Origin of the sequence: Legionella lytica, from assembly GCF_023921225.1 — a bacterium.
Lineage (GTDB): Bacteria > Pseudomonadota > Gammaproteobacteria > Legionellales > Legionellaceae > Legionella > Legionella lytica.
Genome location: NZ_CP071527.1, coordinates 2,696,083 through 2,753,753 on the forward strand (window position 1 = coordinate 2,696,083; position 57,671 = coordinate 2,753,753).

Consider the following 57,671-nt stretch of genomic DNA (forward strand, 5'->3'; position numbering starts at 1 on the left):
GTGGTACTATGGAAATGTTATTGATCACCCCTATTTATCCGCTCGAGGTCATCATCGGTAAGTTATTACCTAATATTCTTTTAGGCTATATTCTATTTTTTTCTATATTGTTTGTTTCGATTTTTCTATTTAAAGTTCCTTTTTACGGCAGCATCCTTTTGCTTACTCTGGCCGCATTTCCTTTTATTATTGCGAACCTATCCTTTGGAATTGCCACCTCCTGTATTGCCAAAACCCAATTCCAAGCATCACAAATCGCCGGAAGTTATACGCTCCCTGCAGTTTTATTTTCAGGCTTTTTATTTCCCACTGCTTCCATGCCCACCTGGGCACAATGGCTTAGTAATTTATTTCCTGGGGATGTCATGTTAAAGAATTCCAGTTTTATGGATATTTTACCGAATATCTGGCCAATTATTGTATTTGCGATTGTGCTGATTTTTATTAGTTATAAGTTTTATCGAAAGACGTTGGATTGAAGACTGTCACCGAAGCCTGATTCATGTACCGTTCCCATATTACGCTGCACTAATACGGGCTACGTGGTAATATTCAAGACTTCTTACTATGCTGCAACCATTGATTCACTGCAAATAAGTCATTAGCACTTAACGTACCAGCCTCTTTTTTCAAGCGTAATAAGTTAATAATATAATCATAACGAGCAGACTCATATTGCATTTGTGCATCCAGTAATTGCGTTTGTTGGGCTAATACGTCAGTCAAACTTCCCGCCCCAGAAACATAACGTTGCCTTAAACCATCCAATGAGCTTTGCGCCGATTGAATTGCATCACTCGCGTAGCGAATTTTCTTAATATTTGCTGAAACATTCCGATAGCTTTTACGCGTCTCATAAGTTACCTCTCTGACAGAATGTTCTAACTTCTGCTGAGCAATGCGAAAGTTATATTTCGCTTTGCGTGTAGAAGCAACGACTAATCCCCCTGAATAAATGGGAACATTTACATTAAGAAACGCGCCCGCGTTACGCACCCTGCTTGACCCAGCTGCAACAATCAAACTACCTTCCGCATAGTGAAATGCATTATCATCATACAATAATTTGGCATTAACCGTAGGTAAATGCTCTCCATAATTGGCTTTTATTTTTTCCCGGGATGATTGTAACTTCAATTGATTTGCCTTAACCGTCCAATTTCCGACAAGTGCTTTACGCACCCATTTATCTATACTGGCAGGCTGTGGCGAGAGCAAAGGTATTCTCTTATGTAAATCAGCTAAAGAAGGATATTCAAAAGAGGTAAGCTGAGTTAAATATTCCCTATCTGAGGCTAATTGAGCCTCTGCTGAGATAAGATCAGATTCTGCAGCACTGCAGGAAGACTTCGCCACATAGACATAACTTCTGGTAGTTTTTCCTACCTTAAGTTTTTGCTCCACATCATACAATTGCCGCATTAATGCTTTTTGATGAGCCTTAAGATAGGACACTCTTTTTTCGCTGCGCAATACATTAAAATAAGCGTCAGTAACCCGTAACATTAAATCTTGCAATTCAGAATTCAAGCGTGCTACAGCTTCGCGAGCTGCTATTTTAGAAGTTTTGTATCGAGAAAAAGCACCAAAATTAAAGATTGGCTGCGTTATACTAAGCCGCATTTCGTAACTACGTAAGGTATTACGTGGGGGTTGGATTTCAGGCACTATCGCGCCATAGCTGTATTGTTTATCTCCAGAAGGCTGAAATTCAAGATTAGCATGGAGTAATAGATCCGCTCTGCTAATAGCAATATCTTCTTTATTAGATAAAGTCCTGAGAATAGCCTCTTGATATATATTATCATGGGTCAACGCCTGCTGAAACACGCTCATTAAATCAGCAGCATCACAATGAAGAGACAGCAATAAGCTGGCGGTTAATACTATTTTCTTTTTCACGTCACCTTAGTCCCTGGTTTTTATAAAAAAGTAATGTTTGCGTATCGGCACATTATCCTGAATAATTTAGGACAAAGGTACTCTTGAATGTGACACTTACCTCATCCAAGAGCCCTCCCAACAGTCGGAACAACCTACATTGTTTCTAAATTAATCTTTGTTGTAAGGTAAATACTCTGGCACTGTTTTAGGATAACATCCTTTTATCTGGCGGTAGTAATCCAATATCTGTGGAAAATCAGTACTTATATCACCAGTGGGCCAGAATGCTTCGCGAATGCGAATCTCTTTCGATGCATAGTCAAGAGCAACCATAGCTAAGGGAAGCTTTGCTTTGCAAGCAATATGGTAAAAACCCTCTTTCCATCGAGTTACCGGTCCACGAGTACCTTCAGGAGTAATCGCGAGTCGAAATTCATCTTGGGAATGAAATAAATCCACCACTTTATCAACCGCATTATTCTTTTTAGAGCGATCAACAGGGGCTCCGCCTAATATTCTTAAAATAAGGCCCAAAGGAAAAAAGAAGAGCTGGCTTTTTGCCAAAAAATTAATTTTTGTGCCAAGTGAGAAACGGGCAAATAACCCAACCATAAAATCCCAATTACTGGTATGCGGAGCAACCACAACCAGATATTTTTTATCTTTAGGTAACTCACCAACAACCTTCCAGCCAAATAATTTTAAAATGAAGTGTCCAAATTTTTGCATAACTTAAAATCTATAAGTATTTGTACTCTAATTATATACTTTTTACAGGTCATTTTGATACCTCTTTATCTTTTATTCACAATCAAGTCAAACCTAATACCAAAAATGTACTAAAATTATACATATATAAGCGTTGCTTAGGAGCAGATCATGAAAACACACGATCCAGCACTGTACTTTTCCAACCCTCGTTTGCTGGGCGCAGTATACTTTGGATTATTATCCGTAGTAGGAACTATTTTAATTGATGCATTTCTATCTCTCATTGGAATTGAAGACTACGTGCCGCTCTTTGAAGCAATTATAGTGGGGATGATCGTTGCATCAGCAACAGGCGCCCTGTTTGGTAAACAAATCATTCACTGTCCTAAACCTTACATGGCCAGAACCTTTGTTATCGGTTTTTTAATGGTTATCGTATCGCTACCTTTTTTTGCACTAGGTCTGCTGTTCTTTATGGACAAAGGCAGTACTGCCTTATTTTCAGTCAGTAGCTTTAAAAATTTAACCTATTCCTATCTTGTCATTCTCGGATACAGCTATATACTCTTCGGCTTCTTACTTGCTATTGCAGCAGGAGGCGCCGCTATGTATTTACGTGGGTGGCTGGTATACGATATCTTACATACTGATAAAAGAAAAAGCATGCGTCTACCACGTTTTGTATCCGCCCAAGCACGGACTAAAACCTTGCATAAAGCACATGTGACGCATCATAAAAAAATATAAAACCAGGGGCTGTTTACATTTTGCCAGCTAGAAGAAAAATAGCCCCTAAATATGGGGTGTGGCTCATTGATGCACGTTTTAAACAATAAAGAACAACTGTTTGCTTTATTAGCCGAGGGCGCAACGGTTATAACGCCCAACAACAGGCTTAGTGATGCCATAACCCAGCAGTATTTTCATACGCAAAACAGCAACACGGTGGACAAACCAATCTGTCTGCCCTATGGTGTTGCCTTGGTAAAAGCCTATGCACAGCTTAATTTTACCGCGCCCCTAGAGACATACCCTACTCTATTAAACAGCAATCAATGCCTTTATCTCTGGCGTAAATTAATCAAATCACGTGCAGATATTACCTACAGCGAAGGATTATTGCAGGCCGTAATCAGCGCTTGGGAGCGTTGCGAACTCTGGCAAATCGCATCAGATGATCCGAGTTTTCAGTACACACCACAAACACGCCAATTTCAACAATGGTGGCAATCATTTAATAAAGAATTGAATAAAAAAAATTTAATCGCCGAATGCCAACTTATTCCTTATCTAATTGATGCACACAGCCCTTTATTATCAGGACCTGTGGTTTGGGCTTGCTTTGATGATTTCACTCCACAACAAAGCCAGCTGCAGCAGCACCTAGAACACCAAGGATTTCCCCAGTACCAATATGATTTACCCACCCGAGTATCTAATGTCAAAGTGCTCGCAGCGAACGATGAAAAGGAAGAGTACCAGCAATTAATCAGCTGGTTACACCTAAAAATCCAAGAAGGAAGTCAGCGCATTGGTGTGGTGATTCCAGATTTACAACAAAAGTCATCGGCAATACGCCGACTCTTAGCGCAGCATTTTGATCCTGCCGTATTTAATGTATCCTTAGGCCAAGCGCTAAATGAGTTTCCTCTAGTTGCTCATGCTTTATGCTGGTTAAATCTCGATGCTCAATACGTAAGTGCTCACCAAGCTGCATTGCTGCTGCAATCCCCATACCTTGGTAGCGCAAAGGAAGAATTCCTTGCTCGCGCAGAATATCTACAAAATAGTGTTCTGTTGGAAGATCAAAATATTCCATTCGCCCAGTTTATTAAGGAACTTCAAACCTATACCCCGAAACTCGCCGCCCTAATTGGCCAAATAAGAGCCTACCCTAAAGAAGCCTCTTTGCATGATTGGATACAACTTTTTCAAGAACGCTTAAACATACTGGCGTTTCCTGGTGATTATGGGTTAAATTCAGCAAATTATCAGTGCTTTTCACGCTTTGCTCTTCTTTTTGATGAATTAAGACAGTTAAGCCTACTCTGCCCCCATGTAACAAAGACTGAAGCCTTAGAAATGTTAGGGCAGTTGGTAGAAAACACTATTTTCCAAGCCCAAAAAACTGATTCAATCATCCAAATCTCAGGTTTATTAGAAGCCTCAGGGTGTGAATTTGACCACTTGTGGATGACTGGCTTAACTGATCAATGCCTGCCGCAAAAAGTAAGTTTATCGGCGTTTATTCCCCCACAATTGCAACGTGAACGGCATATGCCCCATAGCCTTCCGGCACGTGAATTACAATTTGCCAAACAAACGCTAAACCGCTTACAACAAAGTGCCAACTCCGTAGTATTCAGTTATGCCGACTTACAAGGTGATACACCTAATTTACCCTGCTCTTTAATTACCGAGCATCCTGCATTTATTCGCTTAGAGCAAGAGGCCCATCCCCAGCAGGAAACACAGTTAATAAATATTGAAGAACATTATCTATTACCCATTAAAGCCGAAGAACAAATTTCTGGGGGTACCGCCCTACTAGCTAATCAGGCTAAATGTCCTTTTAAATCCTTTGCTGAGCATCGATTACGTGCCAAAGAATCATCACAAACCCATGACGGTCTTGATGCAAAAACCAGAGGACAAATAATTCATAAGGTCATGGAATTATTATGGCAAAAATTACAAAGCCAAGAGGCTTTATTTACCTTAGATTCAGCCAGCTTAGAACACCATATTGATACCGCAATTCATAGCGCTTTAGAACCATTAAGCCAACTGCACCCTGAAACATTTCCAGAATTAGTACGAACTGTTGAGTATACCCGTCTTAAACGATTAGCACTAAGTTATCTAGAGTGGGAAAAGCAACGTAGTCCATTTACTATCTCAGCCTTAGAGCAGTCATTCACCATTAATTTGGCCGGCCTAGACTTCAATGTTCGTGTTGACCGACTTGATGAGGTTGCTGATAAAAAATGGGTAATTGATTATAAAAGCAGCCTACCCAGCAGCAGACCATGGTATGAAGACCGCCCGAAAGAACCACAATTATTACTGTATGCATTACTCGATAAAGAAATTAATGCCTTGCTCTTAATGCAAATAAAAGCGGGGAAAATTGTTTGTAGTGGTTTTAGTGAAGAAAAACAATCGGTTAGCGGTATCAGTTCATTAAAAAAAGAAGAAACCTGGGACGATTGCCGCGCTCATTGGCACAATCAATTAACTCATTTAGCACAAGAGTTTCAGGAAGGTCATTGCGCCCCCCAGCCCGCTCAGCTAACAATTTGCCAACAATGCTCTTTTCAAAACTTATGCCGATTTCAGGCTAATCCGGCATAAGTTCAAAAAGCAACCATTTACTTTGGTTTTTTCTCTCTTTGTGTTATAAAATCACTCGAGATCTTCTATCTACTCGCTGTAGTAATTTTACACAAAAAATTCTTATTAATTTTTAAAGAGAGCGATTATGCCCTTATATTATACAGACGCTAAAACCCGCATTAATGGTTACCATGACCAATTAGAAGTAGTAAAAAACACACTTAGCCAGCTCATCAGCGATGAGGAAGTTGCTGGTAAAATACAAAAACACATCAATGTAATACAAAACTACTACAATACTTCTTTGCGTAACGCAAAAAATGAAAAAACACAAAATGCAATTATCACCAGTTATGAAAACTACATTAATTTATTAAATCAAAGCCATCAATTTGCCCACGTAGAACCCGTAGGCCCCGATAAATTAGAAGAGTTTTTTAAAACCTCAAATGAAGCGATAGGTCGTGAATACGATGCGCGAAGAATTAATGCCTTTTTCCATAACTGTTATAAAGTATGTGAACTGACCTTTTGGGCTTCTGCAGCCATTACCCTTTACGCCTCTATTTTTCTTGTTGCCTTGCCTATGTTGATTGTACAACCCACTTTAGGCCTTGCTGTATCAATCGCCGTCGGTGGATTATTTTTGAAAACAACAGGCAACTGCCTCGAGTGTTTCAATGAATTTAAAGGCACTGCACGACACAGTACGGAATATGATTCAGAAAGAGCATTGCTTTCATTTTTCCAACCTGGAGATCTTGAGCCTGTAGAGCTACATAACAACACCCATGTCGTAGAGCAACCTGTTCTTATTTAATGTATCTCTTGTAGCCATTAGAGCATTTTAATGGCTACACTAGCTAATTCTCACTCCAAGTAGCCTCTCGACATTGCGAAATTTAACTAGATGTTTAATAATGATAAAATCGCGTAAACTAAGGAGTGAACATGCCACTCAAATTAACAAGAACAAAAATCATTTACAGTGGCCTAATTGCTTGTCTACTAAGTAGTTGTGCACATCCTCCTTATAATAATTTTAAACCCCGCAATTTTGTTGCCCGTGGTGCAGTAATTGGTGCTACGATGGGTACAGCGATCGGGGCCGCCACTACCGGAACCATTCCAGGGGCACTGGCAGGTACTGCTGTAGGGGGTACGGTAGGAGCCATATTAGGCTCAGGCACTAACCCCAGACACCGTATTATCAGGAACCTAAGCAAATGTGATATTCAATTTGTGCAATACGGCGATACCATGACCTTGATTATCCCCACCGATAAGTATTTCATGTTTGAAAGTCCTCGCCTCAATGAAGTACGTTATGTTGGCCTTAACCATATTATTGACCTATTGAGACTCTACCCTGATAACCCGGTTTATGTTGCAGGATTTACAGATAATGTTGGAACCGAATACCGTAAAAAACGCTTATCTCAAGCCCAAGCAGAAAGTATGATGACCTTCTTATGGGCCAATGGCGTTCAGGCAACTCGCCTAAAACCAGAAGGCTATGGCGATAAGAACTCTGTAGGTGATAATGCATTTATCCATGGTAGTGCATTTAATCGACGCATTGAAATTCAATGGTTTATTGGTAGAACACCGCAAAAATGCTGTGTTATGAGACCAAATAAAGTAAATTTCGCGATGAAATAGAAAAGCCTATCTCCCTCCTGGTCACCGCAGGTAATGCGGGATAGGATAGAGCAAAATCCCCGTATTACGCCGCGCTAATACGGGCTACAATTCAACGATGTTTTAAGGTGTACTCATGCATTCACGATTCTTAGGTGGAGTTCTTTTAATTGTTGGAACCTCTATAGGAGGTGGCATGCTAGCCCTTCCTGTTGCCAATGCAGCTACTGGTTTTTGGCAGTCATCAGCTTTTCTATTCGTGTGTTGGGTTTTTATGACCTTAGGCGCATTTTTTATCCTTGAAGCTAACCTATACCTACCCAAAGGTAAAAATATGGTTTCTATGGCAGCAGCTACCTTAGGTAATTATGGTTTGCTCACAGCCTGGATAAGCTACCTATTTTTATTATATACCCTACTTTCAGCCTATATTTCTGGCGGAGCCGATGTATTAAATAGCTTACTAGCCAAAATTGGTTTGCATCTTAACGATTGGCAAGCCAGTTCCCTGTTTACCTTATTGTTTGGATTAATTGTTTATGGTGGCATTCGTTCTGTGGATTATGCCAATCGTGCCCTGATGTTTGGTAAATTAGCCGTTTACTTTTTATTAATTGCTCTTATCGCTCCTTACATTGACGTACAAAATTTCCACCACGGGAATATCCGTTATATTGGCGGTACAATTATGATTTTAATCACCTCATTTGGCTTTGCGATTATCGTCCCAAATCTTAGAGAGTACTTTGATGATGACATCAAACAGCTGAAAAAGGTCATTCTTATTGGTTCTTTAATCCCTTTATTTTGTTACTTAGCCTGGGATGCCGTAATTATGGGAGCTATTCCTGCTGAAGGGAGTCAAAATCTTGACAGCTTAATGCAAAATCCTCACACAACCAGTGCCTTAGCCTCATTATTATCCAACAGAGTCCAAAGCCCTACCATTAGTGCTTTATTTAATTTCTTTACCTCCATCTGCATGCTCACTGCATTTTTAGGGGTGTCGTTATGTTTATACAGCTTCCTCGCTGATGGCTTGAAATTACGTACCCATGGTCATCATGGTATTGGCTTGTTTTTATTAACCTTTATTCCTCCTTTATTAATCGTAATTTATTATCCTGGAGCCTATCTTCATGCCTTAGGTTATGCCGGTATTTTCTGTATTATCTTGCTACTATTTTTACCTGCATTAATGTGTTATTTTGGAAGAAAAAACCACAGTTCAACCTTTATTGTTCCTGGTGGTAAAATAACTCAGATTGCCGTGCTCCTCATTTCCATTTTACTTTTAGCGCATGAACTCTGGGGATTATTGGGGGGTTAAGTAGACCTGAAAAGGCCTAATATTGACTTTAACTGAAAAATAAAGTAGCATATTGCTCTATATTTGAACATTCTTTGGCGTATATCACATGACCAATTCAAAATTAATCGGTGGGATATTACTCATTGTAGGTACATCAATAGGCGGTGGAATGCTTGCGCTACCAGTATCTACAGCTGAAGTAGGTTTTACTAACTCTATTTTCTTCTTATTTTTCTGCTGGTTAGTCATGACTGCAGGCGCCCTTCTCGTTCTCGAAGTCAATCTACGCCTTCCTGCCGGTAGTAATATGATTTCTATGGCGAAATCAACCTTAGGTATGCCTGGACAAATTATTGCGTGGATTACCTACCTGTTTTTACTATACACCTTACTTTCTGCCTACATTTCTGGAGGCAGTGATGTATTTAATAATTTACTACATAAAGTAGGTATTAATTTACCCACAAGCCTTACCTCCATGCTATTCACTATACTTTTTAGTTTAATTGTGTATAAAGGGATTCGCTCTGTAGATTACGTCAATCGCGGATTAATGTTTGGAAAATTAGGAGTTTATGCCTTACTTGTAGTAATTATCAGTCCTCATGCATCCTCTGAAGGCTTAACGGGAGGTTCCGCGCGTGCATTCACCGGGACATTAATGATCTTAGTCACCTCTTTTGGTTATGCATCAATTATTCCCAGTTTAAGAGATTATTTTGGCGATGATATTCGCTCATTAAGACGAGTAATTCTTTTGGGCTCATTAATCCCCCTCGCCTGCTACATTATTTGGGATGCAGTAATCATGGGCGTGGTTTCTCGTGAAGGAGAAAATGGATTAATCGCACTAATGAGTTCAGAACATGCAACGAGTGGCTTAACAGAGGCCTTGAGCCAATCAGTACAAAGCCAATGGATTAGTGGATTTTTTGGATTTTTCACCTCAATCTGTATGCTTACCGCCTTTTTAGGAGTTTCCTTAGGATTATTTGATTTTCTCGCTGATGGCTTAAAACTAAAAAAATCAGGAAGCCAAGGAAAATACATCCTTGTTTTAACCTTTCTTCCCCCCTTAGCCGTAGTATTATTGAATCCAGGAATTTATTTGCATGCATTAAGTTATGCCGGAGTTTGCTGTGTAATTTTATTATTACTTTTACCCGCAATTATGGCGTGGAAAGGCCGAAAAACTTGTGTAATGGCTGCAGAAGGCCATCTTATCCCGGGTGGGAATTTGAGCTTAGCCTTAATCGGTTTTATTGCAACTGGATTGTTGATGATTGCACTTATGTATTAATAAAAATGAATTCGCAGCACTCATAACTCCCAGATTACACCGCGTTGCATCCAGGCTACATTCGATTGGTTCCTGGATAAAGAAAAGCCCACGATTCTGTGGGCTTTTCTTTATATTTCATTCAATGACTATTAATGAAATTTTCTTTTTTGGAAATCACGTACTAATTTCTTAGCTTCATCCATGGTATAGCCATAGTGCTTTTGCAATTTACCATAGATCTCTTCGTGGTTACCTTCGATTTTTTTGAGATCGTCATCAGTCAGCTTACCCCATACTTGTTTCATTTTGCCACTGACTTCTTTCCAAGTTCCTTCAAAAATATCCTTATTCATTAGAATTTCTCCTAAATTATATTTTTAAACTAGTGAAATAATTTTCGCTAGTGAACATAAATTTAGTAGACAATTAACCCAATTGCAAAAAAAATATTACAAAATAACCAAAATATGAATAAAATCACTTACTTAAAATGCTGATATTTTCATGACCGTTACAGGATGCTCTCTAAATTTATCTGTTCCAATGATTTCCCACCCTAAGGATTGATAATACTCAGGGATAGTGTGATCCAAGGCAAAAAGATACAGCGTAGTAAAACCAAATTTTTTTGCTTCTTGCTTGATAACTTCCACCAATTGGCGCGCAATACCCTGCCCTCGATATGCCTCATCAACCCCAAGCGAACCTAACCACGGTGTCAAATCAGGCCGAATACCATCGTTTTCACGTAAACTGCACATGCCAACCGCTTTGCCTTCGTGCAGGGCCACATAAGTCAACGGCATCGTATCCGAGTTTGCATGATCACGAAAGCGTTCTGCAGCCTGCTCTAAAGACACCTCTGGCAACCATATACGTCCTAATCCCTCATACCAAATTTTCGCTAAATCAGATAAAGTGTGTTGATGATTTTTAAATAGATCAATCGTTATCATATAGGTTCCTCCTGGATAAAAAATATTCGTTTCACTAGTCTAACAAGGTAAACCATTTTCTTGCAAATAGGTTCTCATATTGGCACTAAGCCTCATTCATGATAGAATAATATTTGTACATTAGGGGTGCCATGAGCAATCTGGCTGAGAGGATAAACCAACCCTTTGAACCTGATCTCATTCGTCTGAGCGGAGGAAAATGTGTCTCTTATTATGTGTTCTGGTATTGTTGCTTTTGTTACATCATTTATTGGTCTATTACCCCAAATTATAAAATCCATTAAAACAAAATCCACCCAAGATTTGTCGATGTTGATGCTAGTTAACTATCTGATTTGCTCCATAGCATGGATTATATATGGCAGTGGTACGAACTCCTTTTTCGTCATTAGCTCCAATATCGCGGGTTTATTGATTAGCCTCCTGCTGATTCTGTTAAAGAGACGCTATGATGTTCAACGCCCTTAATTTAGCTAGCTATCGCTCTATTTTATGCCTTAATGGTGAATTACCTGTATCTTCTTTTTTCATAGAAATGCAGCGGCCTATAATTGCCACCGACGGTGCGACAAATAGCCTGCATGAGTTGGGGATTCATCCCGAGGTAATCATCGGTGATTTGGATTCTGTTCTGCCTGAACTATTGGAAAGCCATTCTCACATACACCTCCCTGAGCAAAACAGCAATGATTATCAAAAGGCATTAGTGTACCTCAAGGAAAAAGACTTATTACCTGCGATTGTCGTTGGAGTTAATGGAGGCTACTTAGATCACATATTAAATAATATTAATATTTTTCTAGAAACAAATTGTCTTTTATATTCACCACCAATAACCGGTGTGGTGCTTAAGGAAAACATGCAATTAAATTGCATATTGCCCATACAAACCAAAATTTCATTAATGGGAATCCCACAAGCCACCCTCTCCTCGAAAGGATTACAATGGGAACTCAATGCCACTCATTTAAGTTTCCCAGGAACAAGCTCTTGCTTTAATCGGACTCAGGCAGCAGAAATTCATTTAGAAGTACATCAAGGAAATGTTCTGGTTCTCATTTATGAACAACAAATCAATGATGCAGGAATCTCGAGGTACCTACGGAAGCCCGATACCACACAAATGCCCCCCTTAAAATGACGTACTACGATTTGAAAAAGACTAAAATCAGGTCATTAAGGATTTTTATAAGAAGTATCCGAAACTATATCATTAGACGGAGCACCATCCTCATTAGTTTCAGGGGCTTTAGCAAAGAATCCACTAGCATTAGCCTTTCTTTTTTTAGCTACGAGTACATCTTTTGCTAATTCCTCCCCACTTTCTTTTCTCTTCGGCCGACGGGGAGCATCATCTAAATCAACCTGCTCCGCGCCCATTCGTTTTAGACCTGCGGACATTACTTGCGTTACTAAAGGCTGCTGCGGATTTTCATTTTCACCTAAATTATCTGCGCTAGACAATTGGAGAGCCGAAGAGGCTGCAGAGACTTCATCTAACTCCATAGGCTCCTGATATTGATACCAAGCCCCTTCCGGCAACTCGACATAAGAGGTGCTGGGTTCTACTATAGGGATGAAAGGAGAAATAGACGGCATTGTAGCCGCCTCATCACCGAACTCCTCACGAGGCTGGTCAGGAAAATAAATACCCAAATCTGACATCGAAAAAGAGTAGTTATAATTATTTTTCAAAATATCTTCAAAACGTGAGCGTCTGACTTGAAGAGAGCTCATTATTTTTTTTATTTCATATTGGTTCAAACCTGATTCTTCCGCAAGTTTTTGCAGTAAATCCCCTTCTAAATATATAATTTTCTTCATCATTTCTTCAATTTCCTGAGCATTATTAAGTAGTTCTTTAAGCTCAGGAATTTTATAACCAAGATTATTTAAAGGGGCTAATACTCCGGTAGTACTAAAACTGTCTAATTGAACGTCCTCATCGGAGCTATCTAATTCATCACTAGCCGCGGACAAATCCTTAAATAAATCACGAAAATAATAATCATTAATTCCTTCTGTGTGCCCATCTTTAAATGCTTGATAATTAATACCTCCAATAATCATGCGAAATGGATCATCTAGGACCTCTTCAAAGTGCCCAACATTAAAAGCAGCTACTTGATTAAATTGAAAACTATGCCCAGGATCAATTCTCACTGCAACTAAATCATAGGCTTTAGTATCTGCCCCCTTTGCAGGGACAAGGCCAATATTAGAACAATCCCAATCGATTTCGCCCAAATAATAACCAGCTATAATAATGGCAGAAAAGTTTTTAACCCGACTAAAAGGATAACTCCCCCCCTGATATTCAACACTAAGAAGAGAGTTTTGCGATAACTGGAAATCCGCAAATCCTTCTAGAAAATTACAGGCTCTTCCATCATCTGAAGTCAAATAATAATTAGGCTGATAGTCACCTAATAGTTTTTTAAAAATTTTTCCTGCAAACACCGCTAAAGCAGAGGAGCCAGAATTATGGTGCGTAATATGATATGAAGTACCTTCGCCATCTTGGAATTTGCCCTCTTCATTTATCTCTAGGCTAATTTCCTGGCCATTCTCTTTAATATACATAAAGACCTTTATTTCACCATTATGATAAAATCATAGCACACCTTCCCGTTGTGCAAAAAGAATCCGTTTAAAAACCTCATGGTTGAGTGGTCTCAACTGTGAAGCCCCAATGGATTGACTATATGCTGATTTTTATTGGTATTGGCCTGTTCTACGTGTATACTGGTAAATTCCTACCCGCTACATTAAATTATAATCAAGCGGTTGTTGGGTGAGTTTTCTCCTCTATAATTTTAAACCTATTAAGAAAGTAATATCTAAGAAATGCTCTGGAAAAAAATAGTTCGACATAAATATTTTATATTAGGTCTTGTTTTTTATTTCATTTTTATTGTGACCGAGACATCAAAGCCAAGCTTAACCCTTAGCTTATTTAAAAATAGTTTTCCGCTCTTCACATTGAATGAAAATTTTTTGACCATCATCTCAGAAACATTTATTAATGCTGCTGTAGTTCTTATCTTCTATTGTATTATTGACGTGCGGGCGAAGCTTTTGACTATTAGCTCAATTACGAGTGAATTAGACAATAATTACCATCAATTTAATAGTATCTTAATTAAGCGCATCGGGGATTTTCTAAGAAATCAAAGTACCGCTGAGGCAATAAGAATATCCAGCAAGATCAAGGAAGATACGGAAGGAATCGTTTACTCCAAATACCTTTTCTTCCAAAATGAAGCATCTCCAGAAATGCGGCAATTGATTAAAGAAAAGCTCAAAGAAGAACGCATTTTCATGGCATTTGAGTCTTCCGCATTAATTAATACTATTGATAAGCTCATCGGCCTAGAACATCTCTCCTTTGATAAAAAGAACATCCTTTCTAAAATCAAAAGGGATATTAGCTCTATTGAACCTGTAGGACCTATCAATGAAAGCTCCTGTCCGTTATTTGATCTGATATACAGCGATACGAAAAAAACAATTATGGATGATGCGGTAATGCTGATTATCAAAGAGCTTAATAATGACATTAATAGTTTGTAATCATAGGCGGTCCATGTTTGGGCCCATGGCCTTCAATTAAGTTTACATCAAAGAACAGCGACCACTTGGTGCATCACTATCCTTTTTCTTAGTTTCGTTCACCTCCTGCATAAATTCCTTCCCTCCTTCAGTCATATATAAGTTAGACGAAGATATTGCAGCTGTATAACGAGCAGAACTAACCGATGATTCAACTACTTTTAAACCAAAATTCAAAGCATTCAGTCCTCATACACTTTGATAAATTATTGTCAAGGACTGTTTTGACGCCCTCCCAAATAGAAAAAAAATTTTGTTCCAAAAGCAAAAAAAATACCCGGGAAGAATTGACTCAAGAGGTAATTGAACGAGGCGCTTTGACTTTAGTCGCCATTCAGCATGAAATCAGAGATGAGTCAGAGCCGGCAACAAAGAGGAAAAAACCTCTTTGGGGTGCTTTTTTTACCTCAGAAAATGGGAGCACATCGACCCGCAACGAAGAAGTCAATTTCAAAAGACTAAAGAAATTTGGAGTGATGCTGCCAAGGAGCTGCTTGGCGCCTAAAATCCGGCAAATCTACTTTTTTGAAAATTCAAAAATTTAGTTGACGGCGCCCTATAGGTAATAGGTCAAATCATTAGCGAATAAAAAAATATTGGTTAAAACCAACCATTTTAAGATGCTTCTATCCGGAGATTTGGATTTAAAATATATAGGTAAAATAAAAAAATTGAAAAAATGTGGACCAAAAATTCGACTTTTGCCGCGAGAAGCATTACCTGGCTGGAGGATATTTTCTTTTCTGCTTCAAGTCCTAAGAGACTGCTCCATATGATTAAAAAAAACACTAAAGAGAAGTTTAGATACTTGTTTTTGAGAAACTTTTTAAGCATTTAAAAACAGATGAAACATGAAGGAAAATGAGTGTAGCATAAAATGAATTTACTCTTCATTTAGTTATTAAAGCAAGTTTGTTATAATTTTCCTTTTTAAGAGTTTTTTCTCATGCAAAAATTTGTACGTACTGCGACGGTAGAAGATCTTGATTTTATTTACTCTTCTCTCCAAGAAGATTTAAATGAGCAAGGTGTTCTACATCGTTTTAGTTATTCAAAAGAAGACTTTAGGAAAGCTATATTTTGTGATAATCCTCTGGCTTTTTTTTAATATTAATAATGAATGAGCAGCTTGCTGGATTTGTAAATTATACAATGGATAATAGAAATTTTACTGTCAATTTTCCTTCAAAAAACCTTTATATTAATGACTTATATGTAAAGAAATCGTATCGTCGTATGAAAGGAGCTACTTTATTGATGGAAAAAATAAAGAAAATTGCAATTAAGAATGGTTGTGGCAGAATCGAATGGTTCGTATTGGCAGATAATACAGTGTCTCTCGCATTTTATCAAAAATACATGCAGGCAAAAATTATAAGTGACGGTCTACATTATATGCGTTTAGAGGTAAATCCTTCCACTAATGTGTAGTGCCCCCCAAATAAACCGGTCCACCTAGTTTTAAATTAACGACTAGGAATAGGACTAGTAATATGACTATAACAACAATAGAATGTAACGAAATAATTCACTCCAGTGGTAAGCGCAAACGTTGGACAGCTTACGAAAAACAACAAATAGTTCATGAAACCTACCAAACAGGCGTAACGGTATCCTTTATTGCTCGCAAACACGGTATTCCTCCCAGTCAACTATTTTACTGGCGGAAAATAATGGAGAATGGTGCATTGACCAGCGTTAAAACAGAAGAAGAAGTCATCCCTGAAAGCGAAGCCAAGGCGTTGAAAAAACGCATTAAGCAACTTGAGCAAATTCTTGGACAAAAGACATTGAAAAATGAGATTCTGCGTGAAGCAGTTAAGCTGGGTCGAGAAAAAAAACTGATCTCGCGACACCCCTTGTACGGGATAAGCGATTTCGAATGAGAGCAGTTGCTAGGACACTGCAGGTTTCTCGCTCTTTAGGCCTAGTAAAAAGCTACTTAAATTCTCTTTATACCAGTGTGATAACAACAACCAAGCCGGAAACGGTTACAAGGGTCTGGAGGGAAATTTCGTACCTTCCTGCAAAGTACCCCAACAAAATAAAGATTCCCCAACGGAGGCTTTTGCAATAAATATTATACTCCTGTGCAAGTAATATGACATTGTATAATATAATATTAACCTTGAGCGTTGAGGTTGCGTTTTTTCCACGTTCAGATAGTTGCCATAGAGGCACAACTATTGCGATGATCGGACAGTCATTATCACCAGGTAGACAGGCACATTAATTCACCGTTTTCTTTTCAAAAAAGCTTCTAATTCCACCAGATTTGCCAAATGATCCACATTGGATTCAAAAAACATCGATTCATGTGTTCCAGGAATCGCATGAACTGTGATCTTATGTTCAACAAAAGGCTCCCATCCGTTAAAAGGATCATCCGCTAAAACAAAAGCATCCCAAAGATCCTTTGCTTTAAATAACGTAATGTCGGAACGAATAGTAGGAAGTTCAAATGCTAATAGTAGTTTTTTCCTATACTCTTCTAGTTCTTGGAGGTGTTCACTCGTTTGTTGCCCTATCTCCACATTTTTGCTCAATAGTCCCATCGTATTGGACTTGATTAGCGAATCTGGGTATTTTGCCCATCCATCAAACAGTCCTAAAAACGTAACAGACTTGTTAGACCGCATTAACTGATTCGCCATCTCAACGGCAACGGTCGCACCAAAGGAAGCACCACCTAAACAATATTCCTCCCCTTGATATACTTTATCGATTTCTTCCAAATAGAATTGTGCCATCTCCGAAATTGAGGCAAATCGGCGCGAATGACCATTAATGCTCTGATCCTCTATCCCATAAACGGTGTACTTCCCATTTAATCGTTGGGCTAGTTGTTGATACCAAAAAATCGAGCCGCCTACCGGATGAACCAAAAATAAGGGCGTCTTATGAGGCCCCGATGATAATTTAATGACGCTTGAAGAAGCGTAAGCGTGCGTACTGTTATCTTCTGCAACCAATAAATCCAATTGATGAGCAAGCGAGATAATATCAGGGTACTCAAACAGCACAGAGAGAGGAATTGGTAATTTAAAATGGCTTTTTAAGGCTGAAATAATTTGTAAGGCTAACAGTGAATCGCCTCCGAGTTCAAAAAAATTATCCTCAAGATGAATCACTTGCGACAAAAATGCTTTTTGCCAAATCTCAAGGCAAATTCTTTGGGTATCATTGAGCTCTTGATTTGATAATTCAGGATTATACGCAAGCAGAATGCTGGCTTGCCGCTCCAATGTATCAAAATCTATTTTTTCATTTTCTTTTAAAGGAATAGAAGAAACAACACAAAACTCTTTTGGATGCATGTACGCAGGCAAATACAAAGCCAGAAATTCTTTAATCTGGTGCGTATTGATATTTTTGTCTTCGGAAACAATATACGCTCTCAAATACTTTTCTTTATGCCGTTCTTCTCGAATCACGACCACCGCTTGAAAGATAGCCTCATGCTTCATAAGTATTGACTCAATAGCAGGCAGTTCAATGCGATACCCCTGAATTTTAACTTGATGGTCGTTTCTACCAAAAAACTGTAAATGGCCTTTGGGTAGCCAGCTGGCTAAATCTCCAGTCTTATATAAAGTCTCCTCAAACTCATTAAACTTCATTTTAATAAACTTTTGCTCAGTTAATTCAGGCTTTCCAAGGTATCCTTCGGTGACTTGAGCCCCACCAATATATAATTCGCCCATCATTCCGATAGGGCATAAATTAAAATATTTATCCAATAAATAGCAGGTGCTATTGAATGCAGGCCGGCCAATAGGAACACTGGCCTCCGTTAAATCATTGAGCTCCGTCACACAATACGATGTTGCAGAAACGGTGGTTTCTGTAGGTCCATATTCATTGACTATTGTGCTGGTGGAGCATAAGGCTAACCATTGAGTCACTTCTTCTGTATGAACTACATCCGCGCCAAGCAATACATAACGCAAGTCACTTAACTGTTTTATGTCTTCAGGATAGTGTAACAATAATTCCAAATACCCTGGCGTCAACTCAGTATGCGTTATGGCGTATCGTTTCAGATGCTGCAAATACAATTTAGGATTTATTTTTTGCTGTTCATCACAAATAGCCAATGCACCGCCTACCAAAAGGGGTGCTAACGTGCAAGGCACGGATAAATCAAAGGCTAAGGAAGAAGAGAAATCGATAATCGAATCGGCTGTAAATCCATTACTTTGAGTAAACCAATGGCAATAGTTGATTACATTTTTTTGAGACACCATCACCCCTTTAGGTGTTCCTGTTGTTCCCGAGGTAAACATAATATAAGCCAGTGGATTATTCACCGATGGATTTTCGAGGTCTTGATTAAGCGTCAAAGAATTCTCATTGCGTGCCAACAATTCCTCTGCATTGTATAAATGCACGCTCTGTCCAAATTGATTCATTAAGGCAGGCATCTGGCTTTCTATAGTCATTAAATGAGTTAACTTCGACTCGTTAATGATCATCTCTATTTTAAGCAGAGGGTATCGAAGGTCGAGTGGAACATAAACACAACCCGCTTTAAGAATTCCCAAAATTAAAGCCAGCATGTTATGACTTCGCGGAATATAAATCCCAATTAAGGTTTGCTGAGGAAGATTAAGCGTACTAATAAAGGACGCTATTTTTTCACTTTGCTCCCACAAATGATGATAAGAAAACTCATAGTTATTTTCATAAATCGCAATGCGATCAGGATGGGTAATGACCTGGTGTTCAAATAGTTGAGTAATGGATGTTGAAGGTAATTCTTCCGTCTGCCCTACCCCCCAATCATTAAGGTGTTTACGCTCCATAGTCGTTAAAAAGCACATATTATGGATGGGTTGATTGGAGTTCTCATACATCCATTGAAGAATATTTTCCAAATGCTGCGGCATATTCGTTAAAATAGAAGACAAACCACCGCCCTGATGTTTTTTATTCAATCGATGATAAATTACTAATTCATTTTGCTCGTTAATTTCAAAATGAATGAGTGAGTTTGAAGGCACATCCTGTTCTTTTTTAGAAAGACCCAAGGTAATCACAAAGTCAATTTGTTTGGTTTCCAAGTCAGGATGACGCATGAAGATGTCAGTAAGGTAAGTTCCATGCGTTTTAATCTCATTAATCTGTTCAGTGAGTTTCTGCATCAACTGTTGGGGTGTGATTTCACTGCCAGATTCAAAGGTCAGAGGTAGTAAACTAGAAAAAATTCCACCACATAAGCCGAGCTCATTAAGTTCATCATCATTATAGAAAACAGTAAACGGCTCATAATTGTTCAAACGATACAAATAAATAAGGACACAAACCAATAACTGATAACGCACATTCTCCACAGCATAAGAATCGCTACACACCGAGCCCAATGGTTTGTATGTACTATTAGAATCAGTTGCCATTTTTGAAAATAAAGTATGCTCCTCTGCTCTTAGGAGTTGTTTGAGCCAAAACGGTTCTTCTTTTAAGCACTTCTTATATAAAGGATGGTAGTACTGTATTAGCGACCCATCAAAACAAGGAAGCATGGAGTTCACTCGCAAGTTAGCGCAACGCACTAGCTCATCCACTGATAATTGAACACCGTATAGGGTGTAAAAACCATTTAACAAAACAGAGCCACATTGAGTGGAAACCAATAATCCTTCAGGCATAATAGCCAGTAATTGGCCTCCGGTGCGTGCAATTCCTTCATCTTCAACTGGCTTCACCTCACGTACAACCACCGCATTACGCCCTAAGTATAATTTTAATAGCCCCATATTGTTATTGTAATGCCCAAAGGTCAGGGCGCGATTTGTCCGCTCGATATCACGTGCACGAGCAGTATTCCAATTAATGAAACCCAAATCAGGTACAACATGTGTTACGCCATAGTAACTACGCTGTTTCATATCTTGGGTTTGTCGCTGCACGGTGGACGTTTCAATCGCCTTAATCACCTGTTCAAACCCATTAATTGCTTCTTCAAAACATCTTAAATTAAGTGTAAGCGCAGTATCCTCATTAAATATAGGAACACGGCTTTGATGGATGATGCTTCCTGCATCAATTTCAACATTGAGCTCATGCCACGTGATTCCATGAGTTGATTCGTCATTAATTAAAGACCAGGTTGTGGCGTTAACACCCGCATAGGAAGGTAATAGAGAGTCATGATAATTAATCGCGCCCAACCGTGCGATGTCTAATTGTTTTTGCGTCAATATGGTGCTGTTAACAATACTAAACAAGTAATCAACACGATTATCGTCTGTAAGAATAAGCTCATCAAATGAGGTACACCACGCAATGTTGTTGTCTTCACACCAATACTGAATCGATTTAACAGGGGAAATTACCCATTTTATGTGGTGGCCTTTATCTAAAAGGAACTGACCGCACTGAATCAACAAACTATCCTCACCCATAAGAAGACAGCTTATACTCATATCCTACCCCTCTTTATTCTTAGTCTATAATTAATCTCAAAACGACCTCTATTATGCCCATGAATGCACAATAAACAAGCACTATGTGTGAAGGATATTGTTAGTAATGAATACAAACTATAAATCACAAGCCTTTTTCAATCTTATGGAGCAGGTATTAGCCACCAAGTTAAGTGAACTTTTTTTCATTCTTGATGAGCAATTGAATATCCTTTTTATTAATGATAGTGCAAAACAAATATTTCACTGCGCCAATAATGAGGTGCATCAAGTCAATTTTTCGACCTTTTGTACCCAACAACACATAGACCCCAAACTCTTAGCTTTTGTTCATCAGGGTCAAAACGCCAAGAGTAAAAAACTTATTTACCAAGGCATCGAATTAAACTGGTCTTTTGAAACGATCGAATTTGAAGATACCAAGTACTATTTAGTGCAAACCCTCAATTTTACTCAAAGCAAAGACAAGGAAACCATCCATAATTTAGAGTCTCTCATTGAAAACATGCCGTGTAATGTCTACTGGATGAATAAAGAGTGTCTTATGGTGGGTTGTAATCAAAACGTACTCAATATGCTTCAAATGAACAAAGAAGAATTTATCGGTAAATCCTACGAAGATCTATCTCAACTCTGTCAGTGGCCAGAAGGGTTAGCAGAAAAACTTAAAAATGACGATTTAACCGTGATTAATAAGGGAGTGCCTATATTAGACAGTGAAGATCCACCGATTCCCAATCCAGAGGGCTCTTCTTTTTATTTCTTAACCAACAGGGTCCCTTTATACAATCAACAAGGTGAAATTACAGGGGTAGCGGGTATTTCTACAGAGATCACCGCTTTGAAGCAGGCACGTGAACTTGCTGAGGCAGCCAACATAGCCAAAACTGAATTCATTGCCAACATAAGCCACGACATCAGAACGCCTTTGACGGGGGTTATTGGTCTCTCTGAACTCTTAGAGCAGAGTCTCAATAACCAGGAGGATAGAGATAAAGCCCACATGCTCCATGACAGCGGTAAAGAGCTATTGCATATGCTCAATGATATTTTAGATGATGTGCGTGCTGGAAATCTACGAGAAACCGACGTTAAAACAGAATCGTTTGACCTGCACCAGTGTATTGACGATTTAATTCGTTTGGAAACCCCGGCTACCTCGTTAAAGCACTTGGCTTTAAAAGCTCATATTGCACCAGAAGTACCTCGCTATATACGCAGCGACCGCAATAAAATTCATCGAATTTTATTAAATCTTCTGGGCAACGCCATTAAATTTACTCAGTCTGGATGCATTACCTTATCGATTGAATGCCTGCACTGGGGTGAATCGACAGTACATTTAAAATTAGGGGTATCTGATACCGGAATTGGAATCCCGGAAGAGGTGCAATCTCAAGTATTCCAACGCTTTTTTAAAGTGAGCTCCTCGTATAAAGAAATTTATACAGGCCATGGCATGGGCTTACACATCGCCCAATCTTATGTCACCTTATTAGGAGGACATATCACTTTGACCAGTAAGGTAGGGGAAGGAACCACTTTTCATTTTGACGTGCATTGTCCTTTAGGTGAAGCCCCAGCCCTGAACAAAGTACAAGCATCACCCGTTCCTCCTTCGAAAGCGGTCTCAAAAAAAGCCCATCTTTTATTGGTTGAAGATAATGTCATTGCCTTAAAAACTCTGGAAATGATGCTCTCCCAAGAAGGTTACTCCTTTATTTCTGCCACATCTGGAGAGGACGCGTGGACTTTGCTACAAACAAATCCGGTGGATTTAATCATTACGGATATTGGTTTACCGGGTATCTCTGGGACACAATTAAGCACGCGAATTCGCAATAAGGAGCGTACCTTAAATCAATCCATCACTCCTATCATAGGCCTAACAGGCCATGCGAAAGAAACTGCATGGGAAGAATGTCAGCGTGCAGGAATGAACGATGTATTAAGTAAACCAGCATCAATCAACAGGTTAGAACAATGCATCCATCGAGTACTAACTTCAGCTTCGTTAGTACATAAAAATGACCCTGGTTTGGATAAACCACTTTTTTTGGGAGCAGGTTTACCCAAAACCAAAGAAGAGCTCTTTCAATTAGATGCTTTTGCTCTATTCGATGAACAACGTGCTCTGACGCATATTCAGGATCTAGACTTACTTACAACACTCTTGAATACCTACCTCTCCGATGAAATACAAAAAGACATTCATCAAATGAAGCTAGAGTACCAACATTTAAATTGGCATAAAGTAGAAGAGCTCGCACACAAAATCAAAGGTGGAGTAAATTATCTGGGCATCCTTAAAATGAGTTATGCGTGTCAGTATCTTGAGCGCTATTATAAAGAAGGACACCGCTCATTACTGGAGCCGCTCTATCTGCAGCTCATTAAGGTGAATGAAGAAACGATAGAAGCCTTAAATCGATGGCTTAATCGCTAAAATGCGTATTTACCAAAATTCTCATCAACAGAGGGTATTATGGCTAAATCAATTTGGAAAGGCGAAATTTCATTTGGACTTGTATCTATCCCTGTGTCCTTAGTATCTGTAGAGGAAAATAATGACCTAAAGTTTCATCTCCTTGATTCAACAACAAACTCCCGCGTTAGGTATCAACGTGTTAATGAAGACACCGGGAAAGAAGTTCCCTGGGAAAATATAGTTAAAGGCTGGGAATATGAAAAAGGCAGTTACATCATTGTGAATGAAGGGGCGTTTCAAAAAGAAAGTCCTGATGTGTTTCAATCAAGTAATATCGAGGAATTTGTTGATTTGAAAGAAATAGATAACCTTTATTATTCAAAACCCTACTACCTGCACCCTGGAAGTAAAAATAAAAAAGCTTATGTTCTTATAAGAGAAGCCTTAAAAATACAAATAAAGTAGGAGTAGCCAAGGTAATTATTCGGACAAAAGAATCGTTAAGTCTTGTTATTCCACACGATCACGCATTACTTTTATATTTAATCCATTTTGCAGACGAAATCCGCGAAGAGGAAGAAGTAAATGTTCCCCGAGAAGAACTAAAAACCTATAAAGTTACTGACAAAGAAATTAAAATGGCAGAGGCCTTAATTAAAGACATGTCCACCGCCTGGAATCCTGAAAAATACCATAATGAGTACCGCGAAACGATGCAAAAATGGTTAGATAAGGAAACAGCGAAACTTAAAAAATCAGGCAAAAAAGTTTCCAAAGCAGCTACTCAAAGTCGCGATTCAGTAGTTGACTTCATTGCTTTACTTAAAGAAAGTATGGTCGTATCTATTGGATAAACTTCTTTGTTTTTTCATCAAACATGAAAGATAGCGTTTCAGAAAAATTTATGCATGAGTTGGTTGAAGGATACACCTCGAAGGCAATTGAGTTATTTAAAGAATATTGCATTACCGAAGGCGAACAATGTGTAATGGAAGAGACTGTAGATAAATTTGTGTAACTGTCTATCATAGCAGCCTTAAAGGCTAAGGATAGACAGTAATGAATAGAGAAGAGTTAGAAGCGTTTGCGCGAGAGGCAGCTAAGAGCCTAAAGACTGAAAAAGATCTAAATGATTTCAGCCGGATGCTATCCAAAATAACCGTTGAAGCAGCATTGAATGCTGAACTCGAAGAGCATTTGGGATATGGCAGGTATGAAAAGCAAGGTTCAACTAATAGTCGCAATGGATATACCCCTAAAACGCTTAAAACAGAAGATGGGGAGTTTGAGCTGTTAACCCCACGAGATCGAAATGGGTCTTTTGAACCACAGCTAGTCAAAAAACATCAGACCCGTCTTACCTCAATGGATGACAAGATTCTGAGTCTTTATGCCAAGGGAATGACAACTCGCGACATTGTATCACTATTCAAAGAGATGTATGACGCAGATGTTTCCCCCACGCTCATATCCAAAGTGACTAATGCGGTTATTGAGCGGGTTATAGAGTGGCAATCCAGGCCTTTAGAGCCGATTTATCCCATCGTATATCTCGATTGTATTGTAGTTAAAATCAGACAGGACAAACAGGTCATCAATAAAGCCATTTATCTTGCTCTAGGTGTCAATCTTGAGGGGTACAAGGAACTCTTGGGTATGTGGATATCTGAGAATGAGGGAAGTGAGCTTCATCTACGGGATCTATTAAAAAGTACTGGTAATTTGTTTAAGAGCTTACCCGTGAAATATACATTTTCTGGTAATACTTCACTCCACTAGACACTATAGTCCCTTTAATAGAGACATCATAACTTTCGTAGGGCGAAATTTGAGTTGATGAGTTCCGGCACGCAACATCAACAACTGAAGAATAATCACATATAGAATAATCTACAGTAATAACCTGATTTCTCTTATTAATTACACTAGACTTTGCCATAGTGGCAAAACTCGAATTAACCTTCGCGTTGTGTAGTGAGCTTACTTGAATAGAATTCAGTAGATAGTCACTGGGTAACGCATATACAGATGAAATCGTTGCGATGAGCAATACAATGGAAAGCATTTCCTGTTTAACAGAGTAAAACATTTTTGGGCCTTTGTACTTGTTAAGATTTGGTAGATTTAAATCCACTTATATTCTTATCCCTTGTTTTAGTGCAGCCATTAATGCCATTCCTTCCTCCAAGTCAGCATCCAGCTCAGCTAAATTTAATGACGAAGAAACTAGATATGATTTCTCTCTTACTCTTTGCTGCTCCATAAATACACTATGCCTTTGGAGATAACTGGCAGTAAGGACTCAAACCAGGAGTTTTTATGGCTCTACACACCTTTGGTAGAACCCTAAACTGGCACGTACATCTTCACGTGTCTGCAACCCAGGGCGGATTAACCAAAGACCATCAATGGAAAAGCCTTTTTTTCAAAAAGAACACCCTCATGACCATGTGGCGTTATGCACTCATTACTTTTTTAAGGACGCAGTATCAACAAGGAACTCTTACTAAATCTCTTGAGATGGGAAACCAAAGCATGAGCACCATGCTGACACAGCAATACGCTAAATACTGGCAAGTCCATTGCGCCAAACCCCATAAAAATCCTAAAAAAGACATCGAATACTTAGGGCGTTACATCAAACGGCCCGCCCATTGCCAATTCCCGACTGGTACATTACAACGGAACTTCTCTGCTCTTTAAGTTCCTTAATCATCGAACCAAACAAACTCAATATACTGAGCTGCATCCTTTTGATTTTATTAATCGCTTCATTCAGCATTTGCCTGAGAAAGGATTTCGACTCATTCGATACTTTGGATTTCTTGCTAATCGCTTGCGTACTCAATTACTGCCTGTTGTCTCGTCTCTATTTAACCATCAACCCAATCCAAAACAACGTTCCTGGGCTTTGCGAGTCAAACACCAATCAAGGAGCAATCCGCTCGATTGCATCCTCTGTAAACAGGACATGCGGTTGTCTTTCCTGCTCTTTAAGCTCTCCTCCAGACAGCTGATGAATTACACCTCGCAAATCGCCCTGCAAAAACCCATTCGCATCAACTAACGGGATTACTTCGTCTTTTTTTCAAAAATACGCTCTTTAAGAGTTGTTTTTGGATTAAATTTACTCTTAGATCTATTCCTTCTCCCTGCATCACACCAAAACCATCGATAAACCAAGACAATTTTACTGTACAAAATAAATCCGTTGGCCTTTTGAATTTCCTATAACCTCAAGTGAAAAATTGTAACATAATTCCAAATTGTTCTATACGTGGTAATCTATAATTAATTATTTATAAAAATATACCACCACGAGTGAGTACGTTATGAAATTTTCAACCATATTAAAACTGATGTGGATATGGCCACCTTTTTGGGGAGCCGGGATCAGTGTAAAAAGTTTTAGCCCGGATTTCACCAACATTGTTGTACAGATGAAAATGCGCTTTTGGAATAAAAATTATGTAGGTACCCACTACGGTGGCTCGATGTATTCCATGACGGATCCCTTTTACATGCTGATGTTTATGCAATTATTGGGTAAAGGATATATCGTCTGGGATAAATCCGCTTCAATACGTTATAAAATACCCGCTAAAGGTACAATTTATGCCAAATTTTCACTCACCTTAGAACAGGTTGAGAAAATTCGCCAAGAAGTAGAAGAAAAGAAAAAGATTCAGCCTGAATTTTTGGTCGAGATTACTAATGAAGCCGGTGAGATCGTTGCTGAAGTGACTAAAACTATTTTTATTGCTAAAAAAGAAACAACTACTCAGAGGACCTAAGAAAACACTGAACGTTTTACGACAAGGATTCCTGCACACTACACAATGCATAACTGAACTCCCGCAGCTTGGTCACAGGAGTTCAGGAAAGTAGTTACCCTTATTCACATAGGCGGCAGATGCTGCGTCGCTATATATGAAAATTGATTCATTAAATTTTCTTTCTCTTTCTGTTGAGTAGCTTTTACCAGATCAAGAGCAGTGTTCCCCTCCCCATCAAGAAGAGCAACATCAAAATAAGGTAATAATAACTCAAACATCTTGGTATTAGAGCTTTTAGCCGCAATATGAAGAGCATTCTGTGATTTACTATTTTTTTGATTAAAATCACTAGCTTCTAATAAATATTTTGCTGCCTCAATTTGATTATGCGTCACCGCCGTTAATAAAGGAGTCATCGAAAAATTATCTTTACCATTTAAAAGATGCGGATCAATGCCTTTAAGAATTTGTAGAATAGAGACAAAGTTTTTAGATGCAGCCATATGAGCAACACTTTCATTTAAAAATGTTTTTTCCGAAATATCTTTTGTGGGGAAGAGCAAAAGAAGTGCTAAACTTTTCGCTTCATCATTTTGGTCACGAAAGATCATATGAACAGGAAACAATCCTAAACTCTTTGTTGGCTGACTTAAGGCACCATAAGCACGCAGCAAGGTAACTATTTCAATTTGCCCATATCTACAAGCAAAATGAAGAGCGCTTAAACCATAAACATTAGCCTGATTTATTATTAATTTAAGCTTTTCAGGGCTTAGGTTCAATAAAGTCGCTTCGATAAACTCAATGACACCGTGCTTTGCCGCATAGGATAGTGGATCTAAATTATCTAATTCATCGTGTACAATCTCTAAGTCATATTTTTTTAACATTAAGCGTTCACGTGGAGACATATAGCTCATCCTAATTCGAATTATTCTTCGACTTTTTATGTTATACATTAAATATAGCAAATAAGATTTGCTCCCGCGGTCAAGCTGCGGAAATCAAAAGCATTTTGCAATATAACCCAAACAAATTGGTGGACCACGAAAGGCTTAACAACCGCTACGATTAACTCCTTAATCCAAGCTTTTAATAAAAATATCCACAAACTCGGCAAATTTTTCTGGATATTCTATTTGCGGCAAATGACCACACTCAGAAAAACAGTAATACCGTGCATTGGGAATGTACGCCGCAAGCTGTTTTACCAACCTCTCCCGAAAGACCAAATCTTGATCGCCTGCCAAAACCAGCGTTGGCACATTAATTTTCTGGGCCCAAGAACTTGAATCAAATTTATCTAACGCAGCGTACTGTGCTTCAAAACCTTTCTCAGTAACTGGATATGGGTTTTTCACTCCCATCTGTATTAAGACCTCCAGCATTCCAGGCTGAGCGAGAAACTGATAAGAAAAAAACCAACTGCAGGCTATTTTGATTAGAATTTCTTCTGCGACATTGCTTTTCCGTAATTCACGAAATGCCTCCAGATAAATTTGAAATGGTGCACGAGGAGTTAGAACAGAGTTAGAAAGTGTCGCTGATTTTACTAAATCACGATGACGCATCATCAGCGTTTGCAAAATAAAGCCCCCCATGGAATTACCCACAAAATGCGCGCGCAAAATCCCTAATGACTCACACAACGCGGCAACATCGTCCGCCATTTGCTCGATACTGTATGGGCCCTCAGGTGCATCGGTTTGCCCTGCCCCTCGATTATCAAATAAAATAACCTGATAATCCTTGAAATAACCTACTGTCGCATTCCATACAACATGATCTGCAGTAAATCCACCTATGAATACCAGGGGCTCTCCCTGGCCATGAGTTTCATAATACATTGAAATATCATTAACTTTGATATGAGGCATAAGCATCTTCCTTAAATAATCAACTACCAAACGTAAACGTATATATTTTAATTCCCGGTTCTGTAGCAATAATTTCTAAATCACCGCTAGAAAATTGTGCTTGGCTTAGTGCCTCATAAATTGAATATTTATCAACTAAAATACTTTTTACCAGATTATGGTTAAGCACTACATTTACTTTAATTGCTTTGCCAGTATTCGTTCCCATAACTAAAAATACCTTACGGGCATTAAAGTGTATTTTCAATGCAGCCGCTGCTTTTGCAGCGGTAATGCTATCTGCATTAACTTGCCATGCTCCGTCTAAAGCCCAACTATTCTCGGCTAATTGCGACGGAAATTGATATTGAACAACCTTATCCTTTATTAGTTTAGGACTAAAATTAGAATCTGCGCGTTCATATCCTAAATAAGTTTCTGGCGTTTGGGATGTATAGGCGATTTGTGCGGGCCCATTTTTAAAGGTAGTCAATTCGTTAATACCTAATAAATAACGAATATTATTCTCCGTAATGTCATAATCCCCTTCACCAAAATGCTCATAAACCACTTCTCCTTTTTTATTTATTAAATAATGAGCAGGCCAATAATGGTTTTTAAAATTAATCCAAGTGCCATACTGATTATCAAGTGCAATCGGATACCGAATATCATTTCGTTGAACCGCGGCACGGACATTTCCCACATCCTTTTCAAAATCAAATTCAGGCGTATGTATCCCAACAATAACCAAGCCTTTGTCATGGTATCGGTTATACCAAGCTTTAATATAGGGCAAAGTACGCAAACAATTGATGCAAGAATAGGTCCAAAAATCAACCAACACGACCTTTCCTTGCAAATCATTTAACTGCAAGGGGACTGAATTGATCCAGGTGGTAATTCCATCAATCTGTGGAGCCGGATATGGGCGCCATAGGCCATCAATTAAAGCATTAGACGTTTTAACTCCAGTCTGTGCGGTGGTCGATGATGCGGACGTATTTTCGAAATAAACCATATACACCACGCTGGCAATCACAATTGCACCTAGTAATTTACGAAACAATGCTGCGCGCGTTTTAAAAAATGTAAAAGCACCTATTATTTTTTTCCCATAGAGGGAAATAATAAACATAGGGATAACGGCCCCTAAAGCAAAAGCCAACAAAGTGAAAAAGCTCAGCAGCGTCGTTTTTTGTACTACAGTTTGTACAATAATGGCAGCCAAAATGGGGCCTGCGCAGGGAGTCCAAATAATGGCGATCAACCCACCCAAAAGAATCCCATTTAAAAAGCCTCCTTCGGCCTTATTCAAAGAAGAAAAAGTCGAACCTGCCTGAGCAAATTTTTGGGTAATCCTGCTGAATTGTTCGGTTAAATAATCTGAAAGCATAATCAGGCCAAGACACAACAGAATAAGATAACCAAGGGTGCGCATGAGCTCAAAATTAATTCCAAAATAATGCGCTAACTGACGCGAAAAAAAAATTAATAGAGCAAAAAATAAAGTAAAACCTGCGATCATACCCACAGGCCGCTTTTTAGAACCTGTCAGTGAAGTAGCAAGAAATACCGGTAAAATGGGTAAAATGCATGGGGAAATAATTAAACCAAATCCCTCAATAAAGCCTAAAAATATAGTGACAAAATTTGAATCCATAGCAGCTATCCCAAAGCAGTTGGCATTCTGATAGAAGCCAACTGCCTTTCCGTAGGATTAGGGGTTACTTAGTGACACTCTCTCCTGCTCGCCTTCATCATCAACTTTTATACCACCAGTCCCTTTATGTATATTTAATGTGTCTTTAACCTCATGAGAAACGTCGATGGTGCTACCCGGTGTCCCATTTACCACTAAATCGTGGTGTTCGTGAGGCTGAGCACGAACCCAAGTTGAGGGCTCCTGATTTTTTTGTGTTGCTATTTTCTTTAAGGCCTCATCCACCCGCGTAAATAAATCGTTATGCGTTAACTCACCTTTTTGAATTTTGTCGCAATCAGAATACGCCGTCCAATTTAATTTACTTAGATCCTTTGCAAACTCATATTGTTTTGCGTATGCCTCCATTCCTGGAGGCATAGTCATCTTTTGTATATTCTCAGCAGCCTGTTTCATAAGAGCCATATCTGCTTTAATATCCGCAGAGGAATATGCTCCCTCAGTTACATTATTTACAAACAACTCCAGTTTATTTCTTTTAGCCTCGTATACTTGAACCTCTTGCCTCATTTTCCCCAAAGCCTCCTGAAGTGGCTTTTCTTTGGCGCCAGGGTTAACCAAGTTCGAAACCGTTTCTTTGATGCCATTCCATATGCCCTTAACACCATCAACCACACTCTTAGCTACTTGGGCCACTTTATCAAACAATGCCCCAAAAAAGGATTGGTTCTTTTGTTTAAACTCTTTATCAATTGCTTCTGGGGTAAACTGATGGTCTACACTTTTTTCATCAGAATCGAGTACCTTGTAACAATTTACTCCATCAATATAGCCTTGAGCAGCTTTCCTAGTCTCAGGAGATTCTGTTGGTGAATCCACTGCAGCTTGTGCTTCCTCTAATTTTTTTGAAATTTGCCTTGGAGCCCCTTTACCACATGAAGTATCCAAGTTATTTACATGAGCATACTTACTTTGATAAGGATCATGGCCATGATTATAACCAATTTTGTATCCATTTTTTTCGCTGGGTCGAGCATCGTCTGTATCCGCTGCTGCTGACCATCTATTCCATATCACATTAACTAAGGGTGAGGCAGCCATTTCTTCAGGTGTTAAATTCTCTAGTCTTCCGATATTGGAAGTATCACATAATTCGTTAATGCGATTTTCTGCCACCGCCTGGCTAAATTTAACATTGATCTTATCAATGGTTGCAGCGAGTGCTTCCTTGGTTGAATCATCGTAAACTACTCCCAATGAGTTAGCCACATGTTGAATAATCTCAAAACGCACAGGCGCATGTGTAAATAAATTAATTCCGTCTTCGCTCAACGTATAATCAATGACTTTTAATGATGGTTTATATACCCTCTCTACTATCTCGGTGATATCAGACTCTTCAACAACGCCCTCTTCAACCAAAACTTTCAAACCAAGAAAAGATAGCTTATCCGGGTCAGTAACATCATTTTTTGCTTTAAGCCCCTGATTCTTAAATAGGTTCTCATATGCTGTAACAAATTCATTACTGTGATTGGAAATAGTAATATTTACTTTAACGCCATTATCACTTAATAACTCCAAAAAACGCAGAGTAAAATAGTCATTACTACCACGGTCGGCAAGCTCATCACCTATAAGGCGGACTATCGCATTTTTATCGCGAACTTCAATTTGGCCTAAAAACTGATGAAATTCCTTAACAAGATCAGGTAACATCTTCTTGCTAGCATCTATTGCTTCTTTTGCGGCAGCAATTAGCTCCACCTTCTCAGTTATAAATCCTTTCAATTGCTCTGGATTTATAGAGGCCAACTCTTTCTCTTCTTCTTGTGTCCGCGAGTCCTTAGCAGACAATTCTTCATGCCGAGCTATCTTTTGCTGATGCTTCTCTATTAAATCTTGTTTTGATTTTATAGTGAATTCGCTATTTTTTATGGTCTCAACCGCAGCCCCCATTTTGTCGTAAACATCAACAAAGCTCGCGTAGCTTTGCTCTGGGTTTTCTACGTTTGCTTTAAATTGAACAATATTATGGCGTAGTGCAAAATGCAGTAATTTAACGGCATTTCCGTGCAGATCCCCAATGGTCACAGAACCTGAGTTTCCTTCAAATTCTTTGGGGTACTGATAAATATCCACATTTTTTTGAATAACTTGGTTAACCATAATAATTCCATTAAAAAAACAATTGTGTATTAATTATAGACAAATTTAGCTTTTTTAATCAAAATGGAAAAAACATCACTCTTGACCTCATGACGATAATGGCTAAAATTCAAGGTTGGTCTCGTCGGATTATCAGTTATGGATGATATATGATTCAAGTTATACGATTTTATTTATTATTAGTTTTATTTCTCTTATTTAATCAGGCTTATGCCGCTCCACCATCTATTGCCCGCTATGCGGTTGTTGGCACCACTCGAGAAGGGACAGTCGCAGCGTTTATGCTGACCCATTTCGGCCCCTCCTCACATGCTCCTTTTGCAAGCTTAATTATTAAAAAAGCTGGAATTGAAGAGCCCTTATTTCAAGATGGCGCTTATCGGATGGACGGTGGTGAAAAAGAACTTGCCGATCTGGTTGATCACCTTCTGGAAAAGAACAGCTCTATTTTAAAAGAATATGAGATTGATATAGAAAACCAATACATCTCCGAAGCACATATGGCGATTACTGATAATCGCCAAGATTCGGTTGCCGGTTGGGTTGACATTATCAATGGAGGCACCAAAAAATTCACGGTAAAAAGTATTCCCTCTGAATATTGCTCAGATAATCCGAATTCCATTGATCTGGAGTTTTGGTTCAATGGAGTCAACAAACTCACTTTAAAACAAAAACCAGACTCCTGCTGGGATAATGGCTTTTCTATTCGCAATATCTATCAAACCCAAAAAGCATTGTGGTTTATCGTCAATAAACATGAAATCGGCTTAGCCAGCCAAAATGTGTATTTCGTGGATATTGCCGGAATTGCTTTGCGGTAGAAATACATTTTGTTTTTATTATTTGGATTACCGTGGCTAAGCCGCGGTAATTTGTGGACATGATTTAAGATACGCTAGAAAGTATCAAACCCCACATACTCTTCCCAAGGCAAATCCTCACGAGAGCAATCATTAACAATAGCCAAGCGTGGCCCTTCCTGAAGCCAAAGATATAACTGTTCTAATTTGTCCTGTGCTCCGCAAGCAAAAACCTCTACGCGACCATCAGGCAAATTACGAGCCCACCCATTGATTCCTAACTGTACTGCTTGTTCTTTCGTCGAGGCACGATACCAAACCCCTTGCACCTTACCTGAAACAAAACAATGCATGCAGGATTGATTATTCATAAAAGATTCTTATTGGTTTTATCTATAATACAGTTTATCTTATCTTAAGGAAGAAAGGAGATCAAAATGGCTATTTGGTTTAAAGAAGTTTCTCTCGAAAAGCTGAATGAATTCGGAAAAAATACCATGTCTGAATTTCTTGGTATTCAATTCACTGAAATAGGGGATAATTTTTTAAAGGCTACTATGCCGGTAACCGAACGGACTAAACAGCCGCTCGGCCTTCTGCATGGTGGAGCAAATGTTGCCTTAGCTGAAACCATTGCCAGTACTGCCGCTAATGGAGTGGTTGACTTACAACACTATTACTGCGTCGGGCTGGAAATTAATGCCAATCATTTACGTGCGGTCAAAGAAGGTACCGTTACCGCAGTAACCACCCCCATTCATATCGGCAAGACAACTCAAGTTTGGGAAGTTATTATTTGTAACGAGGCCGGGAAAAAAACTTGCATTGTGCGAATGACCGCGGCGGTTATTGCTCGGTAATAAACTGTACAAATAGATGTGAGGTGTACTATGCAGCAAAAACAAGAACTGAATAGTTTTTTTAAGCTCCTGCTCCTTGGTGATCGCGCTGTTGGAAAAACAACTTTGTTGCAAAAATTTGTCGAGGAGCTTGACCCTGATTGCTATTATGCAACCTGCGGTGTTGATCAAAAAATACGCTCGCTCTTTCTTTTTAACAAGCACCTTGATTTAAAAATTTGGGATGCGGGAGGAGAGCCAAGCCTTTGGCATCTGGTTAGAAGATACCTTCCTGATGCCAATGGCGCTCTAGTCTGCTTTGATGTAACGAATCCATTTTCATTGATAAAGATCAACAGCTACGTCGAAAAACTGCGGGAAGCACAACCGAACCTCCCTATCATGCTCATTGCGTGTAAATCTGATTTAACACAAAAGCGTATGGTCTCAAAGGAGCAAGCTCAGCAGCTGGCTCAAAAACTAGGCATTGCCTATTTAGAAACATCGGGGCTTAAAAAAAATAATGTTGATGCGGCATTCTTACAAATCACCCAACGCATGTACTTTGCGCGCATGCTCAATAATATTCATCCAACCTTAGAAAAATATTTCAATGATTATGCCAATAATCCCCCAAACCCTATTTCCAAAAAAGAAACAACGTTAAAAGAGGAATATAAGCTCCTCTTCGAACAATTGTTACGCGCCTCAAGTCTGGACGAACTAAATGATTTTTATCAAAAAACATCGAATCTAATCGATCAAGCAGATGCTCTTTTTGCAAGAAAACACCCTATTTGGAATACAATAACAACAAGCCCATTGACCTCTATGCTTAAAAAGACATTAGCCTCATTGGATTTATTAAATGCAGAGTTTAACTTTGAAACCCTAAAAGAAACTACCTTAAACATGTAGAACTAAATCTTGAGCGCAGGATAAAGGCTGAGCGGCGGCAAGCCCCAGCCACAATATAGATTGCGTTACAGCCTAACCTAAATTCAGAATAGATTCTACCTAAGTACCATTATGCACCCTAAGCAATTCGGACCATCGCGTGGTATAACAGGGGGAACGCAATTGCATGCGCGAATCCCAAGGTTTACTGCTTCCCTCCGCTGCCAGATGAAGTGTATGCCGGCCAAAACGCTGATTAATCTTATCGAGAACTGACATTAAATCCTCAGACTTTTGTAACTTCTCCTCGCTAGGCTGGTGAAATAAATCCTTTTGGACGGAGGCTTTAGGAAGTAACTCCTCAAAACAAACACCCGTTTTTTTATAATGGTGACCTGCTTTAAAAATTTGCAATAAACCTCGTTTCGCTAAATGAGTAATGGTCCGCACATCATCCGTGGGATAAGGAAATCGCAGTTCAATAGATTGAAAATGTTGAGCTAAATCTTCCCGAAATCGATTTGTTTGCACAAAAACGGACATTTGCTGTACTAATGAGTTCTGCTCGCGTAACTTCTCAACAGCGCGGGCACAATGGCTGCTTAAAGATTCCGCTACCGCGGCATATTCTGATTGCAAAGAACCAAAACTTTTAGAGGATAAAATACTTTGCCTCGCTTCATCTCGTCCAAAATCGCCACAAGAAACTCCTCGCAATTCCATAGCCGTACGCACAATCATCACATTAAAGCGTATTTTTAATAAACTTATATCCATTACAGACAGGTCATAAGCCGTATAAATGCCTTGCTGGATAAATTTTTTACTCCATTTCCGACCAACTCCCCAAACCTCTCCTATAGGAATTTGTTTTAACCATTCACCTTGATTGGCTAAATTCAAGGTAGGTACCTTCACTATCTTTTTGCACAAATAATTAGCAGCTTTAGCCAATGTTTTGCTTTTACCAATACCAATAGACGTAGGGATACCTGTATTTTTTAAAATTTTTCGTTGTAGTGACGCACAAAAAGCATCATGCTGCTCACTGGGGAGACTACTTAAATTAAGAAAAGCTTCATCAATCGAGTAAATTTCAATATCAGGCCATTCCTGTTCAATAGTTGTCATTACCCGATGTGATAAATCACCATATAAAGCAAAATTAGATGAAAAGACATGTACATCTGCCCGTTGACACAGCGCTTTAACCTTAAAATAAGGCACCCCCATGGCAATCCCTAAAGCCTTCGCTTCATTAGAACGCGCAATTACACAGCCATCATTGTTTGAAAGCACAATTATAGGTTTATGCCGCAAATCAGGCCTAAAAAGACGCTCACAAGACGCATAAAAATTATTACAATCAATTAGGGCGAACATAAAATAAAGACCTCTATGGCTGCTGCAGTATCTTGGTACAATCAAGCTTATAAAAAACTATGAATTACATGAGTTACAACGCCCCAAATCACCAGCTCTTGACCCTCTGTAATATCAATTGGTTTATAACGCGGGTTTTCCGGGAGCAGCTGAACCTTATCAAATGCTTTAGATAAACGCTTAACGGTTAATTCCCCATTTAATGCGGCAATCACAATTGCCCCATTCTGCGCCTCCAGACTTTTATCAACAAGCAACATATCGCCAGAATGAATACCTGCATCAGTCATTGAATCACCAGACGCAATAACAACAAACGTCGCAGCCGGATGTCTTATCAATTGCTGATTTAAATCTAAGTATCGCTCAATGTAGTCATCTCCGGGAGAAGGAAACCCAGCTTGTACTTTGCTAGAATAAATAGGCACACGATGACTTTTAGCTTCGTTATTTAATAACTCATGGATTTCTGCAACACGAACGATAGGTACCCGTATGGTTTTCGTAGGCTCTAAGCCATATTTACCTTGTCCAGAGGGCCTCCCAGACCCTGTTCTTTTACCACCACGCTGATTCATTTACTCTCATTTGATTTTTGTTTCAAAAATCAATAATAGCTCTACAATGTTATGGTGTAAATGTAATTTCGAATGAGCTTTTCTGAATATTTTTTTATTAAAAAATAAAATGGTAAAAAATAAAGCAAAACAACCAAATAAACTACACGAATATTAAAGTCATTTTAATGGTATTTAAGTGTCTAACCGATATCACAGACTCAAGTGTTGCTGAAGCAATATATTCCACCTAGGTATTCTCAAAAACAGCGGAAGACATTTCAAATGTATATAGACGAAACCCTTGACGAGACTGTTGAATGAGGGGGGGGGTAGTAAAAAATAATTCTGCTAACAAACCAACAATTAGGAGATCATAATCCGAGATTGGGACTTGAAGCAGCCCCTCACTCTCAGATAAAGCAGAACTCGAGAATCTCCTCAAAATTATAGTTACTGGGCCTTACAGCGCCCAGCATACACATTTCTCACTTACAGACTAGCTATCAGCTCTTGCTCCAGATCTTGCTGGGGATATTGATTTATTTCCGCCACTAAGCCTTCTCTAATTCCCTGAACTAGATCAAAACGGCTGCTGCTGCTTTTAAAATTCTCATTAAGTGGCATCTTAGCCTTCAACCAAGTATCAATAGCCGCCAGTAATTTTTCATCATTTTCTTTACTTGGCTCACTCGCATTAGCATGCTCAGTAAAGGCCTTATCCAATTCAACTGTGGCTTTGGTTTTAAACCAAGATGCCGCTTTACTCTCTCGCTGCCACCGTTGTTCAAAATAGCGTGTTGAGTGAACTGCTTCTCTATGAATATCATTCAACCGTTCGTTTAAATCGAAGACATCCACACTATTCTCGATTAAAACAGCGCGTACCTTATCTCGCAATTTCATTACTTGCTCGTACCGAGAACTTCCAACGCCTTCTTTTACCAAAAGCCAAGCATCCGCTTTTTTAAAAATCTCCAAAGACCGCTCATTAACATCCAGAGATGCTGTATTTTTAAGCATGGCATCCAATTCTTTTGTTAATTTGGTCGAAAATAACGATGCGCTGGTTTCCTGAGCCTGCCACCACTTATATAAAAACTCTTGATATTCATTAGTATTTAACTCAGCAAGATAACGTGGGTCAATATTATCATACAGCTCTGCAACAGTAGCTCCAAAGGCACCTTGTACCTCACCGGCATTTGGAAATAACGGTTTATTTCTCCTGTAATAATTTGCAACTACTTGCCTTTTTTGATCCGCTATCCTTTGAGCAAGCAAGTTTTCATCCGCTAGCTGTTGGGTTAAATTCATATGCAAATGTTGTGAACCATTCAACTCCCCTTCCCAATGATTCGCTCGCGGCAATACCGCAAGATTGAGCTTGCAATTATCACTCGGCAACTTAGGTATAACTTGGGAAAAGAAGATATTATGAAAGAGTTGTCTTAATTTCCCTATAATGCCACCCAGTGAAGTAACCCCTGTATATGCTGCGATAGTTAGATCAACCTTTGTTACTTGCTTCAAATCGCTGCAATCAGCAATGGCTGCTGCATTGGTACCAGGAAGGGCATAAGCAGTTCCAGGTACTGGCTGGTCCGCAACGATACGTACTGGAACATTAGTATCAGACAACAATTTCTCTTTTGCTCGAGCAGCATGAAAACAAGTTACCGCTCCACGGCTGTAGCCAACAAAGGTAATACTTTCAATAGCTTCATTTAAATTTTCAAAACTATTATCAGGCTTTTTCTTAAATTGGCTATCTACTCTTTGTACGTACTTTTGATATGGCGCTAATTCTTGGCCATTAGGAATTTGCACGTATTCCTGTTTTTGATAATCGGCTACCCAAATACCCTCAGGGTCTTGAATGCCGACACCTAATTGCGCAAGCTCAGAGGAGTTTGATTTACTTAAAACAACTTCACCTTCATCATTCTTTTTAAATACTGTACTAATAAAACGATTAGCAAAGCTCTCTAAATCCGGCATAGTTCCATCATTACATACTTCCGGATGGTGGCAACCATTAACCACAAGCGTATATGTATTATTCTCTTTCAACTCTTCGGAATAAGTTGCATGATCTCTAGAAAATGAATAGCCCGAATCACCAGTACCACAAAAATAAACGATTAAATGCATAATGTAGAGTCCCCTAAGCCAATATCTAGATCAAATTATACAATAAATGCCCACAAAAAGCACCATCTGTATTTTATGCCATTCATCCTGCGTTTATACTTCAGCTAAATTCTGGCTCAATACCCACTAAATGCGATATTTTATTCACGTAAAGTAAAATAGCGACCTTTAACTTCAAAAGTTTAAAACTAACTCAAAAAAACATGCTGGCTTCCTGTAAAAATTCTGTTTTTTTTTTTCAAAATGAGCAATACTTGCTTCTGAATTCATCCCCCATAAAATTATGATCAAAATAAGACCGTTTCTAAAATGGGCTGGTAGTAAATATAATTGTTTAGACAAAATTATTCCCTATCTACCACCTGGTAAGCGTTTAATTGAACCCTTTGCCGGCTCAGGGGTTATTTTTATGAATACTGCTTATTCGTCTTACGTGCTAGCAGAAAGTAATCTGGACTTAGTACATCTTTTTACCTATCTACAACAAGAGGGCGATGAATTTATTGAACGGTGCCGAAGCTATTTTATCCCGGAATTTAATTGCAAAGAGAAATATTATCCTTTTCGCAGTGAGTTTAATCAAGCTCCCTATTCCTCACAAAGAGCAGCCTTATTCCTGTACTTAAACCGCCATGGTTATAATGGATTATGCCGCTATAACTCTCAAGGAATATATAATGTTCCCTTTGGGCTTTATACAAGACCATATTTCCCGTATAAAGAAATGCAGCTATTTCATGAAAAATGCCAAAGCACCCAATTTATTCACCAAGATTTCAGAAAGACTTTTGAGCAAGCAGAACGAGGGGATGTAATTTATTGCGATCCACCTTACGTGCCACTTTCAGAAAAAACCAAGCTCTTACCTTATAACCAAAAGCTATTTACTACAGAAGACCAAATTGAGTTGACTGAGTTAGCCAAAGAAACTGCAGGGAAAGGCATTCCAGTTATCTTATCAAATCATGATACTGAATTTACCCGCTATCATTACCGCAAAGCCCATATTAAAAGCTTCCCAGTATCGCGGTATATTAATTGTCGGACAGAGTTACGTCGGCCAGTTAAAGAGTTATTGGCTATTTTTAGCTAAACACAAATTGTAGGTTGGGCTCTTAGCCTGAGGTATCGACTCGTTTTTAAAAGTCTGGACTTGCATCGTATAACGTGATCTCATTGATTCCGACCAAAGACTCATTGAGGGCATACGATGCAAGTAAGCACTATTTTACATGAACTATTCTCTTCATCAATTCATAAAACACGATTAAAAAGCTTAATTACAATAGTAAATGGCTTAATAAGGAGTAAGAAGCTTCAATTAAGTCAATTAGGCCGATGTCTGAATGGGCAAGCGAAAGAGCGTTCCGGTATTCGTTTAATAGACCGTTTTCTAAGTAATCAGTTTTATCAGCGTGAATCGCTCATAATTTATCGAAGTATATGTAGTCGAGTTCTTAAACATACCGCAACTCCTGATATAGTTGTGGATTGGTCAAGTATTCCAAATAGCCAATATTATTGTGAGGGTAAAGAGCAGTGCCTACTGCGCGCGGTATTTCCTGCACCAGGTCGAGGTATTACTCTTTATGAAGAAATTCATCCTAAATCGAAAGAAAACAATCCGCACATCCATCGCAATTTCTTAAACAATCTAAAATCGGTATTGCCTCCAGAAAGCAAGCCCTGCCTTATTACTGATGCCGGATTTAAAAACCCGTGGTTTAAATCGGTATTAGCTATGGGGTGGGATTATGTAGGACGTGTACGAGGAATCACTCAGTATGATGCAGGAGGTGGATTTTATGCGATTAAAACGGTGTTCTCCCAGGCCACGAATAAAGCACGTTACTTAGGATTTTGGGCTATCGCGAAAACCAATGTCCTCCTTCATCATGTGGTCCTTTACAAAGGAACGCCTAAAGGGCGTTATCAAATGACCAAAACGAAAAAACCTGCCCAAGGCAAGGACTCTAGGAAATACAGTGCCTCATGGAGAGAACCTTGGTTCCTTGTGACGTCTTTAGAGGAAGTTAAAGAACACCCTAATCTCGCTCGCATTAAATACACACGAAGAATGACCATTGAAGAAAGCTTTAGAGATACTAAGTCGACTCGATTTGGCTTTAGCTTCGATAACAACATCACCTTCAAACCAGAACGATATACAGTTTGGTTACTACTCGCGGCCATTGCTAGCCTCATTGCCTGGATTACGGGGGCTTCAGCGGAGAAATTAAAATTACATTATGATTTTCAAGCAAACTCTTATAAACATCGGAGGGTCTTGTCTTTCTTTTATCTAGGATGCCAGCTGATTAGGAAAAAAATAAACGTTGAGACTCATTGGGAGATAATTTTAGAGGAGCATAATACATGCTCCTCTTAATTAAAACGAGTCGATCCCTCAGGCTCTTAGCCCAACATGGAAATCGCATCTGACTCAATGTTGGGCCAGAAATCCAACCTACAGGAAATCAGGCTACGCGTTAATCAATTTGCAGAATGATCCTTAATAAAGAACGCAAGAATAGTAACTAATAAAAGAGAAATCGGTAATATTGATAAGGCAACTTGATAATCCACAACAGTGTAAATATGCTCGCCCCCCACGATACCACTATCACCAAAGGTATCTAATAGCTTACCAACTAAGGGTTGGAAAACAACTCCTCCTAAAGTCACAATCATATTTGTTGCAGCAAACACCGTACCTGATAATTGAGCACCACTGCATTCTTTAGCCATAATAAATACAATGATTTCTGTAGCAGAAAATACACCATAGAAGAACAATAAAATATTAAGTGATGTATAGGATAACCCAGGCATGTACAATACTAAGCTAATACAAATTAGAGAAAGAATAGCCCCTACTACCAAAGGTAATAGTCTTCTTCCCGTACGGTCAGAAAGATATCCCGCGATCGGAGCACCAACAGCCCAACCTAAGAATACAGCAGATACGGTTCTAGCAGCCTCGACCTTAGTTAAGTGATGTGCCTGTTCTAAATAGGTCTTACCCCACAACTCCCCAAAAACCGATAAGGAAGTATAAAGACAAGCCCCTACAAAACCGATTAACCACACCTCAGGAGCCATTAGTACTTTAAGAACATTATGGAAAAACTCAGGTAAGGGATGTTTATTGGATTGATGCCCCGTAGGTCCATCACGTACCACCAACAACATCAAAACACTCAAGCCAGAACCAATGATGGCAATGAACAACAGCACTTGTTCCCAACCAACACGTTGAGACCATTCAGTGATTTTTACTTCACCATAAACCAGCCCTAACATACCTAAAGTAGTCATTAATCCGGCAACAAGCGAAAAATAGCGTCTAGGTAGCCAATGCAACGCCAAGGATAAAACCCCAACGAAAGCAAAGGACGAGCCAAACCCAACTAAAAAGCGGCCGGCTCCGACTAAAAACATGGATGATGTTAAAGTGAACATCCATGAGCCTACAGTACAACAAATACATGCAAAAGTAAGTAATCGTCTAGGTCCATATCTATCCATAAGCATACCTACCGGCATTTGCATAGGTGAATATGCAAAATAGTAGAGTGCCGATATTTGGCCAAATGTAGTTGCAGAAATATGCCCCAGAGCAATACTGAGTTCAGCCTGCAACACACCTGGTATAATACGCAGGATAAACTCATAACAATAGAACACTGCCCCAACAAAGCAGATTAACGAACCTAATATCAATTGTTTTTTAGCATTCATATTTATTTATCTACTACAGCGTAAGTTTCTCGTAAGAAGAACGTTAATAAGGCCGCAATAAAGATACCTAAAGGTATAACTGATAGTGCGAACTGATAATCAGCCACAGTGTACAACTTATGGACGTTTTCTACAATAGCTCCAGTAGCTTCGGTTCGTGCTGAAAAACTAAAATCTAATAAATGTCCAACCAATGGTTGCAACAACATAGCGCCTAACATAACGATCATATTAGTAATAGCCATCGCAGTACCTGCAGCTTCGCCAGGACTTAATTCACGTCCTACGGCAAATACAATTGCTTGCGCACTATACAATAGACCTAATAAAAACATTAAGATTTGTACATTGGTTTCAGTTAAACCAGGAACATACAAAATAATTAACATCATGATCATGGCACCAGTGGCGCCAATGAGCATGGGGAACTTTCTACGCTCAAAGCGATCTGAAATATAACCCATCAATGGAGCACCGATGGTGAAACCCAAGAACAGCAATGAGTTAGCAAGGCCTGCTGCATGAGGAGATAAACCGTGAGCATGTTTTAAATAAGGAATACCCCATAACTCAGCAAAAACAGTAGTTGGCAAATAAACTAAACAGCCATACATGCCATTAACCCAAATTTGCTTGTTACGTGCAATAATTGCTAAATCAACGAAACCTTTTTTGAAGGAAGAAACAGTACCACTTTGTCTATGACGTCCTTTCTTATCTTGAATACCTGCCCATAAGATAAACGTTAAAACAATACCGAAAGCAGCAGTCGCATTAAGCGTTCTAACCCAACCTAACTTTTCTACAAAAATTTCTAAAAAGTTATCACCGAGCATGGCACCTATAGTACCTAATGCTGCGGTCATTCCAGAAACCATCGCTAAACGGTTTTCTGGTAACCAAATCGTCGCAAGCTTTAACACACCAACAAAGGCAAATGCCGAGCCTAGACCAACTAAGAAACGCCCTGAAGCTGCTACCCAAAAATTTGCAGTCCCAGTAAACAAGAAGGTGCCGAGCACACAAATAACACAAGCAAGCGTTAACAGACGGCGAGGCCCATAACGGTCAAGCAACAAGCCGACCGGTAATTGCATGGGAACATAGGCATAGTAATAAATAGAAGAAATATGCCCAAAGCCAGTTGCAGATAAATCAAAGTGTGTGCGCAAAGCTGATTCCATCGCACTAGGCGCAATTCTTAATAAATATTCATAACTGTAGAATACCGCCCCAAGAGCACAAATAAACCACCCCATTAGGGTGTAATTCTTACGATTCTCAGAAAGCAAAGTCATCTCCTTAACTATTGGGTTAAGTAAAAGCGCGTACCACTTACTAAAGGCTGATCACGCTTTTTCTTTGTATTAACTCCAAGGTATTATCCCAGGCACAGCAAAGTACTTCATTTGATAAGGCAGAACGCTTCATCCTGTAAACTTCATACTGCATTCAGGATAACTACCAAGAAGTTACCGTTATTTTAATAATGATTATTTTTGGCTTACGCCGCTAGCAATTGCCGCTTTAGCAACAGCTGCAGGCACCCGCTCTTTTAAGCGAGGGTCAATGGGCTTAGGAATAATATAATTAGGCCCAAACTCCCAATCTGTGACGCCTGGGTAATTATCCTTTACTACCTGGGGAACCGGCTCATGCACTAATTGGCGTATTGCTTCAACTGCTGCAATTTGCATAGCCTGGTTAATGCATGTTGCACGTACATCCAATGCACCACGGAAAATATATGGAAAACATAACACATTATTAACCTGATTAGGATAGTCACTGCGGCCTGTTGCAATGATTAGATCATTACGAACTTGATGAGCGACTTCCGGTCTTATTTCCGGATCAGGATTTGATAACGCAAAAATAACCGCATTAGGTGCCATTAAATTTAATAAATCAGCATCTAATAAATTAGGCTTAGCAACACCGATGAACACATCTGCATCAACCAAAGCATCAGCTAAAGTACGGCAGGATGTAGTACGGGAAAAAGCAAATTTATACGCATTAAGATCGGTACGCTCAGAATGAATAACACCTTTGGTATCCAAAAGCATCATATTCTCTTTATTTGCACCCAACGCAGCAAGCAAACGCATCGATGCAATACCTGCAGCCCCGGCTCCAATACATACGATTTTTGCATCAGACAAAGTTTTCTTTTGTAAATCTAAGGCATTTAACAAACCTGCTGCAACAACAATGGCGGTGCCATGTTGGTCATCATGAAATACAGGGATGTTTAATTGCTCAATTAAGGCTTGTTCAATTTCAAAACACTCTGGTGCCTTAAGGTCTTCTAAGTTAATTCCACCAAAGGTAGGAGCAATGTTTTTCGCAGTAGCGATAAATGCTTGAGGGTCGTGGGCATCAATTTCGATATCAAATACATCGATATCAGCAAAACGCTTAAATAAAACCGCCTTGCCTTCCATAACCGGCTTACTCGCAAGAGGACCAAGATCACCCAAACCAAGTACCGCAGTACCATTAGTCATTACAGCTACTAAATTACCTTTGTTAGTATAACGATAAGCAGTTTCAGGATTTTCTGCTATAGCCAATACTGGAGCGGCGACGCCCGGTGTATAGGCCAAAGATAAATCATGCTGAGAGTTAGTTGGCTTAGTAAGGTGAACACTGAGTTTGCCTGGAATAGGGAACTCGTGATAATCCAATGCTGACTGTTTTAAAACTTCATTATCCAAGGTACTTACTCTCTTAAATAAAAACCAATACAAAATAGGGATTGAGCAAGACTCCAACCATTATCGCTCTGTCACGACTATTCCGAAGAATGAATTAAGCAGCAAAGCGAGCTACTAAACTTCTAATTTCCGGGGAGGAAGTCGCGGAGGAAACACGAATTGAGAGGAGATTTGAGCGTCAAAGCCCTGACAACTTACCAAAAAACTACCATGATGATAATAATTTTTCAATAAGTTAAATTAAATGCGCGCAAAAAATGCGCGCTTTACAACTATTCTTTTGATGCAGCAGCCGCAGCAGCACGCTGGCTGTAACGATCACGGAACTTCTGAACACGACCACCAGTATCAACTAATTTTTGCTTTCCAGTATAGAAAGGATGGCATTGTGAACATACTTCAATATTTAAATCTTTACATAAAGTTGAACGAGTTTCGAAGGTCTCGCCACAGCTACAAGTAACTTTAACAACTTCATAATTTGGATGAATCGTTGCTTTCATAACACTACTCTCTTATAGTTCAAATGAATATCGCCACCTGGACCCTATTGCCAAGCACCATATTCTATACAAATGACGCGAAACAATAGCAGAAAAACTTCGGTAAAGCAATTTTTTCTAGTGCTAGCTCGCATGGGAACTGCGCCCAATCATTTACTATAGCATAGAAATTTATTTTTTTTGTAGGGATTGGCTTTGTAATGACTTGTAGGTTGGATCCCTGGCCCAACATAGCGTTCTGATACCGCTCAATGCCTTGCTAGACCATGGACTCAACCTACTATTCTTTCTCAACCTCCAACTCAACCCAAGCCGGTGCATGATCCGAAGGTCTTTCCGCCTTACGTGGCTCAACATCAATATTCGAACTACGGCACAAAGCATTCAACCCTTGATTTAATAAAACATGATCGATACGTAATCCCCTATTTCGTCTAAACCCCGCTGCACGATAATCCCACCAGCTAAATGTTTTTTCTGGCTGTTCAAAATTTCTAAAACTGTCATGCAAACCCAGTTGTAGCAATCCAGAAAAAGCCTCGCGCTCAGGAGGACTTACCAATACACAGCCTTCCCATTCCGCTGGATCATGAACATCGCGGTCTTCGGGTGCAATATTAAAATCCCCAACTACCGCAACCTGTGTATAAGCACTCAACTGTTGCTGAATGAACGAACTAACTTTCTGTAACCAATTTAATTTGTATTCATATTTATCTGAGGTAAGCTCTGAACCATTAGGCACATATAAATTAATTAAGCGTATCCCTGCAACCGTTACAGCCAGAATACGTCGTTGAGGATCGTCCAAAGCAGGAATATCAGTTACTACTTCCGTAATAGGATAGCGACTAATGACAGCAACACCGTTATACGTTTTTTGCCCTGCGTACACTACGTGATAGCCCATTTCCGTAAATGAGGATTCGGGAAAATTTTCATCCGTTAATTTGGTTTCCTGTACCGCCAAAATATCCATCTGCGATGAATCCATCCAAGCCAGTACCTGCTCTAGCCTAATTTTTAATGAATTGACATTCCAACTGGCTAATTTAAGCATACCAATCTCCTTCATATTCAATCATGAATGGCGCATGATCAGACAAACGAGCTTCACGAAATATGCGACTATCAACCACACTTTTAGTTAAACCTGGGGTAATCACCTGATAATCAATTCTCCACCCTACATTCTTTTCCCAGGCCCTACTCCGATAAGACCACCACGTATATTGCTCTTCTTCCTGGTTATGTACCCGAAACGCATCAACAAAACCCATGGAGCCAAATAGCTCATCCATCCAAGCACGCTCTTCAGGTAAAAATCCAGAGTTTTTCTGGTTCGATCGCCAATTCTTTAAATCAATTTTTTTATGGGCGATATTATAATCCCCACAAATAATTAATTCGCGTCCTTCGTTTTTTAACTGCAATAAATGCTTTGCAAATTGCTCCAAAAATGCGTATTTAACTTCCTGGCGTCCATCACCACTGGTTCCCGAAGGTAAATAAAGAGAAATAATACTTAATTTAGGATAATCAAATTGAATGTAGCGTCCTTCGTTATCACAATAATCATAACCAATGCCTTTGACGACACGAGTGGGTTTATGGCGGGCATAAATCGCCACCCCACTATAGCCTTTCTTTTGCGCTGAATAATAATCACAGAAATAATCACGCGGGAAAAACAGTTCTTCGGGCACTAGCTGTTCTGCATGAGCCTTAGTTTCTTGAATGCAGACAAAATCAGCATTTTGAGCCGCCAACCACTCGTAAAACCCATTTCGTGCGGCGGCACGAATACCATTGGCATTAAAACAAATTACTTTCATCTTATTTACTCATTTTAAGAGCGGCATGTGCCAAGCGCTCACCTAAATTCTTAGCCAACGTGATTTCATCCTCACTCAGAACACGATCATTAGCCACACCAGAAACATGGGTTACCCCATAAGGAGTTCCACCCGTTGTTGTATCATTTAGCGATGGTTCAGAATAAGGTACTCCTAAGAGAACCATCCCCTGATGTAATAAGGGTAGCATCATACTTAATAAGGTGCTTTCCTGACCACCGTGCATACTCGCGGATGAAGAAAAAACACAAGCAGGTTTATCAATTAGATCTCCGGCAAGCCATAATGCTGAAGTACCATCGAGAAAATATTTCAACGGAGCGGCCATATTTCCAAAACGAGTAGGACTTCCCAAAGCTAATCCCAAACAATAACGTAGATCATCTAATGTTGCATAAGGTGCCCCACTATCAGGAACCGGATTATCTATTGCTTCACAGGTTGTGGAAACTGGCGGAACTGTGCGCAAGCGTGCTTCAATTCCAAAAACTCGTTCTACTCCTCGAGCAATATATTGAGCTAACTGAGCCACGGAGCCAGTTCTTGAATAGTACAATATGAGAATATAAGGATCAGACATCAATAACTCCATGATTTTCTTTTAGGAGATGGATCATACATTAGAATGGGAATGAGTAAACTATAGAATTACAACCTGATTAATTGCGACGAAGTAGTCGGTTGCTTGCAACCGGGAAGCCATGAGCACAGCGAATTCTTCTAGTTTTTCTTAAGGGCCCCACAACACAGGGCGCTAGATTCCTTCACTTCATTGGCAATGACTGCGAGGGATTTAAATTGAAGAACAGTTACTCAAATCATATGTTGTCATTGCGAAGCACCCCAGGAATTGACGCACTAAATCCTGGGGTGATGGCCGTTTTTCATGCCAATGAGTGAAAATTGATTGAAACTTAGAGGATATAACGTGCCAAATCTTCATCAGCGACCAATTGACCTAAGTTCTTATCAACATACACCTTATCCACATGTACTGATTCACCTGATTTGTCAGTCGCTTCAAATGAAACTACCTCTAATAAGCGCTCCATAACCGTATATAAACGACGCGCACCAATATTTTCCATGCGCTCATTAACCTGCCATGCAACCTCGGCAATACGTCGAATTCCAGACTCATCAAAACTCAAAGTTAAACCTTCAGTTGCCATCAATGCAGTATATTGCAAGGTTAATGAAGCTGTTGGTTCGGTAAGAATACGCACAAAATCATCAACCGATAATGCAGAAAGCTCTACGCGAATCGGTAAACGTCCCTGCAATTCAGCAATTAAATCAGAGGGCTTAGCTACGTGGAACGCACCCGAAGCAATAAAGAGAATATGGTCCGATTTAATCATTCCATATTTAGTAGATACAGTGGTTCCCTCTACTAAAGGCAGCAGATCTCTTTGCACCCCTTCACGCGAAACATCACCACCACCACTTTCAGAACGCTTAGCAACCTTATCCAATTCATCGATGAAAACAATACCATTTTGCTCTACGCTTTCAATAGCGCGAATTTTAATGTCATCTTCATTAATTAATTTGGTTGCTTCTTCTTCACGTAGCAATTTCATTGCCTTTGCAATCATCATCTTACGTGTTTTAGTGCGATGAGTTCCTACTTGTTGGAACATAGACTGAAGCTGGCTTGTCATTTCTTCCATACCTGGAGGTGCCATAATTTCAATGCCAACAGGAGTTGCAGAAACTTCTATTTCAATTTCATTTTCATCCAATAAGCCTTCGCGTAATTGCTTACGGAATACTTGTCGCGCTGTACTGTCCTTTTCACTGGGTGTTAAACTACCACGAGCAGGAGGCAATAGAACATCAAGAATGCGCTCTTCAGCTGCCTCTTCAGCCAAGTGCTCGACTTTTTTCATTGCTAATTCACGTTCTTGCTTAATCGCAATATCCGCCAAATCACGCAAAATTGAATCGACATCGCGGCCAACATAACCAACTTCAGTAAACTTAGTAGCTTCAACTTTAATAAAAGGTGCATGAGCCAATTTAGCCAAACGTCGCGCGATTTCTGTTTTTCCTACCCCAGTAGGTCCAATCATCAAAATGTTTTTCGGCATAATTTCATTACGCAAAGCTGCATCTTGAATCTTCATACGGCGCCAACGGTTGCGTAATGCAATAGCTACTGCTCTTTTGGCATCATCTTGGCCAATAATGTGTTTATCTAATTCTTGAACGATCTCTCGCGGAGTCATTACCATACTATTATTTGCTGACATTGTTTAACTCTTCTATGGTTAAATTGTTGTTGGTATAAATACAAATCTCACCGGCAATAGTCAGTGCTTTACGAACGATGTCTACAGCGGATAATTCAGTATTTTGCATTAAGGCACGCGCAGCAGCTTGAGCAAATGGACCACCAGAACCAATTGCAATCAAACTTTCTTCGGGCTCAATGACATCACCATTACCAGTAATAATCAAAGAGGACTTACTGTCTGCGACAGCAAGCACAGCCTCAAGACGGCGTAACATTCTATCGGTTCGCCAATCTTTAGCTAATTCAACCGCAGCACGTACTAGATGCCCCTGGTGCATCTCCAACTTACTTTCAAAACGTTCAAAAAGAGTAAATGCATCCGCCGTACCTCCAGCAAAACCGGCAATCACCTGATCTTTATAGAGACGACGAACTTTACGCGCATTCCCTTTCATCACGGTATTACCTAAAGTAACCTGACCATCGCCACCGATAACGACTTGGTTCCCACGCCTTACTGAAAGAATGGTTGTCCCACGAAACTGTTCCAAAATAAAATCCTCGAATTTAGGTTAACTAAACGTTGGCATGTCATTCCCGCCTACGCAGGAATGACAAAAATACTTAAGGCATACATGGGGATGAAAAATAAAAAAACAATGGGGTTAAATTAAAAAAGATAGGCCATGAGGTAAGCTCTCTAATCCCAGATGTTGAGCAATACTCTGACCAATGTCAGCGAAGCTATCTCGACGACCGATAGAACGACCTTTTAAGCTAGGCCCATAAACCAACACAGGAATATGTTCTCGAGTATGATCAGAGCCAGGGCGCGTTGGGTCGCAGCCATGATCCGCAGCAATCACAACTAAATCATCAGGTTGTAATAAAGCAGCTAATTCCGGCAAGCGTGCATCAAACTCTTCTAGTGCATGAGCATAACCAATTACATCGCGACGATGTCCATAAGAAGAGTCAAAATCAACGAAATTTGTAAAAACTAAACTGCCTTGAGGTGCTGTTTTCATCGCCTCTAAAGTTGCATCAAATAAAGCCATGTTGCCATCTGCCTTAATTGTTTGCGTTATGCCCTGATGTGCATAAATATCCGCGATTTTGCCTATGGCAATGACCTCTTGACCTGCATCTTTTAAATGATCAAGCAAGGTTTTTGCTGGGGGTAAAGTCGCGTAATCTTTGCGATTTCCAGTACGCTTAAATGAGGCTGGCTTTCCGATAAAAGGACGCGCAATAACACGGCCAATTTGATATTCATCTACTAATTCTCGGGCTATTTCGCAAATCTCATATAAGCGCTCTAAACCAAAGCTTTCCTCATGAGCTGCAATTTGGAATACACTGTCGGCAGAAGTATATACGATAGGTTTACCCGTACGCATATGCTCTTCACCAAGTTCATCAAGAATAGTGGTTCCAGAAGCGTGTTTCTCACCCAAAACGCCAGGAATGCCTGTACGTTTAATGAATGTATCAATTAATTTTTTAGGGAAACAAGACGGTTGGTCAGGAAAATAGCCCCACTCAAAAGTTACAGGGACACCCGCAATTTCCCAGTGTCCACTTGGGGTATCTTTCCCTAAGCTTTGTTCAACAGCATAGCCATAATAGCCAATTGGGTCTGCAAACGTCGACAACTCAACAAATCTTAATCCGGAACTGGCCAAAGCCGCATGATAAAGACCTAATTTAGCTAAATTAGGTAAGGTTAATGGGCCTTGGCGTAAACCCGCTTTATCGCCCCCACCCTGCTCGCATACTTCATGAATATGTACAAACGTATTTGCACCTTCATCACCATAACGTGCGGCATCAAGGCTCGCGCCAATACCAAAAGAATCCATGAGTAAAATACAAACTCGTCCAGCCATGCTTATTCCTCAATTTGTTGACAACGTGTTTCTTTTAAACCAAATAACATGAGAAATGCAATTAATAAACCAATTGGTAGAATAGTTGCTGCATGTTGATAGGCATCTAACAAATAAACTGGGGCGCCATTAACCAAGTGCATGCCACTATGATTAGTTAATAAATAGCTAAAAATATTTTGATAAACAATGTAACCACCTTGAGTCAAAATGGAAACCACACTCACCGCCGTTGCAGTCATTGCCGGTGAACTGCTTTCTGCTACTAAAGCGTAGCTAATCACTTGAGCTGAGGTAAATAACCCCAGTAAGAAAAACAAGCAAACCATGACACCAAAAGATACAGGTACGTAAAGAATAGCTAATAAAGTCAACAAAGATAGCAGAACCCCTACTTTCATAGGCAAAACACGCAATCCAACTCTATCAGAGATCCATCCGACTAAAGGAGAACCGATAATCGCCCCTAGAAAGAGCATTCCATTAATAATTGAAGCCTGTTCCGCGCTAATTTCCAGACGTTGTTGCAGATATAATGAGCCCATCATCGCCCCAAATACAGCAATAGCCATGTTCATTAGGCTTGCATAAAATGCAGCTCGGATATACTGAGAATTAAAATAAGCTTTCTTGGCTGCAGTCAGTACATCAAGTGCAGGAACCGCCTTTTTAACTGCCACTTGTGGTCTTTCTTTAACCCAGAAAAACATTACCACAAGCATAGCAAATCCTAAAATACCTACATTTTGTACCGCTTGACGCCACCCAACCAAACCGACTAATTTGGTTAAAGGATACTGAGCCAGCATACCGCCAGCCATTGCCATCGTCACAATAGCTCCAGTGACCAAAGCCATGCGCTTAGGAGGAAACCAATGGGAGGCCAAACGAACTGGGCCTAAAAAACAAAAGGCACTACCAATACCAGTGATAAAACGAGAAAATAATGCAATTGCAAAAGAATGGGAATGAGCTAGTAAAAAAGTACTGGCTACACATAAGAACATCGCAATAAGTAAAGTGTTTTTAATCGAAAATCTATCTAAAACCATCCCTGCAACAAAGAGAAAAAGCACATTGGAGACATAGTAAATACTGGATAACCAAGCCATTTTATCCGCTTGAATTTGGTAATCTTGCATGATGTTTTCAGCGATGGAAGCAAACATGTTCCCTTGGATAAACTCATAAAAAAAGAATAACGTAGCAGCAAAACATACCATCCAGGGTAAGAATGATGATTTTGCGTCATCATATCCTTGAAATTCATCCGCCATGTGCATTTTTACTCCTCAGAATTAGCGTTTGCAATACGTTTCACGAGTTAATAATACGGCTATTAGAGCCACCACCGCAGTTATAGGAAACATCCACATAGCAAATTGAAAATCAGCAACCGTGTACGTCGTTGCAGCATTTGCATGATGAGCCATTAACGAACCAAATAATACTTGTCCTACGCCGCCACCGCCCATAATAATTACTGAGGCAATCCCTGTAGAGGCGCCGGTATTGTCGGCAGAATTACTTTCCGCAATTAAGGGATATGAAATTACTTGCGTGCTGGTAAAAAAGCCTAGGGAGAAAAAGATAATACTTAATGCCAACTGAGAAAGAGCTATATTTAAAAATAATGGGAGTACAGTCACTAAGGTGGCCAGTGCGCCAATAATCATCAAAGGTTTACGTCGGCCTTGGGAATCTGACAACCAGCCCGCCAAGGGACACCCAATCACACTGCCCATAAAAATTAAACTGACCACATTACTCGCAGCCATTTCAGGCATTTGATGAACCACTTGCAAATAACTAGCCCCCCATAAGGCACATAAGACCATAATCGGCAAATTCAAAAAAGAGGTGTATAGCCCCGCTAGCCAATTTTGAGGGTTAGATAAGGCGTTCAAAAAACTTGCAACAGCGTTCCCTTCATTACTCTGCGTTTTTACAGGGGCGTCGTGAGGTCTATCTTGAACAATCCAGTATATCCATAGCCATATAACAACACCTACGGCACCATCGATCAACAAAGCCTGGCGCCAGCCAAATAGCTCATTAAGGTATGCAAAAGGTGTGTGTGCCATCATGCCCCCAATAAATGCCATGGTAACTAAAGAACCAACAACCAAGGCTTGTCGTCGGGGTGGAAACCAACGAGCAACCAGCACAACACAGGATAAAAAACAAAAAGCATTACCGATTCCAGAAAGGAAATGGAAGAATGAAGCCAAAATAAATGAATGGGTAAGAGCAAAACCTACTGTACCAAGAATACACACCAACATAGCAGATAAAATAACGGTACGAGTAGAAAAGCGATCTAATATTACGCCGGCGGGAAGAAGGAATAAAATGTCGGCCCATAAATAGGCACTAGACATCCAACTTAATTGTGTCGCATCAATATTGAAATCATTGCGTAATGGTTGATTAATTACGTCAAAAATATTGAGCTGAAAAAATTCGTATAAAAAAAACAGTCCGGCGGAAAGGCATACAACCCAAGCCATCAGATCACCACGAGGTACAAAAGTTCTCGAATCCATTGCTACAGAATGCGACACAAATACTCCTCACATTATGGCTTAAAAATTGCGCAATAGTATAACAAAATTCAAATCAAATTGGTATCTTTTAATATAACGAGGTGAAGCCTACCAAGCTCAAGGCCTAAACTCTGGGTTGCTTCACCTCGTTCGTAATTATCCTTATTACGAACAATGTATCCCGGAACTACGTAACAGCACTAAAGACTGCCCATTACTAACTATTTTCTCTACTTCTTGCATGCGCGCTAATAAATCAGGCTCTATTTGCGATATTTTTTTAGGACTAACCGCAATATAATTTTCCTCATTATTCGAGAGTAATTTGCAAAGTTGTTTGTGCTTAAACACAAAATCGACCTTACCTCCAGCATAAAACTGAGCCGAATATTCAGTTTTATAATCCCAATAAATAAGCTTGCTGTCAGATGCTGGCTTTTGCGCTTGCCATGCCGTTACAACTGCTTTTTGTGTTTTAGAGACAACCTCTGGAATCATATTAAACACAATGGTGGCCACTAAAAACAGGATGCCACAGCTTAGAGACAAACCGAGCACTAACCTCTTAGCGCGCAACATCGCTCCAGCCCTTACCCAATACTCAGTGAAAAACAAAGCAAATGCGGGTAATGAAGGAAATACATAGGTGTAAATAATATTGCTAGAAAAAGTAAAAAATAATAACGGGACTATGGTACATAAGAATAGATAGCCTAACCAGCCATCTTCATCACGAAATAAAGAAGGCAACGTTTTGCGATAACTTACAAACCAGGCCGCACCAAGTAATCCCCAGGGGAAACTACCTGCTGCAGCAAAAACCCAAATCATTCCCCAATGCTCTTTGTGAGCATATCCGTATTTATCCCCTGTCCATCCGGGTGTAACAAATCGGTGAAAATGCTCTCCGGCAATAAAGTATTTTAAAAAGCCGGGGGTACGCATTTCTGCCAAGATATACCAAGGAAGAGCGATTGCTAATGCCAGAAGAGTTCCGGTTATCCACGGCAATCTATTCCATAAATTACGCCATTGGTTACGCAATACGACCCAACAAAAAATTGGCATTCCAGCGAGCACTGTAGCGGCAGGCCCTTTTGCTAATAACCCTAAACCAACACCAACAAAAAAAGCATAAGACCATATTTTATGGTTATCAACAACCGCACGCCAAAAAGACACGAGAACAAGAGTTGTACAAAAAATCAATGAAGGATCCGTCATTACGGTTCCAGCATCCAGAAAGAAATACAGGGTCCCCGCAAGGATTAAAGCCGTTAAAGTTGCCACAGTATGACCACTATGTTTTTTAGCTAAATCCCAAACCAGCCACAGTGTCCCGATAGAGAGCAGCAAGCCCGGCAAACGTACAGCAAGCTCATTCACACCAAATAATTTCATTGAAAAGGCAGAGAGCCAGGTGGACAAAGGAGGCTTAGCCCAAAAGGGAACCCCATAATCATGGAGTAAGGTGACCCAATTTCCAGTTTCCAGCATTTTACGCGCAATTTCAGCGTAACGAGCTTCAGAAACATCGTTAAGCGGAATAAAACACATGGAAATAACACGACAGATTAGAAGGAAAGACAATACAAATAATGCATGATTTAAAAATTGCCTTTGCAATAGTTTATCGTTTTCTATGTTCAAAACTGACCCCACTCAATATTGCCTGGTAGTCCAAATAGATGAGCTACCCCCAAATTTTACCATAAAATGCTGTTTACATTTTCCTTAGCTTAAACCCAAAGAAAAGTAAATAGCCTCTAAAAATGAGAGAGAATATTACCTGTTATTAAAATTAATACAAATTTTTTCATATTTTTTTCTATTTTATGTAGATAAATCCTCTCTTTTTTAACTAATAACATGCTGTATTTATTATTCTTTTTTCAAATAGCTAATTTGTATAATGAAAATACATGACGAGCGGTTTAGTTTAGTTTACACTGGGTGCTGTAAGATGAACTTACATGACTTTTAATGGATTTTGGGAGAAAAACATGACGTTTGAGTTAAAAACTTTGAAGGAATTAAAAGATCATTTCAATCGCACAAAAGAGACGGTGCTCAATTACGAACATGCAGTATCTTTTGATAAACTCGCAGAACCAAAAATGCGTTCGGCCATGATGTTACAGGAGGCTGTTTTACTAAAGATAGAAGAACAAATTACTGTTTTATCGAAAGATAAAGAAGAAAAACTCGCTAAAATAGACGAAAAGCTTAAACTAGAACTTGAAAAAACAAAGCAAGAAAGCGAAAAATCAAAGTTCAGCCCAACCAAACTAAAAGAAGAAGCCGAAAAAGCCAAGAATAAACTTGAAAGTAGGTTTAATGAAAATATACAAAACTATACCTTGGCATTTTATGGAGCCATGTTAATCGCTCAAGATGAAATTAGCTCGATTAACCGTACCCGCGCCAAAATGCTATCATCTCGTATTGCTGAAGCTATAGGTATAGGTGCCTCTGTTTCTGTTGAGAAACTTC

Annotated in this window: 50 protein-coding genes, 3 pseudogenes and 1 riboswitch (2 of these 54 only partly in view); of the genes and pseudogenes, 25 read left to right on the forward strand and 28 right to left on the reverse strand. The window is 39.4% G+C overall.

The features are described 5' to 3' along the window. Positions 1 to 479: the 3' end of an ABC transporter permease gene (locus tag J2N86_RS11875; RefSeq protein ID WP_252579678.1), read on the forward strand. It extends 637 nt beyond the left edge of the window; 479 of the gene's 1,116 nt are visible here — the last part of the coding sequence; its start codon lies beyond the left edge, outside the window; the stop codon is at positions 477 to 479. A 73-nt stretch (positions 480 to 552) separates the two neighbouring features. On the opposite strand, the gene J2N86_RS11880 is transcribed toward J2N86_RS11875, so the two are convergent. Both J2N86_RS11880 and J2N86_RS11885 read right to left on the reverse strand, forming a co-directional pair. After that, the gene (locus tag J2N86_RS11880) at positions 553 to 1,902 is read right to left on the reverse strand and encodes a TolC family outer membrane protein (protein ID WP_252579679.1); all 1,350 of its coding nucleotides are present in this window, start codon (positions 1,900 to 1,902) and stop codon (positions 553 to 555) included. Between the two features lie 150 nt (positions 1,903 to 2,052). Beyond that, a complete protein-coding gene (locus J2N86_RS11885; protein ID WP_252579680.1) occupies positions 2,053 to 2,613 on the reverse strand; it encodes a lysophospholipid acyltransferase family protein in 561 nt (186 codons plus the stop codon). Positions 2,614 to 2,763: 150 nt separating this feature from the next. Here J2N86_RS11885 and J2N86_RS11890 point away from each other — a divergent pair, with 150 nt between their 5' ends. The 6 genes from J2N86_RS11890 to J2N86_RS11915 all read left to right on the forward strand — a co-directional run bounded on the left by J2N86_RS11890 (position 2,764) and on the right by J2N86_RS11915 (position 10,184). Next, positions 2,764 to 3,342 (forward strand): hypothetical protein, encoded by a 579-nt coding sequence (locus J2N86_RS11890; protein ID WP_252579681.1) that lies wholly within the window; start codon positions 2,764 to 2,766, stop codon positions 3,340 to 3,342. A 69-nt stretch (positions 3,343 to 3,411) separates the two neighbouring features. After that, a complete protein-coding gene (locus J2N86_RS11895) occupies positions 3,412 to 5,949 on the forward strand; it encodes a PD-(D/E)XK nuclease family protein (protein ID WP_252579682.1) in 2,538 nt (845 codons plus the stop codon). Positions 5,950 to 6,076: 127 nt separating this feature from the next. Continuing rightward, a complete protein-coding gene (locus J2N86_RS11900) occupies positions 6,077 to 6,751 on the forward strand; it encodes a DUF5638 domain-containing protein (protein WP_252579683.1) in 675 nt (224 codons plus the stop codon). 131 nt (positions 6,752 to 6,882) lie between these two features. Further along, positions 6,883 to 7,593 carry a C-OmpA-like family protein CmpA gene (gene cmpA, locus J2N86_RS11905; RefSeq protein ID WP_252579684.1) on the forward strand — a complete coding sequence of 237 codons (711 nt, stop codon included), beginning with the start codon at positions 6,883 to 6,885 and terminating at the stop codon, positions 7,591 to 7,593. Positions 7,594 to 7,708: 115 nt separating this feature from the next. Then, complete coding sequence (locus tag J2N86_RS11910; RefSeq protein ID WP_252579685.1) at positions 7,709 to 8,902, forward strand: amino acid permease; 1,194 nt, start codon at positions 7,709 to 7,711, stop codon at positions 8,900 to 8,902. 88 nt (positions 8,903 to 8,990) lie between these two features. Then, entirely contained in the window at positions 8,991 to 10,184 is a 1,194-nt protein-coding gene (locus J2N86_RS11915; protein WP_252579686.1) for an amino acid permease, read from the forward strand. 131 nt (positions 10,185 to 10,315) lie between these two features. Here the strand turns inward: J2N86_RS11915 and J2N86_RS11920 are convergent, their stop codons facing one another. Further along, on the reverse strand, positions 10,316 to 10,519 hold the full coding sequence (locus J2N86_RS11920; protein WP_252579687.1) for a CsbD family protein: 204 nt from the start codon (positions 10,517 to 10,519) through the stop codon (positions 10,316 to 10,318). 132 nt (positions 10,520 to 10,651) lie between these two features. Continuing rightward, a complete protein-coding gene (locus tag J2N86_RS11925; protein ID WP_252579688.1) occupies positions 10,652 to 11,122 on the reverse strand; it encodes a GNAT family N-acetyltransferase in 471 nt (156 codons plus the stop codon). A gap of 112 nt (positions 11,123 to 11,234) precedes the next feature. Then, positions 11,235 to 11,337, forward strand: a riboswitch (TPP riboswitch). Between J2N86_RS11925 and J2N86_RS11930 the strand changes: the two genes are divergently transcribed. Together J2N86_RS11930 and J2N86_RS11935 are read left to right on the forward strand one after the other, a co-directional pair. Continuing rightward, positions 11,336 to 11,590 carry a SemiSWEET family sugar transporter gene (locus J2N86_RS11930; RefSeq protein ID WP_407658992.1) on the forward strand — a complete coding sequence of 85 codons (255 nt, stop codon included), beginning with the start codon at positions 11,336 to 11,338 and terminating at the stop codon, positions 11,588 to 11,590. Its footprint overlaps the riboswitch before it by 2 nt. Next, positions 11,571 to 12,263, forward strand: coding sequence for a thiamine diphosphokinase (locus tag J2N86_RS11935; protein WP_407658958.1), 693 nt, complete (start codon positions 11,571 to 11,573; stop codon positions 12,261 to 12,263). The genes J2N86_RS11930 and J2N86_RS11935 overlap by 20 nt, the downstream gene beginning before the upstream one ends. A gap of 35 nt (positions 12,264 to 12,298) precedes the next feature. Here the strand turns inward: J2N86_RS11935 and J2N86_RS11940 are convergent, their stop codons facing one another. Further along, positions 12,299 to 13,705 (reverse strand): hypothetical protein, encoded by a 1,407-nt coding sequence (locus J2N86_RS11940; RefSeq protein WP_252579690.1) that lies wholly within the window; start codon positions 13,703 to 13,705, stop codon positions 12,299 to 12,301. A gap of 414 nt (positions 13,706 to 14,119) precedes the next feature. Here J2N86_RS11940 and J2N86_RS11945 point away from each other — a divergent pair, with 414 nt between their 5' ends. From J2N86_RS11945 to J2N86_RS11960, 4 genes are all read left to right on the forward strand, one after another. Beyond that, complete coding sequence (locus tag J2N86_RS11945; protein ID WP_252579691.1) at positions 14,120 to 14,695, forward strand: hypothetical protein; 576 nt, start codon at positions 14,120 to 14,122, stop codon at positions 14,693 to 14,695. Between the two features lie 985 nt (positions 14,696 to 15,680). Further along, positions 15,681 to 15,842: a hypothetical protein gene (locus tag J2N86_RS11950; protein ID WP_252579692.1), complete on the forward strand. Its 162-nt coding sequence runs from the start codon at positions 15,681 to 15,683 to the stop codon at positions 15,840 to 15,842. A gap of 8 nt (positions 15,843 to 15,850) precedes the next feature. Further along, a complete protein-coding gene (locus J2N86_RS11955) occupies positions 15,851 to 16,165 on the forward strand; it encodes a GNAT family N-acetyltransferase (protein WP_252579693.1) in 315 nt (104 codons plus the stop codon). A gap of 62 nt (positions 16,166 to 16,227) precedes the next feature. Next, positions 16,228 to 16,620 carry a transposase gene (locus tag J2N86_RS11960; RefSeq protein WP_252579694.1) on the forward strand — a complete coding sequence of 131 codons (393 nt, stop codon included), beginning with the start codon at positions 16,228 to 16,230 and terminating at the stop codon, positions 16,618 to 16,620. Between the two features lie 348 nt (positions 16,621 to 16,968). Here the strand turns inward: J2N86_RS11960 and J2N86_RS11965 are convergent, their stop codons facing one another. Then, a complete protein-coding gene (locus tag J2N86_RS11965; protein WP_252579695.1) occupies positions 16,969 to 21,159 on the reverse strand; it encodes an amino acid adenylation domain-containing protein in 4,191 nt (1,396 codons plus the stop codon). Between the two features lie 106 nt (positions 21,160 to 21,265). On the opposite strand from J2N86_RS11965, the gene J2N86_RS11970 reads away from it, so the two are divergent. The 4 genes and pseudogenes from J2N86_RS11970 to J2N86_RS11985 form a co-directional block, all read left to right on the forward strand. Then, the gene (locus tag J2N86_RS11970; RefSeq protein WP_252579696.1) at positions 21,266 to 23,605 is read left to right on the forward strand and encodes an ATP-binding protein; all 2,340 of its coding nucleotides are present in this window, start codon (positions 21,266 to 21,268) and stop codon (positions 23,603 to 23,605) included. Positions 23,606 to 23,644: 39 nt separating this feature from the next. Beyond that, positions 23,645 to 24,168: pseudogene (gene ku, locus J2N86_RS11975) on the forward strand (non-homologous end joining protein Ku); the annotation flags it as partial. Between the two features lie 57 nt (positions 24,169 to 24,225). Then, entirely contained in the window at positions 24,226 to 24,441 is a 216-nt protein-coding gene (locus J2N86_RS11980) for a Ku family protein (RefSeq protein WP_252582464.1), read from the forward strand. A 205-nt stretch (positions 24,442 to 24,646) separates the two neighbouring features. Further along, positions 24,647 to 25,306, forward strand: a pseudogene (locus J2N86_RS11985) (IS256 family transposase); the annotation flags it as partial. A 415-nt stretch (positions 25,307 to 25,721) separates the two neighbouring features. On the opposite strand, the gene J2N86_RS16120 reads toward J2N86_RS11985, so the two are convergent. Then, the gene (locus tag J2N86_RS16120; RefSeq protein ID WP_289781833.1) at positions 25,722 to 25,850 is read right to left on the reverse strand and encodes a hypothetical protein; all 129 of its coding nucleotides are present in this window, start codon (positions 25,848 to 25,850) and stop codon (positions 25,722 to 25,724) included. A gap of 35 nt (positions 25,851 to 25,885) precedes the next feature. Here J2N86_RS16120 and J2N86_RS16350 point away from each other — a divergent pair. Beyond that, a pseudogene (locus J2N86_RS16350) lies at positions 25,886 to 26,654 on the forward strand (IS91 family transposase); the annotation flags it as partial. Between the two features lie 265 nt (positions 26,655 to 26,919). Continuing rightward, complete coding sequence (locus J2N86_RS11995; protein WP_252579698.1) at positions 26,920 to 27,381, forward strand: DUF4442 domain-containing protein; 462 nt, start codon at positions 26,920 to 26,922, stop codon at positions 27,379 to 27,381. A 104-nt stretch (positions 27,382 to 27,485) separates the two neighbouring features. Here J2N86_RS11995 and J2N86_RS12000 read toward each other — a convergent pair whose 3' ends face one another. The 4 genes from J2N86_RS12000 to wip all read right to left on the reverse strand — a co-directional run bounded on the left by J2N86_RS12000 (position 27,486) and on the right by wip (position 33,051). Further along, positions 27,486 to 28,253 carry an ankyrin repeat domain-containing protein gene (locus J2N86_RS12000; protein WP_252579699.1) on the reverse strand — a complete coding sequence of 256 codons (768 nt, stop codon included), beginning with the start codon at positions 28,251 to 28,253 and terminating at the stop codon, positions 27,486 to 27,488. Between the two features lie 189 nt (positions 28,254 to 28,442). Next, a complete protein-coding gene (locus J2N86_RS12005; protein WP_252579700.1) occupies positions 28,443 to 29,240 on the reverse strand; it encodes an alpha/beta fold hydrolase in 798 nt (265 codons plus the stop codon). Between the two features lie 19 nt (positions 29,241 to 29,259). Next, positions 29,260 to 30,882 carry a cytochrome c biogenesis protein DipZ gene (locus J2N86_RS12010; RefSeq protein ID WP_252579701.1) on the reverse strand — a complete coding sequence of 541 codons (1,623 nt, stop codon included), beginning with the start codon at positions 30,880 to 30,882 and terminating at the stop codon, positions 29,260 to 29,262. Positions 30,883 to 30,939: 57 nt separating this feature from the next. Beyond that, entirely contained in the window at positions 30,940 to 33,051 is a 2,112-nt protein-coding gene (gene wip / locus J2N86_RS12015; protein WP_252579702.1) for a Dot/Icm T4SS effector Wip, read from the reverse strand. Between the two features lie 149 nt (positions 33,052 to 33,200). On the opposite strand from wip, the gene J2N86_RS12020 reads away from it, so the two are divergent. Then, positions 33,201 to 33,875, forward strand: coding sequence for a hypothetical protein (locus tag J2N86_RS12020; protein ID WP_252579703.1), 675 nt, complete (start codon positions 33,201 to 33,203; stop codon positions 33,873 to 33,875). 74 nt (positions 33,876 to 33,949) lie between these two features. Here the strand turns inward: J2N86_RS12020 and J2N86_RS12025 are convergent, their stop codons facing one another. Beyond that, positions 33,950 to 34,225: an acylphosphatase gene (locus tag J2N86_RS12025; protein WP_252579704.1), complete on the reverse strand. Its 276-nt coding sequence runs from the start codon at positions 34,223 to 34,225 to the stop codon at positions 33,950 to 33,952. Between the two features lie 66 nt (positions 34,226 to 34,291). Between J2N86_RS12025 and J2N86_RS12030 the strand changes: the two genes are divergently transcribed. Together J2N86_RS12030 and J2N86_RS12035 are read left to right on the forward strand one after the other, a co-directional pair. Further along, complete coding sequence (locus J2N86_RS12030) at positions 34,292 to 34,714, forward strand: hotdog fold thioesterase (RefSeq protein ID WP_252579705.1); 423 nt, start codon at positions 34,292 to 34,294, stop codon at positions 34,712 to 34,714. Between the two features lie 30 nt (positions 34,715 to 34,744). Further along, the gene (locus tag J2N86_RS12035; RefSeq protein ID WP_252579706.1) at positions 34,745 to 35,611 is read left to right on the forward strand and encodes a GTP-binding protein; all 867 of its coding nucleotides are present in this window, start codon (positions 34,745 to 34,747) and stop codon (positions 35,609 to 35,611) included. Between the two features lie 99 nt (positions 35,612 to 35,710). Here J2N86_RS12035 and J2N86_RS12040 read toward each other — a convergent pair whose 3' ends face one another. The 3 genes from J2N86_RS12040 to J2N86_RS12050 form a co-directional block, all read right to left on the reverse strand. Next, the gene (locus J2N86_RS12040; RefSeq protein WP_252579707.1) at positions 35,711 to 36,973 is read right to left on the reverse strand and encodes a Y-family DNA polymerase; all 1,263 of its coding nucleotides are present in this window, start codon (positions 36,971 to 36,973) and stop codon (positions 35,711 to 35,713) included. A gap of 47 nt (positions 36,974 to 37,020) precedes the next feature. Next, positions 37,021 to 37,551 (reverse strand): LexA family protein, encoded by a 531-nt coding sequence (locus J2N86_RS12045; protein ID WP_252579708.1) that lies wholly within the window; start codon positions 37,549 to 37,551, stop codon positions 37,021 to 37,023. A gap of 471 nt (positions 37,552 to 38,022) precedes the next feature. Further along, a complete protein-coding gene (locus J2N86_RS12050; RefSeq protein ID WP_252579709.1) occupies positions 38,023 to 39,684 on the reverse strand; it encodes a hypothetical protein in 1,662 nt (553 codons plus the stop codon). A 283-nt stretch (positions 39,685 to 39,967) separates the two neighbouring features. Here J2N86_RS12050 and J2N86_RS12055 point away from each other — a divergent pair, with 283 nt between their 5' ends. After that, positions 39,968 to 40,777, forward strand: coding sequence for a Dam family site-specific DNA-(adenine-N6)-methyltransferase (locus J2N86_RS12055; protein ID WP_252579710.1), 810 nt, complete (start codon positions 39,968 to 39,970; stop codon positions 40,775 to 40,777). 117 nt (positions 40,778 to 40,894) lie between these two features. Continuing rightward, entirely contained in the window at positions 40,895 to 42,073 is a 1,179-nt protein-coding gene (locus tag J2N86_RS12060) for an IS4 family transposase (RefSeq protein WP_252579711.1), read from the forward strand. Positions 42,074 to 42,177: 104 nt separating this feature from the next. Here J2N86_RS12060 and J2N86_RS12065 read toward each other — a convergent pair whose 3' ends face one another. The 13 genes from J2N86_RS12065 to J2N86_RS12125 form a co-directional block, all read right to left on the reverse strand. Next, positions 42,178 to 43,425: an MFS transporter gene (locus J2N86_RS12065; protein ID WP_252579712.1), complete on the reverse strand. Its 1,248-nt coding sequence runs from the start codon at positions 43,423 to 43,425 to the stop codon at positions 42,178 to 42,180. Between the two features lie 2 nt (positions 43,426 to 43,427). After that, positions 43,428 to 44,717: an MFS transporter gene (locus J2N86_RS12070; protein ID WP_322790902.1), complete on the reverse strand. Its 1,290-nt coding sequence runs from the start codon at positions 44,715 to 44,717 to the stop codon at positions 43,428 to 43,430. Positions 44,718 to 44,918: 201 nt separating this feature from the next. Next, positions 44,919 to 46,145 carry a malic enzyme-like NAD(P)-binding protein gene (locus J2N86_RS12075; protein ID WP_252579714.1) on the reverse strand — a complete coding sequence of 409 codons (1,227 nt, stop codon included), beginning with the start codon at positions 46,143 to 46,145 and terminating at the stop codon, positions 44,919 to 44,921. 272 nt (positions 46,146 to 46,417) lie between these two features. Further along, the gene (rpmE, locus tag J2N86_RS12080; RefSeq protein WP_252579715.1) at positions 46,418 to 46,648 is read right to left on the reverse strand and encodes a 50S ribosomal protein L31; all 231 of its coding nucleotides are present in this window, start codon (positions 46,646 to 46,648) and stop codon (positions 46,418 to 46,420) included. A gap of 280 nt (positions 46,649 to 46,928) precedes the next feature. Continuing rightward, positions 46,929 to 47,708 carry an exodeoxyribonuclease III gene (gene xth, locus J2N86_RS12085; protein WP_252579716.1) on the reverse strand — a complete coding sequence of 260 codons (780 nt, stop codon included), beginning with the start codon at positions 47,706 to 47,708 and terminating at the stop codon, positions 46,929 to 46,931. Continuing rightward, entirely contained in the window at positions 47,701 to 48,483 is a 783-nt protein-coding gene (locus J2N86_RS12090; protein WP_252579717.1) for an exodeoxyribonuclease III, read from the reverse strand. Before J2N86_RS12090 ends, xth begins: the two co-directional genes overlap by 8 nt. Position 48,484: 1 nt before the next feature. Then, positions 48,485 to 49,084 (reverse strand): NAD(P)H:quinone oxidoreductase, encoded by a 600-nt coding sequence (gene wrbA, locus J2N86_RS12095; protein WP_252579718.1) that lies wholly within the window; start codon positions 49,082 to 49,084, stop codon positions 48,485 to 48,487. Positions 49,085 to 49,418: 334 nt separating this feature from the next. Further along, positions 49,419 to 50,741 (reverse strand): ATP-dependent protease ATPase subunit HslU, encoded by a 1,323-nt coding sequence (gene hslU, locus J2N86_RS12100; RefSeq protein WP_252582450.1) that lies wholly within the window; start codon positions 50,739 to 50,741, stop codon positions 49,419 to 49,421. A gap of 4 nt (positions 50,742 to 50,745) precedes the next feature. Beyond that, positions 50,746 to 51,294, reverse strand: coding sequence for an ATP-dependent protease subunit HslV (gene hslV, locus J2N86_RS12105; protein WP_133135901.1), 549 nt, complete (start codon positions 51,292 to 51,294; stop codon positions 50,746 to 50,748). A 114-nt stretch (positions 51,295 to 51,408) separates the two neighbouring features. Continuing rightward, a complete protein-coding gene (locus tag J2N86_RS12110) occupies positions 51,409 to 52,632 on the reverse strand; it encodes a phosphopentomutase (RefSeq protein WP_252579719.1) in 1,224 nt (407 codons plus the stop codon). Positions 52,633 to 52,634: 2 nt separating this feature from the next. Further along, positions 52,635 to 53,915: an MFS transporter gene (locus tag J2N86_RS12115; RefSeq protein WP_252579720.1), complete on the reverse strand. Its 1,281-nt coding sequence runs from the start codon at positions 53,913 to 53,915 to the stop codon at positions 52,635 to 52,637. A 15-nt stretch (positions 53,916 to 53,930) separates the two neighbouring features. Next, positions 53,931 to 55,196 (reverse strand): MFS transporter, encoded by a 1,266-nt coding sequence (locus J2N86_RS12120; protein WP_252579721.1) that lies wholly within the window; start codon positions 55,194 to 55,196, stop codon positions 53,931 to 53,933. 147 nt (positions 55,197 to 55,343) lie between these two features. Then, the gene (locus J2N86_RS12125; RefSeq protein WP_252579722.1) at positions 55,344 to 56,828 is read right to left on the reverse strand and encodes an ArnT family glycosyltransferase; all 1,485 of its coding nucleotides are present in this window, start codon (positions 56,826 to 56,828) and stop codon (positions 55,344 to 55,346) included. A 353-nt stretch (positions 56,829 to 57,181) separates the two neighbouring features. Between J2N86_RS12125 and J2N86_RS12130 the strand changes: the two genes are divergently transcribed. After that, positions 57,182 to 57,671, forward strand: the 5' end (the start) of a protein-coding gene (locus J2N86_RS12130) for a hypothetical protein (RefSeq protein WP_252579723.1). 1,007 nt of this gene lie beyond the right edge of the window; 490 of the gene's 1,497 nt are visible here — the first part of the coding sequence; the start codon lies at positions 57,182 to 57,184; its stop codon lies off the right edge, out of view.

What these genes read in the sequence shown, in the direction of transcription:
- J2N86_RS11885 (WP_252579680.1), bottom strand. Translation starts at nt 2,613, where the DNA reads ATGCAAAAATTTGGACACTTCATTTTAAAATTATTTGGCTGGAAGGTT.
- J2N86_RS11890 (WP_252579681.1), top strand. Translation starts at nt 2,764, where the DNA reads ATGAAAACACACGATCCAGCACTGTACTTTTCCAACCCTCGTTTGCTG.
- J2N86_RS11895 (WP_252579682.1), top strand. Translation starts at nt 3,412, where the DNA reads ATGCACGTTTTAAACAATAAAGAACAACTGTTTGCTTTATTAGCCGAG.
- J2N86_RS11900 (WP_252579683.1), top strand. Translation starts at nt 6,077, where the DNA reads ATGCCCTTATATTATACAGACGCTAAAACCCGCATTAATGGTTACCAT.
- cmpA (WP_252579684.1), top strand. Translation starts at nt 6,883, where the DNA reads ATGCCACTCAAATTAACAAGAACAAAAATCATTTACAGTGGCCTAATT.
- J2N86_RS11910 (WP_252579685.1), top strand. Translation starts at nt 7,709, where the DNA reads ATGCATTCACGATTCTTAGGTGGAGTTCTTTTAATTGTTGGAACCTCT.
- J2N86_RS11915 (WP_252579686.1), top strand. Translation starts at nt 8,991, where the DNA reads ATGACCAATTCAAAATTAATCGGTGGGATATTACTCATTGTAGGTACA.
- J2N86_RS11920 (WP_252579687.1), bottom strand. Translation starts at nt 10,519, where the DNA reads ATGAATAAGGATATTTTTGAAGGAACTTGGAAAGAAGTCAGTGGCAAA.
- J2N86_RS11925 (WP_252579688.1), bottom strand. Translation starts at nt 11,122, where the DNA reads ATGATAACGATTGATCTATTTAAAAATCATCAACACACTTTATCTGAT.
- J2N86_RS11930 (WP_407658992.1), top strand. Translation starts at nt 11,336, where the DNA reads ATGTGTTCTGGTATTGTTGCTTTTGTTACATCATTTATTGGTCTATTA.
- J2N86_RS11935 (WP_407658958.1), top strand. Translation starts at nt 11,571, where the DNA reads ATGATGTTCAACGCCCTTAATTTAGCTAGCTATCGCTCTATTTTATGC.
- J2N86_RS11940 (WP_252579690.1), bottom strand. Translation starts at nt 13,705, where the DNA reads ATGTATATTAAAGAGAATGGCCAGGAAATTAGCCTAGAGATAAATGAA.
- J2N86_RS11950 (WP_252579692.1), top strand. Translation starts at nt 15,681, where the DNA reads ATGCAAAAATTTGTACGTACTGCGACGGTAGAAGATCTTGATTTTATT.
- J2N86_RS11955 (WP_252579693.1), top strand. Translation starts at nt 15,851, where the DNA reads ATGAATGAGCAGCTTGCTGGATTTGTAAATTATACAATGGATAATAGA.
- J2N86_RS11960 (WP_252579694.1), top strand. Translation starts at nt 16,228, where the DNA reads ATGACTATAACAACAATAGAATGTAACGAAATAATTCACTCCAGTGGT.
- J2N86_RS11965 (WP_252579695.1), bottom strand. Translation starts at nt 21,159, where the DNA reads ATGAGTATAAGCTGTCTTCTTATGGGTGAGGATAGTTTGTTGATTCAG.
- J2N86_RS11970 (WP_252579696.1), top strand. Translation starts at nt 21,266, where the DNA reads ATGAATACAAACTATAAATCACAAGCCTTTTTCAATCTTATGGAGCAG.
- J2N86_RS11980 (WP_252582464.1), top strand. Translation starts at nt 24,226, where the DNA reads ATGGCAGAGGCCTTAATTAAAGACATGTCCACCGCCTGGAATCCTGAA.
- J2N86_RS16120 (WP_289781833.1), bottom strand. Translation starts at nt 25,850, where the DNA reads ATGGAGCAGCAAAGAGTAAGAGAGAAATCATATCTAGTTTCTTCGTCA.
- J2N86_RS11995 (WP_252579698.1), top strand. Translation starts at nt 26,920, where the DNA reads ATGAAATTTTCAACCATATTAAAACTGATGTGGATATGGCCACCTTTT.
- J2N86_RS12000 (WP_252579699.1), bottom strand. Translation starts at nt 28,253, where the DNA reads ATGTTAAAAAAATATGACTTAGAGATTGTACACGATGAATTAGATAAT.
- J2N86_RS12005 (WP_252579700.1), bottom strand. Translation starts at nt 29,240, where the DNA reads ATGCCTCATATCAAAGTTAATGATATTTCAATGTATTATGAAACTCAT.
- J2N86_RS12010 (WP_252579701.1), bottom strand. Translation starts at nt 30,882, where the DNA reads ATGGATTCAAATTTTGTCACTATATTTTTAGGCTTTATTGAGGGATTT.
- wip (WP_252579702.1), bottom strand. Translation starts at nt 33,051, where the DNA reads ATGGTTAACCAAGTTATTCAAAAAAATGTGGATATTTATCAGTACCCC.
- J2N86_RS12020 (WP_252579703.1), top strand. Translation starts at nt 33,201, where the DNA reads ATGATTCAAGTTATACGATTTTATTTATTATTAGTTTTATTTCTCTTA.
- J2N86_RS12025 (WP_252579704.1), bottom strand. Translation starts at nt 34,225, where the DNA reads ATGAATAATCAATCCTGCATGCATTGTTTTGTTTCAGGTAAGGTGCAA.
- J2N86_RS12030 (WP_252579705.1), top strand. Translation starts at nt 34,292, where the DNA reads ATGGCTATTTGGTTTAAAGAAGTTTCTCTCGAAAAGCTGAATGAATTC.
- J2N86_RS12035 (WP_252579706.1), top strand. Translation starts at nt 34,745, where the DNA reads ATGCAGCAAAAACAAGAACTGAATAGTTTTTTTAAGCTCCTGCTCCTT.
- J2N86_RS12040 (WP_252579707.1), bottom strand. Translation starts at nt 36,973, where the DNA reads ATGTTCGCCCTAATTGATTGTAATAATTTTTATGCGTCTTGTGAGCGT.
- J2N86_RS12045 (WP_252579708.1), bottom strand. Translation starts at nt 37,551, where the DNA reads ATGAATCAGCGTGGTGGTAAAAGAACAGGGTCTGGGAGGCCCTCTGGA.
- J2N86_RS12050 (WP_252579709.1), bottom strand. Translation starts at nt 39,684, where the DNA reads ATGCATTTAATCGTTTATTTTTGTGGTACTGGTGATTCGGGCTATTCA.
- J2N86_RS12055 (WP_252579710.1), top strand. Translation starts at nt 39,968, where the DNA reads ATGATCAAAATAAGACCGTTTCTAAAATGGGCTGGTAGTAAATATAAT.
- J2N86_RS12060 (WP_252579711.1), top strand. Translation starts at nt 40,895, where the DNA reads ATGCAAGTAAGCACTATTTTACATGAACTATTCTCTTCATCAATTCAT.
- J2N86_RS12065 (WP_252579712.1), bottom strand. Translation starts at nt 43,425, where the DNA reads ATGAATGCTAAAAAACAATTGATATTAGGTTCGTTAATCTGCTTTGTT.
- rpmE (WP_252579715.1), bottom strand. Translation starts at nt 46,648, where the DNA reads ATGAAAGCAACGATTCATCCAAATTATGAAGTTGTTAAAGTTACTTGT.
- xth (WP_252579716.1), bottom strand. Translation starts at nt 47,708, where the DNA reads ATGCTTAAATTAGCCAGTTGGAATGTCAATTCATTAAAAATTAGGCTA.
- J2N86_RS12090 (WP_252579717.1), bottom strand. Translation starts at nt 48,483, where the DNA reads ATGAAAGTAATTTGTTTTAATGCCAATGGTATTCGTGCCGCCGCACGA.
- wrbA (WP_252579718.1), bottom strand. Translation starts at nt 49,084, where the DNA reads ATGTCTGATCCTTATATTCTCATATTGTACTATTCAAGAACTGGCTCC.
- hslU (WP_252582450.1), bottom strand. Translation starts at nt 50,741, where the DNA reads ATGGTAATGACTCCGCGAGAGATCGTTCAAGAATTAGATAAACACATT.
- J2N86_RS12110 (WP_252579719.1), bottom strand. Translation starts at nt 52,632, where the DNA reads ATGGCTGGACGAGTTTGTATTTTACTCATGGATTCTTTTGGTATTGGC.
- J2N86_RS12115 (WP_252579720.1), bottom strand. Translation starts at nt 53,915, where the DNA reads ATGCACATGGCGGATGAATTTCAAGGATATGATGACGCAAAATCATCA.